We start from the raw sequence: 57,671 nt of genomic DNA, 5'->3' as shown, positions 1-57,671 counted from the left end.
GGCTGCAACGACGGTTCGCTTTCAGTGCCCGGCGGCAGCACGTCGGCATGGCCATGCAGTTTGGCGGCCAGATGGCGCACCCAGCGCTGCGCTTCCCAGCCCTCGCGCCGCACGGTCAGCTCGGCCTCGTCGAAGATCACCGTCACGCCGGGCATGTTGAAGGCCGGTTCAAGTGCTTCCAGTGCGTCTTCGATCGACGGCTCCAGCGACACCAGCACCGCTACCGGCTCGGCGTCGCGCAGCATCTGCACGTCGACTGCAGACGGTTCGTCTTCCAGCACCACCTGCGCGCCGGCCAGGCCGAGTGCTTCGCGCAGGCGCTCGCGCGCCTCACCAGGCCGGCCAAGCAGGGCGACCGGAGTTCCCATTGCGTCATTAGTCTCGGACACGGGCGATCCCCAGCAGGTCATACACGTTTCGCATCAGATCCAACTCTTGGTAAGGCTTGCCCAGGTAACGCTGCACGCCGATCTCGAAGGCGCGCTGGCGATGCTTCTCGCCACTGCGCGAGGTGATCATCACGATCGGCACCGCCTTGAAGCGCGGGTCGGCGCGCATCGCGGTCGCCAGTTCGTAGCCGTCCATACGCGGCATTTCGATATCCAGCAGCATCAGGTCGGGCACGCGCTCTTCGAGCTGTTCCAGTGCTTCGACACCGTCGCGTGCGGTGGTGACGTCCAGGTTGTGGCGCTCCAGCACGCGGCTGGTGACCTTGCGCATGGTCAGCGAATCGTCGACCACCATCACCAACGGCACCTGCCGCTGCGTTTCGGCCTGCGTTTCCAGCGCCGGACGTGCCGGTTGGCTGAGGTAACGCCGCACCAGCGGGGCCACGTCCAGGATCACCACCACGCGGCCATCGCCGGTGATGGTGGCGCCGTAGATACCCGGCACCGAAGCGATCTGCAGGCCCACCGGCTTGACCACGATTTCGCGGTTGCCCAGCACCTGGTCGATCGCCACTGCGGCGCGCAGGTCGCCCGCACGCACCAGCAGCAACGGCACCTGCGCCTGGCCATCGGCACGCGCGGCGGCCTGGCCGACCAGCGAACCGAGATCGTGCAGCACGTACTCTTCGCCGGCGTAGTGGTAACCGCCCTCGCCCGACTCGTAACGGGTGCGCGAGATGCGGCCGATACCGCTGACCGACCCCACCGGCACCGCAAACGTGGTCTCGCCGATGCGCACGAACACCGCCTGGGTGACCGCCAGCGTCTGCGGCAGACGCAGGGTGAAGGTGACGCCCTGGCCGCGCACCGAGTGGATGTCCACCGAGCCGCCCAGCTGACGCACTTCGTTGCGCACCACGTCCATACCCACGCCACGGCCGGCCAGCTGGCTGACCTGCTCGGAGGTACTGAAGCCGGAGGCGAAGATCAATGCATCCAGCTCGGCATCGCTGAGCTCCTGGCCGGGTTCGATCAGGCCGCGCTGCTCGCCGCGGCGACGGATCGCCTCGCGGTCCAGCCCGGCGCCGTCGTCGGCCACTTCCAGCACGATTTCCGAGCCTTCGCGGCGCAGGCGGATCGCGATGCTGCCTTCTTCCGGCTTGCCGGCGTCGCGGCGTTGCTCGGGCGTTTCCAGCCCGTGCGCCACCGAGTTGCGCAGCATGTGTTCCAGCGGCGCGACCATGCGGTCGAGCACGTTGCGATCGAGTTCGCCCTGGGTGCCTTCCAGCAACAGATGCACCTGCTTGCCGGTGTCGCTGGCGGCTTGACGCACCACACGGCGCAACCGCGGCACCAGACCGTCGAACGGCACCATGCGCGCGCGCATCAGGCCGTCCTGCAGTTCGGAGCTGACGCGCGACTGCTGTTGCAGCAAGCCGTCGTACTGGCGCGACAGGTCTTCCAGCACGCCCTGCAAACCGCCCAAGTCGGCGGCCGATTCGTTCAGCGCGCGGCTGAGCTGCTGCAGGGTGGAGAAGCGGTCCAGTTCCAGCGGATCGAAGGTGCGATCGCCCTGATCCTGCTCGCGCTGGTAACGCGCCACGATCTGCGCTTCGGTTTCCAGATCCAGACGGCGCAACTGGTCGCGCAGACGGGCGTTGGTGCGATCCAGTTCGCCCATGGCGCCGCGGAACGCGCCCAACTGCTGCTCCAGGCGCGAACGGTAGATCGCCACTTCGCCGGCGTGGTTGACCAGGCGGTCGAGCAGGTCGGCGCGCACGCGCACCTGCTCCTGCTGCACGCGCGGCAGGAAGTCTTCTTCGGTCTGGCCTTCCACCGGAACCGGTGCGGACAACGGTGCCGGTTCCACCGACGCCTTGGCGATCGCGCGGACATCGGCGTCGCTGGGCGGGGCGGCATTGCGGCCACGGGTGCGGGTTTCGAAGGCTTCCACCAGATCGGCCGGCATCGCCACGGCGCGGTGCATGCCGGTGCGGGTCAGCAACTGGTGCAGGCGGTCGAAGCCACGCTCGAACAAGCGCACGTCGTCGCGATCGATGTCGGTGCGGTTGGCCGCCACCGCTTCGAGCAACGATTCGATCGCATGGCCGAGGTCGCCGATGGCGTTGATGCCGGCCATGCGCGCGCCGCCCTTGAGCGTGTGCAGATCGCGCTGCAGTCCGTTGAGGACATCGCGGTCTTCCGGCACTTCGCGCATGCGGGCGATCAGACCGTCGCAATGGTCCAGCAGGTCGCGGCCTTCTTCGACAAAGATATCGACCAGCTCGCCGTCGAGTTGATCGAAGTTGAGTGGGCCGGTATCGAATGCCGCGCCGACATCGCTGCCTGCCGTCTCGGCACGCGCAGCCTCTTCCACCGGCGCGCTAAAGACTGCAGCGCTGGTGTCTTCCGGCGTGACTGCGCTGTGGTCGGTTGCATCGGGGTCGGTTGCATCGTGCTCGCTGGCGGCTGCGCGCCGGTCTGGGATCGCGTCGGCGTACTGGTTGGCATCGCTGTGTTCGCCGGCATCCGCGTGATCGGCATGTTCTGCGTGCTCGGCCGCGACAACCGCGTCGCTGGCTGCATGCGCGTCGGTATCTGCCGCTTCGTCGGCGGTGGCAGGCGCTGCGTCGTGCCGTTCCGGCGCGGTGCCGGACTGCGGATCGCCCGCCTCCTCGACCCGATCGGCCGCATGCGCCATTTCGAATGCCTGCACCGATTCGATGGTGTGATCGGGCATTGCTTCAGCGTCGGCCTGCTCAGTGTGTGCATGCTCGGCTTGTGCATGCTCAGTTTCTGCAAGCTCGATTTCTGCATGCTCGGCTTCGGCCTGCTCAGCCTCCGAGTGTTGCGTTTCGGGATGCTCGCCTTGCGATTGCCCGGACGTTGCAGCGTGCTCGGCTTCGGTCGCGTGTTCGTGCAAATACGTGTCCGGCTGCGACTGCTCGCCGGAATCGACGTCCTGCTCCGCCTGCGCCTGCTCGCCTGGGTGCTGCTGCGCATCCGTAGGTGCGTGCCCGCCCGAATCCTCCTGCTGATTCGAAGAGGCGTGCGCTTCAGCGTCTGCGTACTCACCCAGCTGCGCGGCGTCTTCGGCGTACTGCTGTTCGCCTACAACATGCGCATCATCGACGTGCGACAGTGCTGCATCGCTGCGCTGCGCCGCCTCGTCTGCCGGCTGTTCGCCGAACTGTTCCTGCGTGTCCGCGTGGTCGTGGCCGAACTGATCGGCCGCATGGCCGTCCTGGTCGGTCGGCACGCTATCGAGCGCTGCAGTTTCCGGCGTCCAGTCGTCTGCGGTGGTTGCGTGCGGCGGCTCGCCCAACGCAGCGTCGGCGTGCACGGCGTGCAAGGCTTCGATGGTCTCGACTGCGTCGTCCAGGCCTGCTGCTGCCTGCTCGTCGTGCGCCGGCACGTGGTGTGCCTGCGCGTCCGTTGCCTGCTCGGCATCGGCCGCGGCCAGCGTCTGCGCATCGCCCAAGGTGGCTTCTGCGTCGGCCAGCTCGTCTACCGCAACGCTGTCGGTGTGCGTGCTGGTCGCATCGGCGTCCTGCTCGCTGGAGACACCATCAGCAACTACCTCATTCGGCACCTGTCCGGCGTGGTCGTGCGGCGCGGTTTGCGCATGTTGCAGCCCGGTCGCATCCCAGGCGTCGGCTTCGATCAGCGGCTCGTCGGCTGGCGTGTCGTCTGCGTCCTGCAACGCGGCCTGGTCTGCCTGCGTGCGCTGCGCGGCATCGCCATGCAGCGCATCGGCGAGCTGCTCGGAATCGGCAACCGATACCAGCGCATCATCGCTCGCTGCGGGCGCAGCGTCGGCAGTTGTGTCGACGTGTTCGTGTTCGTGCGACGCAGCGTGGCCGGCCTCGTCGACGGCATGCGGTGCAGGCGCGTCCAATGCGAGTGCCGAATCGTGCTCGGCTTCAGCCTCGGCCAGTTCGTCCACTGAAATCGGTGCATCGTCCGCCTGCGGCTGTACAGCGTCGGCGTCTTGCGTCGGTGCGGGCGCGTCGGACGGCAGCGCACTGGCGTCCAGGTACTGCGACAGATCCTGCGCACCGGTCAGTTCGACCGCGCCATCGCTGCCGGCTGCCGCTTCGCTTGCCGCGTCGTCATCGCCCAGCTCGTCCAGGAACACCTGCGGCGGCCATTGCGCTTCCGGCAAGGTGTCCACCAGCGCGCGCAAGCGCTCGGTCAACGGCGCGAACGACGGAATCAACGGCGCATCGGCACGCAGCGCGGTCACCGTGGTGGCGATCGCCGCAGCGGTTGCGGCGATTGCATCGATACCGTCGGCCGACGGCGTGACCGACGCGGCCAGCAAACGCTTGACGTAGCTTTCGGCCGGCGTCGTCACCAGGGTGATTTCCGGCACGTCGGTCATCGCGAACGCACCACTCATGGTGTGCACGGCACGCAACAGTTCTTCGGTCGCCAGCTGCGGCTCGGCGTGGCTGGCCTGCAGCCAGCCGTTCACCGTGTCCAGGTGCGTGGCGACCTCGGCTTCCAGGATCTCGCGCAGCACGCTGTCCACCGAGGCCGGCGTTCCGCCGCCGGCGACAAACACGCCCGCCGCCACCGGAAGCACCACAGCGTCGGCAATCACCGGCGCTGCGGCTGCGGGAACGTAATAAACCTCTTCGCCAGCGGCAACGCGCTCGGCAACGGCCTGGATGTCCGGCAGATCGGCGCTGATGCGGCCCTGGTCGCGCAGCGCGGCATTGAACTGCGGCAGCACCTCGTAGGCCAGCTCCACCATCGCCACGACCGCCGGGCTGGCCGGTCGCGAGTTATCGAGCACGCGGTTGAGCATGCTCTCGATTTTCCAGCTGAACTCGCCCAGCACGCTGGCACCGACCAGACGCCCACTGCCCTTCAGGGTGTGGAAGACGCGGCGGATCGGGCGCAGGTTTTCCGGGCTGTTGGGTGCGGCGCGCCACACCGGCAACAGCTGACCCAGGTTGACCAGCTCTTCGTCGAATTCCTCCAGGAACACATCGCGGATATCGTCGTCGATATCGCTATCGCCGAAGCCGCCGAAAATGCCGGCATCGGCGGCGGGCTGAACACTCGCGTTCGACACCGGTTCCGACGATGCCTGCGCGGTCTGTGCATCGGCAGCGGCTGCTGGCGCCTGCGGGCGCTCCACTTCGAACTGTGCAGCAGCCGCGTCGAGCTGGGCCAGGAATGCCGCGGATGCGTCGTCCAGTTCGAACTCGCTGACCACGGCCTGCTGCACGCGCGGCGCGCCCTGTTCGGCGGCTTGCTCGGCAGGCGCATCCTGCGGCTCGGGCGCGGATTCGACGAACGGGTCGTCCAGTTCCTGCGGCGGAATCGGCGGCGGCGAGAACGCATCTTCGATGCTGGTCTGCGCACGACGCGTTTCGTTTGCAGCGATGAAATCCAGCGGCGCTTCGGTCTGATCGGCATCGCCCGGCAGGTCGATCTGCTCGATCTGCAGCGGTGCGTCCTCGGCAACCATAGGCGCGGCGTCATGCTGCTCCAGCGCGCTCAGATCCACCGTGTAGCTGACCTGTGCAGACTCGCTGCCATCCTGCTCGGCCGACACCGGGTCGAACGCGGAAGGAGCGATCGGCGCGGCCTGCTCGGTGCTTTCCAGATGCCAGTCGCCGGGCGCCTGCGCGCCGTCGTCGGACAACTCCAGCGGTGCCACGGTGAACGGCACATGCGCCTGGCCGGAGACGGTTTCTTCCGCGGCGACCGGGTCGAACGAGAACACCGTATCGGTCGCGGCGGCGCCGGTGTCGTGCACCACGCTGGCGGCGAACGGCGCCTCGACTACGGTTTCGTTGGCCCATTCCAGCGCGGGCACCGGCGCGGCATCGTTGGCGGCTTGCGGCGCGTCGGCATGCTGCAGCGGCGGAGCGGCCGCGCTGCCCGGCTGATCGGTGCCAACCGGCAAGTCGGACGGCTGGCCCGACGGCAGCGGCCAATACCGCAGTGTTTCCAGGCTGTTGCGGGTGATGTCCAGAATCTCTTCGCGGCCGGGACGGCGCTCGCGCAGGGCTTCCAGGTAGTACTCCAGGCTGGCCATCGCGTCGGCCAGGGTGTCCAGCTGCCGGCCGCTGGGAACGCGCTGCTTGCCGATCAATTCCAGATCGACGTAGCGCCGCACGCCTTCCAGATAATCGGCGGCCTGCGGCAGTTCGAGAATGCGCAATGCACCGCCGACTTCGCCGAGCAGGTGCGGCACATCGGCCAGACGGGCGTGGTCCCAATTGGTTTCGATAAAGGCGACGAAATGCTCGCGCGCCGCACCGAAGTTGGCGATCGCTTCCTGCGCCAGCACATCGACCGTGCGACGCACTTCCGAGGAGTTGGCACTGTTGCTGGCTTCGTTGCCATCGCCGACATCGGCGCCAAGGCTGGCGACCTGATCGTCCAGCGAGGCATCCACGTACAGCAGCGCGCCGGCGATATCCAGCAGCACGCTTTCGTCCATCTGCACCTGGCCATCGACCACGCGCGCCAACGCGTCGCGCTGCTGCACGACGACATTGCGCGCCACGCCCAGGCCCATCATGCCCAGCGTGTCGGCAACGCTGCCCAGATCCGTGACCTGGGTCTGCAGCTCGGCGATGTCGCCGCCGGTGCGCAGATGCAGGTCCAGCGCGTCCTTGACGCGCAGCAATTCTTCCTTGACGGCATTGCCGACAGTGTCGAGCAATTCGCGATTGCGCCCCCTGAGGCTGCCGCGCGCGTGATCCAGCTCGGCCTCGGTGGCAACACCGGCCTGCGGGTCGAACGCGAACAGCACGCTCTCATTCAAACCCGGCTGGCCACGGGTGGCGCGGATCTCATTGAGCAGCGGCAACAACACGATCGGAATGTCGCGGTGACCGTTTTGCAGCCGCTCCAGATAATCGGGCAGCAGCACGGTGCCGCGCATCAGCATGGCGCAGGCTTCGTCGCGGTCGGCGACTTCGCCTAGCTGCACGGCCTGGGCCAGCAGCTCGAGCTCTTCGGCCACCATGGCCGGCGCATACAACTCCACCATCCGCAGCGTGCCCTGCACCTGGTGCAGATAGCCCGCGCAGAAACGCATCCGACTGGTGTCGGAGGGTTCTTCGGCAAAGTATTCGATCTCGTTGCGCGCCTGGCGCAACGTCTCGTCCAGCTCTGGCTTGACCCAGCCCAGTGCGGCGTGACTCATCGCATCGCGAAGCGCGCTCATTGCAGCCCCCTGACAACGGCCGGCTCACCGCCAGCGCGGCAACCGGTCACTTCCTGCATCGACGTAACGCTACTACGCGCCATCTGCTGATCCTTTCCCGTTCCGCGTCGTGGTCACGCCGGCAGCTTGAAGTCGGCGACCGAACGGCGCAGATCGGCAGCGAGCTCGGCCAGGTTGCCGATCGATTCGGCCGTCTGTTCCGCACCCTGCGATGTCTGGCTGGTGATCTGACGGATCACGCCCATGGTCTGTGTGATATCCGTCGCCGCAGCCGACTGCTGGTGGGCAGCGATGGAGATGTTTTTAATCAGGTTGTTCAAGGCGTTGGACACGCGCTCGATTTCAGTCAGCGCAGTGCCGGCGTCTTCGGCCAGGCGGGCACCGGAGACCACTTCGGAGGTGGTCTGCTCCATCGAGCTGACCGCTTCGTTGGTATCGGCCTGAATGGTCTGCACCAGGCCTTCGATACGTCGGGTCGCACTCGAAGTGCGTTCTGCCAGGCGCTGCACTTCGTCGGCCACCACCGCGAAACCGCGGCCGGCCTCGCCTGCGGACGCGGCCTGCACCGCGGCGTTGAGCGCCAGGATGTTGGTCTGCTCGGAAATGTCGTTGATCAGTTCCACGATCGAGCCGATCTCCTGCGAGGATTCGCCCAGCCGCTTGATGCGCTTGGAGGTTTCCTGGATCTGGTCGCGGATCTGGTCCATGCCCTGAATCGTCTCGCGCACCACGCCGGCACCTTCGGCGGCGATGACCACCGAGCGCTGCGCCACTTCGGCCGACTCGGTGGAGTTGCGCGAGACCTGTTCGATGCTGGCGGCGATTTCGCTGATGCGCTCGGAGGCGGTGGTGATCTGGTTGGCCTGCTGACCGGCCGCTTCGGCCAGCTGCATGGCCGTGGCCTGGGTTTCCTGGGTCGACACGGCCACCTTGGCCGAAGTGTCGTTGATGGTGGTCACCAGGTGACGCAGTTCGTCCACGGCGTAGTTGATCGCGTCTGCAATCGCGCCGGTCATGTCTTCGGTCACCGAGGCCTTCACGGTCAGGTCGCCCTCACCGAGCGAGCTGATTTCGTCCAGCAAGCGCATGATCGCCTGCTGGTTGCGGCTGTTGAATTCCACCTGCGACTGGTAGCGCACGTCCTGCTCGCGCGTCCGCACGCGCACCGAGCTCCACACGAAGCCGATGATCGCCAGCAGCGCGACCAGGCCGGACACCACGCCCAGCCAGAAGTTCGGAAACAGGCGCGTATCGCGCACCGAACCGAACGCGGAGAACGCATCGAACAGCTTCTTGCTGTCCTCGAGCATCTTGTTGGAGCCGGCCGTCAGCGCGGCGGCCGAGGACTGCGCGGCAAACAGGTTGCGCGAGCTGGCGAGAATGGCGTCGATGTCCTTCTTCATCGTCGTCCATTGCGTCTGCGACTGCTCCAGTGCCGCCAGCGCGGCCGGGTTGCGCACCGCCGCGATGCCGAGCTCGTCATTGCCTGCGCGCAGGCCGTCCAGCATCTGCGTGAACACCACCGAGTCGCGTGCCAGCGCGTCGCCAGAGGCGGCCGCATTGGCGCCACCGGCGCGCATTTCGGTGACCCGGCGCGCCATGGTGCCGGCGACCACCACCTGCTGCAGCGTGTTGTAGATCTGCGAAGCGGGCGCGCCGCTGACCGTCATCGCGCGCACCACTTCGTTCAACTGCGCCTGCAGCTGCGGCACGCTGCCGGAAAAGCGTTCGGCGTCACCGGCCAGGCCGAGCACCGCCGATTCGCTGGCGATGACCTGATCGGCGTTCTTGCTCAGCGGCACCCAGGTCGCCTTGAGCTGCGCCATCGCACTGGCCACCGAACCTTCCTGGCCGTAACGGCCATCCAGTTCGTTGACCGTGCTGTCGATGCGGCCCTTGGTCTGCTTGAATGCGGCGAATGCCTTGGCGTCGCCGGACACCGCTTCGCGGCCCTGGTTGGCCAACTGCTGCGAGAGCACCTGCAGGTCGGCCGCGCCGATGCCGGCACCGGCAAGACGGCTGCCCTGCCAGGTCGCGACGCCGGTGTTGGCGCCAAACACGATCATCGACAACACCAGCAAGCCAAGCCAGAAGCTGGTGCTGACGCTGCCGAGCTTGTTGGTCTTGCGGGCGTCCGGGGCGGTACTCATGGTTCGACCTCGATCTGTATGACGTGGCGGGGTCGCGGCTTAGGCCGCGGCCTGCCGGAATTCAGGAGTGCGCGACAGCAACGCCAGGGAGAACACACCCCAGTCCTGCGTCTCGTTACGGAAGGCACGATCGATGAAGTGGGCATAGCGGCCCTGGGCCAACTCGCCGGGTTCGACCGCCTGGGACTGTTCGAAGCTGCGCTGGCCGTACAACTCATCGATGGTCAGTGCGACGTCGCCGCCGCTCTGACGCATGATCAGCACACGCTGGCCTTCCTGCAGCACCGTGCGACGGCCCTCCAGGAACTGCTTCAGGTCGATCACCGGAAACAGATTGCCGCGCAGGTTGCCCACGCCCAGCAACCAGGGCTGCCCGCCGGGCACCGGCGTCACCGACGGCATCGGCACGATTTCCGCCACTTCGCGAAAGTCCGAGACCAGGCGCCGGGTACCGACGCGATAACCCACACCGCGCCAGATATCGGCCGAGAACTGACGTTCCGGCAGCGGCGTGGCGTGCGCAAGACTACGACGCTCGTAGTCTTCGAGAATATCGAATGGAGAACGCATCAACGCACCAGTTGTTTGATGCGCGCGATCAGATCGTCTTCGCGCGGCGGCTTGACGATGTAATCGCTGGCACCTTGTCGCAAACCCCAGGCCTTGTCGGTTTCCATGCCCTTGGTGCTGACCAGCAGCACCGGGATGTCCTTGGTGGCCTGGTCGCGCGCAAGTGCACGCGTTGCCTGGAAGCCGCTCATGCCGGGCAACACCACATCCATCAACACCAGATCGGGCGCCTGGCTGCGAATCAGCTCAAGTCCTGCTTCGGCGTTGTCGGTGGCGACGACCGTATGGCCAGCTTTTTCCAGCCATTGACTGAAGACTGCCCTGTCGGTGGGCGAGTCCTCGATCAATATAATTCGAGCCATGTTGCCTTTCCCCCTGGTCAGGCGTGGACGTACGTGCGAATCGCGCTCAGTAGTTCTTCACGGGTGAACGGCTTGGTCAGATATTGCTCGGAGCCGACGATGCGGCCGCGTGCCTTGTCGAACAGGCCATCCTTGGACGACAACATGATCACCGGCGTCGATTTGAAGAGCTGGTTGCCCTTGATCAACGCGCACGTCTGGTACCCATCCAGGCGCGGCATCATGATGTCGACAAAAATGATCTGAGGTTGCTGGTCCGCAATTTTGGCCAGTGCCTCGAAACCATCCGTTGCTGTCACTACTTCACAACCTTCCCGCTTCAGCAGCGTTTCGGCGGTGCGGCGAATGGTTTTCGAATCATCGATGACCATCACCTTCAGTCCTGCGAGTTCCCCACCCGCAGCAATGTTTTCACTCATGCAAATATCCCCGGACGCGCAACGCTTCATCCCTTCCGACGTCGCTACGAAACTGCATGTATATCCCAAGACCCGCATTGACTGTCAAGGGCGCATTGCCGGGGGCCCGCCAGGCGGACGTTCCGACCACGTCTGAGCGCCTCCGGGCCGACAAGTCGCGCATCCGCGACCGGCCGGGCACGCCATCGCCCACCGCTTGAAGTTACCATCGGCAACTTGTTCGAAAGGTTTAGCCCCATGTCGCTCGACGTCGTTGTGGTGATGGATCCCATCGCCTCCATCAAGATCGCCAAAGACACCACCTTCGCCATGTTGCTGGAAGCCCAGCGCCGTGGTCACCGTTTGCATTACGTGCGCCCGGGCGGGCTCAGCCTGCGCGAAGGCCGCGCGGTGGCGCAGGTCGCGCCGCTGAGCGTGCGCGAGGACAAGAGCGGCTGGTTCACCCTGGGCGAGTTCGCCGAACTGGCATTCGGCCCAGGCCAGGTGGTGCTGATGCGCAAGGACCCGCCGGTGGATGCCGAGTTCGTCTACGACACCCAGGTGCTGAGCGTGGCGCAGCGCGCCGGCGCGCAGATCGTCAACGACCCGCAAGGCCTGCGCGACTACAACGAAAAGCTGGCCGCGCTGCTGTTTCCGCAGTGCTGCCCGCCGACCCTGGTCAGCCGCGACGCTGCCGCACTCAAGGCGTTCGTGCTGGAACACGGCCAGGCGGTACTCAAGCCGCTGGACGGCATGGGCGGGCGCTCGATCTTCCGCAGCGGCACCGGCGACCCCAACCTCAACGTGATCCTGGAAACGCTGACCGACGGCAACCGCAAGCTGACCCTGGCGCAGCGCTTCATCCCGGACATCACCGCCGGCGACAAGCGCATCCTGCTGGTGGACGGCGAGCCGGTGGACTACTGCCTGGCGCGGATTCCGCAGGGCGACGAATTCCGCGGCAACCTGGCGGCCGGCGGGCGCGGCGAAGGCCGGCCGTTGTCCGAGCGCGACCGCTGGATCGCCGCGCAGGTGGGCCCGGAAATGCGCCGCCGCGGCATGCGCTTCGTCGGGCTGGACGTGATCGGCGATTACCTGACCGAGGTCAACGTCACCAGCCCCACCTGCGTGCGCGAGCTGGATGCGCAATTCGGCCTGAACATCGCCGGGCTGCTGTTCGACGCGATCGAGGCCGGCGCCGCGCAATGAGCACGGCCGCGGCGCTGCCTGCAGCGATGGACGAACGCCAGCGCCTGAGTGCGATGCTGGTGATTTCGCTGCTGCTGCACGCCGCGCTGATCCTCGGCGTGGGCTTCGCCGTCAGCGAGGACGCGCCACTGGTGCCGACGCTGGATGTGATCTTCAGCCAGACCAGCACCCCGCTGACGCCCAAGCAGGCCGATTTCCTGGCCCAGGCCAATCAGCAGGGCGGCGGCAATCACGACACAGCGCAGCGCCCGCGCGACAGCCAGCCGGGCGTGGTGCCGCAGGACCGCACTGGCCTGGCCCCACAGGCGCAACGCGCCACCAGCGTGAACGCGCCGGAGCCAACCCAGACCCGCGTGGTGACCAGCCGCCGTGGCGAGCAGGCGGTGCCGAGCCCGCAACCGAACCCGCAGACCGACCCGCTCACCCCGGCCGATGCGCAACGCGTGCAGCGCGATGCGGAAATGGCCCGGCTGGCAGCAGAAGTGCATCTACGCTCCGAGCAATACGCCAAGCGCCCCAACCGCAAGTTCGTCTCGGCCAGTACCCGCGAATATGCCTACGCCAACTATCTGCGCGCCTGGGTGGACCGCGCCGAGCGGGTGGGCAATCTGAATTATCCGGACGACGCACGCCGGCGCCGGCTCGGCGGCAAGGTGGTCATCAGCGTGGGCGTGCGCCGCGACGGCAGCGTGGAAAGCAGCCGCGTGCTGATCTCCAGCGGCGTGCCGGCGCTGGACAATGCGGCACTACGCGTGGTGCAGCTGGCACAGCCGTTCCCGCCGCTGCCCAGAACCAAGGACGACGTGGACATTCTCGAAGTCACGCGCACGTGGTTGTTCCTGCCCGGCGGCGAGCTGCACGACGATCGTTGAAGCGGTGCGCGTCTGCTCGACGCGCGCACGATGGCACGCTGCGGACTGGATGACGGTGCTGCCGATGCACCGCTCGCGCTGCTATGCGACCGGCGCCGCCACGTACAGACGGTCTGCCAGCGCCACAATCTCCGCCGCGTCCTGCACGCGCTCGCGCCATGCGGCGGGGATGCGGTCGATGCCATAGAACGCACCCGCCAGCTGCCCGCAGATTGCCGCGGTGGTATCGGCATCGTCGCCCAGATTGGCCGCACGCAGCACCGCGTCGGCAAACGTCTCGGTGGTGGCAAAACACCACAGCGCGGCCGACAGCGAATCGACCACGTAACCGGTGCCGCGGATCTGCGTCACCGGCACCGCCGCGTGGTCGCGCATGACCAAGGCGCGCACCGCCGGGGTGACCAACCCATCGCACGGCGTCTGCAGCACTGCCTGGCGATCGCCGCCAAGCAGCGCAGCGCGTAGTTGCAGCGCGAACAACCGGCAGGCGTCCAGCGCTTCGGCAGCGCCATGCGTGGTGCGCGAACTGTCTGCGGCACGCGCGCCCAATGCGTCCGGGCGATGCGCGTAATACATCGCCACCGGCGCCAGCCGCATCAACGAGCCGTTACCGGCCGCGCGCGGATCCTCGCTGCCGCCAGAGCGTGTCATCCACTTTGAGATGAGGTGCGTTGGTCGTCAGCGGTGCGGAGCGGGTGTTGCGTGGCGCTGGCTTGGCTGGCGCCAAGGCAAGCCGCGCGGCGTCCGCTCCGTGCCGCTGACGGCCAACCCTCCGGGAAGTGGCCTGTGGCGCACCGATACTACGTTGCGCGCTTTGCCCAGGCAGCCAGCCTGGGCCGCAGCGCACGCCTTGTCTCGACGCGCCACAGGCCGCTTCGCACTCATCTTGAAGTGGATGACACGCTCTAAGCCGGGCCACCATCGAGATAGCGTTCCAGCGCCTGCCGCACGGTCGCGCCGATATCGAAGCAGGTGCCGGTACTGCTGAGATACCCGTGCTGGTACCAGTTGCAATAGCGATTCATCTGGTCGGCTGCATCGAATCCCTGCCGGTGCAGCAGGCTATGCGCCAGACACAAGGCCATCGAGGTGTCGTCGGTCCACTGCCCGGCCTGCAAGGCGAACGGGCCGCCGCCGCGCATGTCGTCGATTGGCGTGAAACTCCCCGGCGCGCAGAATTCCAGCGTGGTGCCCAGCGCATCGCCGACTGCCAGGCCGAGCAGGCACCCGCGAAAACGGGCGCGTTGTGCAGCGTCGGTCATGGCGTCGCGCCGGCTGCCTTGGCGGCGCGGGCGGCCTGTTGCTCGACCAGGGTGAGTGCGACGTTGTCGCGCAGGTAAGCCGGCTCCACCCGCTCCGGCGCCACGCCTTCGCCGCGCTGCAATGCCGGCACCGCGAGCGTGAGCAGATCGGCCGCACGCGGCAGCGCGGTTGCATCGACACTGGTCAGGCGGGCCGCAAAACGCTGTTGCAGCAGTGCGTCGGCCGCGGCGAGACCGGTGCCGACACCGGCCATGCGCGCTGCGCTGTCGGGCAGCGCGAGCGCGTCCGGTGCGCACACCACTTCCGGCGCCAGTTCCAGCAAGCTGTCGCCGCTGCGCGCGAAGAGGCCGGCATACACCTCGCCCATGCGCGCGTCGATGCAGGCCAGCACATGGGGTGCATCGGCCGGCGCGCGCAAGGCCAGCACCTGCAGCGTGGAGACGGCCAGCACCGGCAGATCCAGCGCCAGGGCAATGCCTTGCGCGATGCCGATCGCCAGACGCACGCCGGTGAACGCACCGGGGCCACGGCCCACCGCAATCGCATCGAGCTGACGCCGCGTGATGCCCGCCTCGGCCAACAGCTGCTCGGCCCACGGCAATGCCAGTTCGGCATGGCGGCGTGGCGCCAGTTCGACACGCTCGATCACGCGCCCATCCACGTGCAGCGCAACGGAACAGGCTTCGGTGGACGTTTCGAATGCGAGGATGTTCATGGGAGCAAGCCGGAACCGGGGACCCGGGACTGGGAACCCGGAAAGGGACAAAGTTTAACTGATCGATTCGAAGGGCCGGGGCGGTGCCTGGGGGTACCAACCGATGCGTGTGGTACTTGTGCGCCAGCGACTGCGCGGGCCGACCGGCCACGCGACGTGCGCGAGGGCCATTGCACATCGATGCGACATCCGCGGCTGCCTTGCGCACTTCGCTCTGTGCTTCGCCGGGTCTCGGTCCCGAGTCGCGGCTTGCAGATCGCACCGCGCCAGCAACCCAGCAACCCAACACATGCGACGGCCACCACCAGCGCGCCCTGCGTTTATCCGGGTTCCTGGTCCCCGGTCCCTGGTCCCGCCCCCTGCGGCTCGAAAAACGCCTGCACATCCGCAATCTCGCGTGTCCGCGCAAACGGCGGCAGCGACTTCATGAACGTGCGTCCGTAGCTCTTGTTCACCAGCCGCGGGTCGCACAGCACCAGCACGCCACGGTCGGTTTCGCTGCGAATCAAGCGGCCCACACCCTGCTTAAGCGCGATCACCGCCTGCGGCAGTTGCTCGTCGCGAAACGGGTTGCCGCCGTCGCGGCGGATCGCATCCAGGCGCGCTTCGAATACCGGGTCGTCCGGCGCGGCGAACGGCAGCTTGTCGATCACCACCACGCTCAAGGCATCGCCGACCACGTCCACGCCCTCGCGGAAACTGGCCGAGCCCAGCAGCACGCCGTTGCCGGAATCGCGGAAGCGCTGCAGCAAGGTCGCGCGCGGCGCTTCGCCCTGCACGAACAACGGCCACGGCGCACCGCGCAAGGCTTCGGCGGCTTCGCGCAGCGCGCGGTGCGAGGCGAACAACAAGAACGCACGGCCATTGGAGGCCTCCAGCACCGGCGTCAGCGCTGCGATCAGCGCCGTACCGAACCCACGTGCGGCCGGATCGGGCAGGTTCGGCGGCAGATAGCACAACGCCTGACGCGCCCAGTCGAAGGGACTGGGTTGTAGCAGGGTCACCGGATCGCTCAGGCCCAGCCGTAGTGCAATGTGGTCGAACTCCCCGCCCACCGCCAGCGTGGCCGAGGTAAACACCCAGGCCGCGTGCGATTTTTCGCGGTGTTCGCGCAGCGGGCCGGACACATCCAGCGGCGTGCGCTGGCAGCGGAATCCACGCGGACTCAGTTCGTACCAGAGCACATCGTTGTCGACCGGCTGTTCCGGCGGATCCTGCGCAAAATCCGCCACCGGCACGTCTTCGCCCAGCCAGCGCGACAAGCGATTCAAGGCTTCCTGCGCACGCGCGGTGCAGCCATCGAAGCCGGGCGAGGCCTCACGCAGGGGCAGCAGCGCCTCACCCAATCGCGCCAGCGACGACAGCACGGCGTCGAAGCCGTCGCGCACCTGCGGTTTGGCCAGCGCGCGCCATTGCGTGCCACGCGGCGGCAGCCCTTCCATGCCGGCGCGCAGGCTGCGCAAGGCCTCGTCCAGGGCCAGGATCGGCGCCTGCAGACTCGCTTGCGCGCCGGCAACCAGGCGCGCTTCGACCATGCAATCGCGCGCCAGCTCCTGCCACGGCCGCATGCCGAAACTTTCGCCGAAGAAATTCGCCGCCAGCTCGGGCAATTGATGCGCCTCGTCGATGACGAAGGCCTGCGCGCCCGGCAGGATTTCGCCGAAACCTTCCTGCTTGAGCGCCAGATCGGCCAGCAGCAGATGGTGGTTGACCACCACCAGATCGGCCGCCTGCGCGCGCTGGCGCGCCTGCACGACGAAGCATTCGCTGTAGAACGGGCATTCGGTGCCCAGGCAGTTGTCGACGGTGGAGGTCACCATCGGCAGCAGCGGCGAGTCGTCCGGCAAGGCTTCGAGCTCGGCCATGTCGCCGAACTGGGTGCGCCCGCTCCAGGCCACGATGCGCTGGAATTGCGAGACCTGTTCGGGCGTGGCGAAGCGCGGTTCGCCACGCGCCTGCTGGGTGCGGTACTTGCACAGATAATTGGCGCGCCCTTTCAACAATGCGCTGCGCAGGCCCACGCCCAGCGCGGCGCGCACGCGCGGCAGATCGCGATGGAACAGCTGGTCCTGCAACGCGCGCGTGCCGGTGGAGACGATCGTCTTGAGCCCGGACAGCAGCGCAGGCACCAGATACGCGTACGTTTTGCCGGTGCCGGTACCGGCTTCGGCCAACAACACGTCGCGCTGCTCGAAGGCCTCGGCGATGGCGCCGGTCAGGCGCAACTGCGCATCGCGCGGCGCAAACGCATCGAGCTGACGCGCCAGCGCCCCGCCCTCGCTGAGCGCTTCGATGCTGGCAGTGGCAAGTTGGGACATGAGACCGAACGAAAAGCGGACAGGAAGCGCGACAGCCTAGCGCGTGCGCGGTGATGCTGCCTGGGTTCGGCTTGCCGCAGCCGGTAAACACGTCATCGCAGCGAGGAGACCGCAGCAGACGCAGGAGGCATCGAATTTATGATTGCACCCTGCCGGCCATGGCTGACGACGATTGCCAGCAGGGTTGCAGGCGCCTTTCGATGCAGTGCTGCGCCGTGGCCCTTGCGTCATCCGCGTGGTTGAACGCTGATGCGTTTTCGTAGCTGCCGATGCCCTGCCCCATGCAGCCACGTCAGACCCGGCACTCACGAGGCTGCGGGCGCTCGTGTCGCGTTGAACACGCGGGCTGCCTGATGAAGCGAAGCTGCCTGTCCCCCGCATGCGGCAGCCGACCAACCGGTCGCGCTGCTGGCAGCGCAACCGTTACCGTGCGCACTCAGTACCGCTTCACGCCTGGCACGGTGCAGCCGGCGATCTGCGCCTTGGCAGAGGCCGCACTTTCCTTTTCGCCACGTGCCAGCCGCGACTGCTCGATGGTGGCCCAATGGCGACGGCACAGCGGGCCGGTCTTGGAGCCGAGCTCGATCGCCTGCTTGGCAAAGCGCTCGGCGGCCGGCCAGTCGGCCTGCAGTACGGACACTTCGGCGCGTTCCTGCAGAATCGCCGGGTCGCCCGACACCAGGCCCAGCGCCTGATCCAGCGCCGCGGCGGCGGCGGGTAGATCGCCGGCCTGGCGCTTGCTCTTGGCGGTCTCGCGCAGATCGTCCACCTGCGGGTCGCGCAGCGGCTGCACCGACAGTTCGGTGTCGTCCACGCCGGCTTCGCGTTCGATCAGCAACAGCCGTTGGGGCGGGGTGGTCGGATCCACCGGAGCCGGCGGCGGTGGAGGCGGCGCGCTGACGCAAGCGGTAAGTGCGGCCAACACGCCGGTCAGGGCAAGCAAACGGTGGATTCGGATCATGGGGTCACTCCAGTCAATGCGCAGGTGGGGCCGTGGCAGGCGCCGGGGCGGCTTCTTCGGGCTTGTTTTCCAGACCGAAAAAGCGGCGCCAGCCACCGCCGCTGGATTGCTCGGCGGGCGCGGCAGTCTCGCCGGGCGCGCCCTCGATCGCAGGGGCATTGCCCGCGCAGGGAGCATACGCGGGGGTGAAGCCGACCACGAACGGGAACTGCCGCGCGCCGGGGCAGCCGGGGTCGGTGACGCCGGTGCCGCTGGCGTCCACCCACTGCCAGTCCAGGCCCTTGCCGCTGACCTTCAACGGCGCGCTCGGCAGGCGGGCGAAGATGCTCGACCACACCCGCATCGCGCCGGTGGCGCCATACAGGCCGGTCTCGGCATTTTGGTCGTTACCCATCCAGATCACCGCCAGATGATCGCCGGTGTAGCCGGCATACCAGCTGTCGCGGCCATCGTTGGAGGTACCGGTCTTGCCGGCCGGCGACAACCGGCCCAGCCCGTCGCCCAGCAGCTGGCGCGCGGTTCCGCCGCTGACCACCTGCTGCAACGCGATGCTGATGAGGTTGGCGGCCACCGAATCGCCTTCCTGCGCCGGCGCCGGGGTCTTGTCGTAGCGTTTGAGCAGTTTGCCTTGTGGATCGAGCACGCCGCGCACAGCGTGCAGCGGCTGAATTTCGCCGCCGGCGGCCAGGAATTGATACAGCTGCGCCATGCCGTACGGGCTCTGGTCGGTGGTGCCCAGGATCAATGCTGGATTGGTCTCGGTCTTGATGCCGGCCAGTACCTGGACCAGCTGCGCAATGCGGTCCGCGCCGACCTGCATGCCCACGCGCACCGTGGCCTGGTTATAGGAATGCGCCAGCGCATCGATCAGCCGCACCGTGCCGTGGCTGCGGTTGTCGGAATTGCCGGGCGACCAGGTCTTGCCGCGGCTGAGCTGCACGGTCACCGGCGAGTCGTCGACCCAGCTGGACAGCGACCAGCGGTCTGGCGAGGCCAGCGCCAGCATGTAGACGAACGGCTTGAGCAACGAACCCACCTGACGCTGCGCCTCGACCGCGCGATTGAAGCCCGGCTTGGCCACATCACGGCTGCCGACCACGGCCAGCACGTCGCCGTTGTGCACATCGGTGACGACCAGGCCGGCCTGCAGCGGCGGGCGTTTCTTGTTGTCCAGCCGCTTGATGGTGCCGGTGACGGCGCCTTCGGCATACGCCTGCGCAGACGGCGACATGCCGGTGAGCACGCTCATGCCGGCGCCTTGCAGAACACCTTCCGGGTAGTCGTGCGCCAGCTGGCGCCGTACCAGATCCACATAGGCCGGGAAACGGTTGGCCGCCACCAGGCCAGGCTCGGTGGGCACGCCCAACGGTGCGGCCAGCGCGCGCTTGTATTCGGCATCGTTGATCAGGCTGTTTTCGTGCAGCTTGCCGAGCACGAAGTTGCGCCGGTCCAGCGCGCGTTCCGGGTTACGCCGCGGGTCGTAATACGAGGGCCCTTTGACCAACCCGATCAACAACGCAATCTGCTCGGTGGTCATCGAATTGAGCTCGCGGCCGAACCAGAGCTCGGCGCCCGACGACACACCATGGATCGCCTGCCCGCCGCGCTGACCCAGATACACCTGGTTGAGATAGGCCTCCAGGATGGTGCGCTTGTCGTAGCGCGCCTCCATGATCACCGCGTACAGGATCTCGTTGAATTTGCGCGTGACCGTCTGTTCCTTGCCGATGCCGAGCAGCCCGCTGCGCGCCAGCTGCTGGGTCAAGGTACTGGCACCCTGGCGGACCTGGCCGCCGGAGCGCACCATGATCCACGCTGCGCGCACCATGCCGCTCAGGTCGATGCCGTGGTGACTGTTGAAGTCGCGGTCTTCCACCGCCTGCAGGCCGGTGACCAGCAGCTCGGGCACTTCTTCCATGCGCACCAGGCGCCGCTCTTCCTGCTTCTGCCCGTACAGGGTGGCGATGCGCGCCGGATCAAGGCGTGCACTTTTGAGCGTCTTGCGGTTGCCGGCATCGCGCAGGCTGGCCACACGCCCGCCCGCCAGACTGACTTCGACCCGGCGCGCGGGCACACGTCCGTCCACGTCGATATAGCCGCGGCTGGCGATGGTGAAGCGGCTGCCGTCCTGCTGATAGGTGCCAGCCAGCTTGGCCTGGCCGTCGTCACGGTACGACGCCGCATCCAGCTCGGTCTTCAACGTCGCCGTATCCAGTGCGATACCGGGCGCCAGTACCAACGGCCGCCCATACACCCGGGTCGGGATCTGCCAGCGTAGCTCGCCAAAGCGCTGGGTGACCTGCTTGTTCAGATACACCGTATAGGGAATCAGGAAACCGAGCGCCAGCGCGAATGCGGCAAATCCCCAGACGATGAGTCTGCGTTGCCAGCGGGAGCCTTGCTCGTGGGTGTCGTCCTCGAAATCGTCGGGAGCGTCGTGGTCGTGGCGTCGGGGCACAGGGATGCGAGAATGTAGAGTCCGGCGAGTCTAGCGCAGCGCTGTCGTGGCTGTGACCTGCCGGGCCCGTCGACTTAAGAGCGGCTAACAAAACTGCCGCATGCATCATCGCTGGCCACGCCACCTGCTCGGCAGCAACGGGCGCGGCTCGTACACTGCGTTGGCGGGTACCCCGATCGCATCCGGCGGACCTCTGCTCGCCTGGTTTCACTGCCACACCACGCTGGAGTTCCAACGCAATGTCGATGTCTTTGGCCGATGCGCGCTATCTGTTCAATCGCGTTCTCGGCCTGATCCACCGCAGCGTGGCCAGCATGCGCACACGCGGCTGGCGCGCCACCTGGCAGCGTATTCGTGTGCACACGCAGCCACCGCCGGTCGCGCTCGGCACGCCGTTGTGGTTGCCGGAATCGGCACCATTTGCCACGTTTGCGGTGCCGCACAGCCCCATGCCACGCGTGACGGTGGTGATTCCGGTCTACAACCACATCGCGCATACCTTGGCCTGCCTGCGCGCACTAGCGGCGCATCCGCCGCTGGTCAGTGTGGAAATCATCGTCGTGGACGATGGCAGCAGCGATGCCACCGGCGTGCAACTGCCGCAGATTGCAGGCCTGCAGTATCACCTGCGGGCCAGCAACGGCGGCTTTATTGCGGCCTGCAACGACGGCATTGCGCTGGCGCGTGGCGACTACGTGGTGCTGCTCAACAACGACACCATCCCGCAGCCAGGCTGGCTGGATCGGTTGATCGACACGTTTGTGCAACACCCCAGCGCCGGCCTGGTCGGCGCGCAGCTGGTGTATCCGGACGGGCGCCTGCAGGAATCCGGCGGCATGGTGTTCGGCGATGGCAGCGCCTGGAGTTACGGGCGCTTCGAATCGGCCGACGACCCGCGCTATGCCTATGTGCGCGCGATGGACTATTGCTCGGGCGCGGCAATCGCGTTGCCACGCACGCTGCTGCAGACGCTGGGCGGGCTGGATCGGCGCTACATGCCGGCCTACTACGAAGACACCGATCTGGCGTTTGCGGTGCGCGCAGCCGGCTACCAGGTCCTGGTGCAGCCGGCCAGCGTGGTGGTGCATGACGAAGGCACCAGCAATGGCACCGATACACGTACCGGGGTGAAGGCCTACCAGGTACGCAATCAAGGCGTCTTCGCCGAGAAATGGCAGCAGCCGCTGAACGCGCAGTTGCCGGTCGGCACTGTTCCCGGCCCTGCTTTGCTGCATCGGGGCCAGCGCCAGGTGTTGATCCTGGACGAGTGCGTGCCGCAGCCGGACCGCGATTCCGGCTCGCTGCGGCAATTCAACCTGATCCGCCTGCTGATCGAAGAAGGCGCGCACGTGGTATTCGTGCCGACCCGCCGCGAGCATGCCGGGCGCCACACGCAGGCGTTGCAGCAGCTTGGCGTTGAAGTCTGGTACACCCCGTTTCTTGAAGGCATCGGCAGCTGGCTGCGCACGCACGGCGCGCGGTTTGCAGTGGTGCTGCTGGTGCGCCACCACGTGGCGCATGCCTGCCTGCCGTTGCTCAAGCGCTACGCGCCACAGGCGCGCACGTTGTTCGATACCGTCGACCTGCATTACGTGCGCGAACGCCGCGGCGCCGAGTTGGCCGGCGATGCCAATCTGCTGCGTAGCGCAGAGCGCACCCGCCAGCGCGAGCTCGAGATCATGGCGGCCACCGACGTCACCTTGCTGGTGTCGGCGGCAGAACAGGCGCAGTTGCGTGCGGATGCGCCGCAGATCCACACCGCCCTGCTTTCCAACCTGCATGAAATCGCCGGCAGCGGCCATAGCTTCGCGCAGCGCCGCGATCTGGTATTCGTCGGTGGCTTTCGTCATCCGCCGAATGTGGATGCCGTGCAATGGTTCATCAGCGCCATCTTTCCGCAGGTCCGCGCGCAGCTGCCGGATGTGGCGTTTCACTGCATCGGTGCCGATCTTCCCGAGGCCTTGAAGCTATTGGCCGACGAATGCCCCGGCGTACAACTGCATGGCCACGTGCCGGATCTGGTGCCATTCATGGACAGCGCACGCATTGCGGTGGCACCGCTGCGTTTCGGTGCCGGCGTGAAAGGCAAGATCAATCTGAGCATGGCGCACGGCCAGCCGGTGGTCGGCACCACCTGCGCGGTGGAAGGCATGCACCTGCACGATGGCGAGGACGTGTGCGTGGCCGATGACGCGCAGGCCTTCGCCGATGCGATCGTGCGCCTGTATCAGGATGCGGCGCTGTGGCAGCGGTTGGCCGACAACGGCTTGCGCAACGTGGCCGAGCATTTCTCGCTGGATGCGGCACGCGCGACGGTGCGTGCGGTGTTTATTGCGGAGTGAGCAGGTGTTGGGTGCAGATGGTGGACGGAGCCTTTGCGCCGCACCGCCTCACAATGCACCGCGTGACTGGTTATTGATCGGCCTGGCGATAGATCGCCAGGCTTCGCGCGTACCCTCATCCGCCCCTGCGGGGCACCTTCTCCCGGTGGGAGAAGGATTGCGTTTCGCAGATTGCACTGCGTCCTTGTTTACAGGCTGCACAGCATGTCTGGCGTGCACCATGAGCGCGCCCCTGCATTTGAGATGCAGGCAGGCGGCTTTAAAACGTGGAGTCGCGCTGCTGGCTCGGCAGGCTCCGCTGTCGGCGACACCGCCAGCAACCGCTCAACGCTGCTCGGGCACGGCCTTGACCCGTCGCGTGAATTCGGCAAGTTCCGGCAAGCCGGGATCCAGCTGGTGCGCCTCGTCCTGCGCACGACGGGCGAATGCCGCGTCTTCCTGGCCCAGCCGTTCGCTGCCGACTGCTACCCAGCGCTGCGCCAGACGGCGGCGCGCGCCTGCCAAGGCGTCGGCATTGGGTGTCAGCGCCTGCCACGCGTCCAGGCATCCACGCGCAGCACGCAGGCGGTTGTTGCGCAGCTCGTCCTCGAAGCAGCGCTGGCTGGCCGGCACCACGCGCGCTGCGGCCTGCAGCACGCGCGGGTCGCGCGGTGCCAATGCCTGGGCGGCACGCACGGCGTCGTAGGCGCTGGCGCCAGGCGGCGTCATCCAGTGGTGCTGCGCTTCGGCATCGGCAACGTGCTGCAGCAATGCACGCAGGCGGCGTTCGCGCGCGCTGCGCGACAGGCCGGTGTCTGGGCCGCGCTGAGCATCACGCGCGCGCGCAATCGCCTGTTCGGCCTGCACGATCGATGCGGCGCCCGGCACCAGCGCACGCGCCTGCTGCAGCGATTGCAGGGCATCGTCGAAGTGGAAATCCGCCGCTTGCCGGCTGGCCTGCGCGGCGTACTCGCCAGCCACCTGATCCAGCCCACGCTGCGCGGCTGCATCGCTCGGCTCGGCCGCCAGCACCGCGTTGAAATCGCGCGCGGCCGGAGCCAGGCGGCCACGTCGCAGCAAGGCCTGCGCACGTTGGCGGCGCTGTTCCAGCACGCGGTGATACTGGCCTTCGGTCAGCGGCACGTCGACATGCCCGGCGTCGTAACGCTTGGCCGCGGCCAGCAGCGCCGACGCGTCGCCGAGCGCATCGCGCGCCAATGCGTGGCGGGCCTGTGCCAACAGGTCGGTCAAGGCATCTTCGCGGCCTTCCAGTGCGTCGGTGCGGTCCGGCGCCAGGCTCAGGATGCGTTGGTACAGCGGCAACGCGCTGTCCGGCGTGCCGTCCAGGCGGCCTTGCTGCTGGGCAACCGCCGCCTGCGCCAGCAAGGCATCCAGCCCGACCCGACGTGCCTGCAGCGCGCGCAGCCGCGCGGCCACCGGGGCGATCTGCGCCTGCGGCGCTTCCAGGGCGGTTGCCAGCGCCAGCGCGCGTTGCGCTGCTGCGGCATCGCCGGCTGCGATCGCCGCGCGTGCCTGCACCACCGCAGCAGCGCCGGTCCGCGCCAGCCCGGCACGTGCTTCACCACGGTCGCCATCCAGCGCAAGTGCGGCGGCGAACAGTTCGCGCGCGCCGCTGCCATTGGCGGCACTGAGCTGGCCGCGCGACAACGCTGCATCGCCCCGCTGCAGCAACTGCTGGATGCGCGTGTCCGGCCATAGCCAATCGGCCAGCGGCTTGCGCAGCACCACAACGGTGAGCAACAGACACGCGCATAGCGCCAGTACCACGCGCCACAGCGCAGGGCTGCGCAGCGGCGCCCACAGACGAGGCGATCTGGCCCAGCGCGGAAGCGAAAACATGCGGTGGCGTCCATCCTTGGCGCGACCTGACGGGGACGCGTTCACCCGACTATGGTAGCTGCCTGCTGCGAAGACGATGTGCGTTTCGGGTATCGGGAATCGTCAGGCAGACATACCTGATCGGCGGATGCGCTTCGCAGATCCACTAATGAACCGTCGAGACACGAGCAGTAGCGGGCGTAGCGACTTGCACAGCATCGCCGCCATCGTCCGCTTGTTGACCATCGATGGATGCCAAGGCATGCGCCGTGACGATTGGTAGCCCTGGTTTCTACGGCGCCCGCCAAGCGAGCGCTACCGCCTTATTCCCCAGCGTCAGCCCAGGCGCCTGACCTCATTGACGCCGGGCAAGGCGTCCAGCTTGCCGAGCAGGGCCGACAGCTGGTCGTAGTCGCTGACCTTGAGCCGCAGCCGCAATTGCGCCCTGCCGGTATCGCGCACGTTATCGCTGTTGATTTCCAGCACGTGGGCGTCTTCCTGCGCGATCAGGTTGGTGATGTCCTTGAGCAGCCAGCGGCGGTCCACCGCACGCACCTGCACATCCACCTCGTAGCCGCTGCCGGCCTTGCCCCACTCCACCGGCAACACGCGCTGCGGGTGGGCGGCGGCCAGGCGCGCCAATGCCGCGCAATCGGTGCGGTGCACGGTGATGCCGCGGCCGCGGGTGAGGTAGCCGGCAATCGGTTCGCCGGCTACCGGCTGGCAGCAGCGCGCCAGCTGCACCAGCAGGTTGCCCACGCCCTGCACGGTGAATTTGGATTTGCCCAACCCATCGCGGCGCGCGGTCGGGCGTGGCGGCGCAGGCACCGCCGGCTGCGAAGCGGCCCGCTCGGCTTCCAGCAACGCGCGGCTGACCTGGTTCGGCCCGGTATCGCCCAGCGCCACCTGGATATACAGATCGTCGATGGTGTCGGCGTGGAATTTGCGTGTGGCCACGCTCAGATCGGCATGCTGCAGACCCAGCCGCTTGAGCTCGCGATCGAGCAGGTCCTTGCCGGCCTGCACGTTGCGCGCGCGGTCGAGCTTGTGGAACCACGCGCGCACCTTGTCGCGCGAGCGCCCGCTGGCCAGAAAGCCATTGGACGCCAGCAGCCAGTCGCGGCGCGGGTCGGCTTCCTTGGCGGTCATGATCTCCACGCGGTCGCCGCTGCGCAGCCGGTAGGTCAGCGGCACGATGCGGTCGTTGACGTGCGCGCCGCGGCAGCGATGCCCGACCATGGTGTGCACGTGATACGCAAAATCCAGCGGCGTGGCGCCCTGCGGCAGATCGATCACCTCGCCCTTGGGGGTCAGCGCATACACGCGGTCTTCGATCAGCTCGGCATCCAGCGCACCGGCCAGCTCGCCGTGCTCGCCTTCCTGCACCTGTTCCAGCAGCTGGCGCATCCACAGAATCTTGCGGTCGAAGGCCTTTTCGCCACCCTTGCCGCCTTCCTTGTATTTCCAGTGCGCGGCCACGCCGAGTTCGGCCTGGGCGTGCATTTCGAAGGTACGGATCTGGATTTCGATGGTGCGCCCTTCCGGGCCGACCACGGCGGTATGCAACGAGCGATAGTCGTTGGCCTTGGGCCGGGCAATGTAATCGTCGAACTCGCTCGGCACCGGCGCCCACAGCGAATGCACCGCACCCAGCGCCGCGTAGCAGGCCGCCACGTCGTCCACCATCACCCGCACCGCGCGGATGTCGTACAGCTGATCGAACGACAGCCGCTTTTTCTGCATCTTCCGCCAGATGCTGTAGATGTGTTTTGGCCGCCCGCTCACTTCAGCGCGCAGGCCCTGCTGCGCCAGCGCCGCCGACAAGCTGCGCTTGACCGCCTCCAGATAGCGCTCGCGCGCGATGCGGGTTTCGTCCACCTCGCGGGCGATGCGGCGATAGGTCTCCGGCTCCAGATGCCGGAACGCCAGGTCTTCCAGCTCCCATTTCACCTGCCAGATGCCCAGACGGTTGGCCAGCGGCGCGTGGATGTCGCGGGTGAGCTGGGCCAGTGCGCGGCGCTGTTCCTCGTTGAGCCGGTCGGCCACGCGCATGCGCGCCAACTGCCGCGCCAGCAGGATCGGCACCACCCGCAGGTCGTGGATGATGGACAGTAGCAACCGCCGCAGGCCTTCGCTGTTGCGCCCGGCCTCGCGCCCGGCATGCAGCGCCCAGACCTGATCGGCCGCATCCAGGCCGTCCAGCAAACCTTCCACCGCCACCCGGCGCTCCGCCGGTTGCCACGGCAGGCCAGCGACCGCACCACGCAAGGCGGGCACATCGAACAACAACGCCGCAATCAGCGTGGCCTCGTCGGCGGCCAATAGCGCCAATGCATCCAGGGTGTCGCCAAGCAAGGCCCACGGCACGTGATCGGCCTGCGCGGGCTGCAGCTCCTGCCAGGCCCGCGTCAACGCCTCGCGCAACGCCGGCGCGATCGAGGCCACAGCAGGGCGCTGCAGCACAGATTGCAGGCGATCGAATGAGGAACTGGTCACAGCGGTGGACACGGCGGCGGGCAACAACGGGGGGGCTGGCGACTACGGTAACGTGCGCGTCACCTTCTCCACAACGCGTGCTGGCGGCGCAATCGCTGCGTGGGACGGCCGTCGTGCTTATTCCCGGTTCACCCGGCAACGTCTTGATTCGTAACCGCTCGATGCGGAAAACGGCAGAGCGTTGCGCGCGACAAGGAGCGTTGCGGCACCTTTTTACATGCTCTTTACAACTGCGCCAAACCGGCTGCCTATGCTCAACCCACGTCGTGTGCTGCATCCGGCAGCCAACGACGTTTTTCCCAACTGCGAGGTAGCCGAATGAAGACCTGGAAGAAGCCTGTCGTTCGTGAAGTCAATTGTGGCGCCGAAATCAACTGCTACGTCTCCGGCGAGTTTTGATCCGGCAAGTTTCACGCGCACCTGCCGCCCTTCCTCTTGATGCATGACCGGTACAGCCGGCAGCTTAGGTAACAGTTCTCCATGCGCATCATTGTTTTAGGATCGGCGGCCGGCGGTGGGCACCCGCAGTGGAACTGCCACACCCCCGCGAGTCTGCGGGCGTGGCAGCAAGCAGATGGTGCCCAGCGTCGTACCCAAGCCAGTATCGCAGTCAGTGCCGATGGCGAGCGCTGGGTGCTGGTCAACGCCTCCCCCGATTTCCGTCAACAAATCCTCGCAACGCCGCCATTGTGGCCGCAGCATGGCTTGCGGCATTCGCCGATCGAAGCGGTGCTGCTCACCAGTGGCGAGATCGACCATATCGCCGGGCTGCTTTCGATGCGCGAAAGCCAGCCGTTCTCGCTGCATGCCAGCAGCCGCGTGCTGGATCTGCTCGCGCAGAACCCGATTTTCGATGCCGTCAACCCGCAGCACGTGACCCGGCAGCCATTCGCGCTGGACACGCCGCTGGCGCTGTGCGGGCTGCAACTCACCCCGTTCTCGGTGCCCGGCAAGGTGCCGTTGTTCATGGAATCGCGCAGCGGCGGCGACCTTGCCGGCTCCAATGAAGAAACCCTCGGGCTCACCATCGACGATGGCAGCCACCGCGTGCACTACATTCCCGGCTGCGCGGCGATGACCGACGCACTGCGTGCACGCCTGCACGGCGCCGAACTGCTGTTCTTCGACGGCACGCTGTGGCGCGACGACGAAATGGTGCAGCTGGGTGTCAGCCAGAAGACCGGCCAACGCATGGGCCACATGAGCATCGATGGCCCCGACGGCACCATCGCCGCATTCGCTGCGTTGGACGTGGCACGCAAAATCTTCATCCATCTCAACACTACCAATCCCGTGCTCAACACCCGGTCGCCCGAGTTCGCCCATGCGCGCGCCAGCGGTTGGGAAGTTGCACACGACGGCCTGGAGATCGCCCTGTGACCGCCCTGCTCAGCCCCGACCAACTGGAAGCGGACCTGCGTGCCATCGGCGCGCGTCTGTATCACGACCAGCATCCGTTCCATGCGCTGTTGCACCATGGCAAGCTCGATCGTGGGCAGGTGCAGGCCTGGGCCTTGAACCGCTTCGAATACCAGCGCTGCATTCCGCTGAAGGACGCCGCGATTCTGGCGCGCATGGAAGACCCGGCGCTGCGGCGGATCTGGCGGCAGCGCATCCTCGATCACGACGGCAATAGCGCCAGCGATGGCGGCATCGCGCGCTGGCTGCATCTCACCGATGCGCTGGGCCTGGACCGCACACTGGTGGAATCGGGCCGTGCGTTGCTGCCCGGCACGCGCTTTGCAGTGCAGGCGTACCTGCAGTTCGTGCGCGAAAAAAGCCTGCTCGAAGCGATCGCCTCCTCGCTGACCGAGTTGTTTGCGCCCAACATCATTGGCCAGCGCGTGGCCGGCATGCTCAAGCATTACGACTTCGTGTCGTCCGAGGCCTTGGCCTATTTCGAGCATCGTCTGACCGAAGCGCCGCGCGATTCGGACTTTGCGCTCGACTATGTCAAGCAGCACGCCGACACGGTCGAAAAACAGGCGCTGGTCAAGGCCGCACTGCACTTCAAATGCTCGGTGCTGTGGGCACAGCTGGATGCATTACACGTGGCCTATGTCGCCCCCGGTATCGTGTGGCCGGACGCCTTCGTGCCGGACCGCGACGCCAGCCGAGCCGCTGCGTGAGCAGCATTACCCGCGATAGCCAGCCGGCCCTGCGCGCAGGCGTGCGCCTGCAACACGACCGCGCACGCGACCAATGGGTGCTGCTGGCGCCCGAGCGCGTGGTCGAGCTGGACGAGATCGCCTTGGTGGTGGCGCAACGCTTTGATGGCACGCGCTCGCTGGCGCAGATTGCGCAGGAGCTGGCCACAGAATTCGATGCGGATGCGGCGGATATCGAGCTGGATGTGATCGAACTCACCGGCACCCTGCATCAAAAGCGTTTGCTGCGGCTATGAACATTGCACCGCCACCGCTGTCGGTGTTGCTGGAGCTGACCCACCGTTGCCCGCTGGCCTGCCCGTATTGCTCCAACCCCATCGCACTGGCCGCCCTGCGCGAGGAAATGGACACCGCCGGCTGGCGCTCGTTGCTGCGGCAAGCGGCCGACATGGGTGTACTGCAGGCGCATTTTTCCGGCGGCGAGCCGATGCTGCGCAAGGACCTGCCCGAGCTGGTGGCGCATGCGCGCGCGCTGGGGCTGTACAGCAATTTGATTACCTCCGGTGTCGCTGGCGGCGAGCCGATGCTGGACCACCTGCAGGCTGCCGGGCTGGAACATGTGCAGCTGAGCGTGCAGGACGTCGACCCGGCCGGCGCCGATCGCATCGCCGGCTACCGCAATAGCCTGTCGAAGAAGCGCGAATTCGCCGCAGCCGTACGCGCGCGCGGCCTGCCGCTGACGCTCAACGCGGTGCTGCACCGCCATAACGCCGAGCGCGTGCCCGGCATGATCGCGCTGGCGCTGGAATGGCAGGCCGAGCGCATCGAAGTGGCACATACCCAGTACTACGGCTGGGGCCTGCGCAATCGCGCGGCGCTGATGCCCAGCCGCGCGCAGCTGATGGCCACCATCGAGGCAGTGGAGACCGCACGCCGCGAGCTCGGCGATCGCCTGGCGATCGACTTCGTCACCCCCGATTACTACGCGCGCCAGCCCAAGCCCTGCATGGGCGGCTGGGGGCAGCGCTTCGTCAATATTTCTCCGCGCGGCGACGTGCTGCCTTGCCATGCGGCCGAAACCATCGAGGGCATGCGCTTTGACAATCTGCGCGAGCGCTCGCTGGCCGATATCTGGAACAACGGCGAGGCCTTCGTGCGCTTCCGTGGCACTGCCTGGATGCCCGAAGTCTGCCAGGGCTGCCCCAAGCGCGAGATCGACTGGGGCGGCTGTCGCTGCCAGGCACTGGCACTCAGCGGCGATGCCGCCACGCTGGACCCGGTCTGCGAACGTTCGCCCGCACATGGGCAGGTGCGCGCAACTGCCGAACGTGAGGCCGCATCGCCGGCACCGGAGTTCATTTACCGCCGCCCGGCCCGCTCGGCACCAGCCACCGCGGACACGCTGGAATAAGCGGCGTCGGCCGGCACAACAGCGTCTACACTAGCCCTCTCTTCTTCCTTGGATGGCTTCCATGTCGCTCGCGCGCCGCATTCCCCTGCTGGTTTGCCTGACCCTGGCGTTGCATGCCGCCCCCGCCCTGGCGCAACGCGCCGTGCAAGGCGATCTGCAGTCGCAGATGAGTGCCGAACAGTTCAAGGCCGCCGGCCTGGACAAGCTCGATGCCAACGAACTGGCCGCCCTCAACGATTGGCTGCAGGGCAAGGTCGCCAAGGAGGCCGCGGTGGTGGTCGAGCAGGCCAAGGAAGCCGGCCGCCAGGAAGTCATCGTCAAGAACCGCGGCTTCTTCGACTTCGGCAGCAAGGAGCCGATCGAGAGCACGATTGTTGGCGAGTTCAGGGGCTTTTCGAAAGGTCGCGTCTACACGCTGGCCAACGGTCAGGACTGGGAGCAAACCGATGCGGCCAGCCTGGCCGGTGTGCGTAAGGATGCGCCCAAGGTCAAGATCAAACCGGGCCTGGTCGGCGTGTGGTATCTGCAGATCGAAGGCTACAACACCCCGGCCAAGGTGCGGCGGATCAAGTAAGCGCACCAACCAGCGCTGCGCGGCTGCCCATGGCGGTCGCCGCGCTTGCAACCAGAGCGCAGCACGCAAATCCGGCCGCTGCGCGTTGCGCCCGCGACATTGCAACTGCGGCCGCTGGATTCTCGCTCGCTGCAATACAGTGCATGAAAGAGGTAACGCTGATCCCCGGCGGGGGTGCCGCAGACGTGCGTGGTGTAGTCGCACACACGCCACGCTCGGCACACGGACGCGGCGCACCGGATCATCGCAGTCAGCAACGCACACACGCACCCTGTTCGGCAGCGATAGGTGGTGTACCCGGTCGCGATAGATACCACGCGTACACTCCCGTTCAAGCTGTGCCATCCACACCCGCCTGACGCGACTGCTGGCCGCGTCGCCTCCGGCACCGATTGGCTTGCAGCAAACACTGGCAGAAAAACGCCACCTGGAGAACGTGCATGCGCTCGATCACCCGTTGCAGCGTCGCCCTGGTCGCCTCGCTGTTTCTGTTTAGCGGCGCCGCTGCGGCTGCGGTCACCACCACGGCTTCGCCAGCGGAGCGCTGCGCGCATGCACCCGAGGGCGGCTTCGGCCAGGCGTTGGTGTGTTATCACGATGCGATCGAACAACAACCGCTGCTCTACACGCGCGTTGCCACCAGCAGCGTTGCCGGTGTCGAGCGGCGCGATTACCTGCTGACCTCGCAAGACTGGTCGCCCGAAGGACTGGTCACGCCGGCACGCTGGCAGCACGATGTGGCGATCTACGTGCCGAAGGACGCCTTGCCCACGCGCGCAGTGTTGATCTCAACCAACGGCACGCGTCATCCCGGGGCTGGCAGCGCGGCGCAGCTGGCCAATGAGCTGCAGCCCGAGGCGCTGGCAACACTGGCGCAACGCACCCGCACCGTGGTGATTGCGCTCAGCGATATTCCCAACCAGGCGCTGAGGTATCAGGGCGATGCCAGCCCACGGCGCGAAGACGACAGCGTGGCCTATAGCTGGTCGCTGTTCCTGCAGGCGCCGCAGCAGCGCAAGACCATGCCGTTGCACGTGCCAATGGCGGCGGCGATTGCACGCACCATGAGCCTGGCCGAGCGCGAACTGGCACCGTTACGGATCCATCGCTTCGTGCTTGCCGGCGCCTCCAAACGCGGCTGGGCCAGCTGGCACGCCACCATCGCCGACCAGCGCGTGGACGCGGTGGTGCCGTTGGTGATCGACATCCTCAACATGCCCGCGGTGTTGGAGCATATGTCCCGTACCTATGGCGGCAACTGGCCGATTGCCTTCAACGCCTATGCAAAGCAGGGAATCACCTCGCAACTGCAGACGCCGGCCTTCGCGCAATTGGTACAGCTGCAGGATCCGCTGAGCTATTTGCACACGCCGTACCGCAAGCGGCTGGCAGTTCCCAAGTACATCGTCAACGCCAGCGGCGACGACTTCTTCCTGCCGGACAACACCCAATTTTTCTACAATGCGCTGCCCGGCAGCAAGGCGCTGCGCGTGCTGCCCAACAGTGCGCACAACATCCGCGCCTCCATCGTCGACACGCTGGCGCCGTTTATCACGCGCCTGCAGCAGCAGCGTCCGCTACCGAAGGTGAGCGATGCCTTGCGGATGGGCGAGGCGCCGCAGATTCGCTTCCGCTCCTCCGAACGCCCGACGCACTTGCAGCTATGGAGCGCCAACAATCCAAGGGCACGCGACTTCCGCTATGCCTGCGGCATTCGCTACAGCGCCACGCCGATCACGCTCAACGGCAGCAGCACGGTCTCGGTGCCGGTGCAGGTTGCGCAGGCCGGCTGGAGCGCGTATTTCGTTGAAGCGACCTATGCGGATGGATTCGTTGCCACCAGCCAGACCTACGTGCTGGGCAAGCAGCGCTACCCCACGCAGGCACCGCCCACCGACGACGCGGCCTGCAGCACCTTGCCTGGCACTGCAAATGGCGCTGCTGCGCGCTGAAGCGGTCGTCACACCTCCATTCATGACGTGGCTGACTGGAGCGTGCCGCGCTCGGCCTATAGCGATGCATCGATTGCAGGGTCCGCTTTGGACGTCAGCTGGTGATCAAACTGGACGCATGTCCGTTTTTCGCAACGAAGGCCGCATAGACAATGCCAGGCGGCACGTTTGGCGCTTGAGTACGCCAGCAAGATCGATCCAACCTAACTGATCCATTGACATCGTTGTCAGCAGCTCCTACACAGGCCCGTACGCGCTGACGGCATCGGCCGATCAGACAGACCAAAGGATTGAATGTGGCTGCGACTTCGCGTTCCGCTTACGCCTCTGCCTCGCCTGCTGCTCCCACTGCCACCAGCTTCATCGCCGCCGATGTCGGCGGTACGCATGTGCGTGTCGGTCACATGCTGCAGGCAAGCAATGCAGGCTTGGAGCTATCGCATTACCGCACCTACCGGTGCGCCGAGCACGCCAGCCTGGAAGCCATCCTCGCCGACTTTCTGCAGCAGGTACACGGCATCGATGCAGTGGTGATCGCCAGTGCCGGTGTGGCGCTGGACGACGGCAGCTTCATCAGCAACAACCTGCCGTGGACGCTCTCGCCCAGCCGCATCGGCGCCGCGCTGGCGGTGCGCAACGTGCACCTGGTCAACGACTTCGAAGCAGTCGCCTATGCCGCGCCGCAGATGGACCAACGCGCCGTGCTGCAACTGAGCGGCCCGACCCCGCGCCATGCGCGTGCCAGCGGGCCGATTCTGGTGGTCGGCCCCGGCACCGGCTTGGGGGCGGCGGTGTGGATCGATGCAAACCCACGCGCGATCGTGCTGGCCACCGAGGCCGGCCAGGTCGCGCTGGCCAGCACGCACGAGCACGAGCATTCACTGCTGCAGATCCTGTTGCGTGGCCGGCAGTATCTGCCGCTCGAGCACGTGCTCTCCGGGCCGGGCCTGCTGCACCTCTACAATGCCGTCTGCGAGCTGCACGCTGCAACGCCGCGCCATCGTCTGCCCGCTGCAATCACCCACGCCGCGCTGCATGAAGACGACGCGCGCGCGCGCGAATGCCTGCAGCTGTTCTGCGGCTTGCTGGGCAGTGCGGTCGGCGACATGGCGCTGGCCTACGGCGCCGCCGGCGGCATCTATCTGGCTGGCGGCATCTTGCCCACGATCGGCCAGTTTCTGCTCGGCAGCACATTCGGCGAACGTTTCCTGGCCAAGGGCAACATGCGCGCGGTGCTCGAACGCATCCCGGTCAAGTTGGTCGAGCACGGGCAACTGGGCGTGCTCGGCGCGGCCAATTGGTATCTGCAACACCGCACCGACGTGTCGTAAGCGAACCACCACGCGCTTCACCCCGAGCGCGCGTCTGCAAGACCCCGCATCCGGCGAGCAATCGCCCGCCGTCCATCCCTGTGCGTGATGAGGAGAGACATCACGAACTACAGACTGACCCTGCTATCCAGCGCCATTGCCCTGTCGCTGGCATTCGCTGCGCAGGCCCAGGACAGCGGTGACGCGCAAGCCACCGACCTGGACCCCGTCCAGGTGGTCGGCATCCGTGCCAGCCTGGAAAAATCGCTCGACACCAAGCGCAACAACACCGGCATTTCCGAGGCGATCACCGCCGAAGACATCGGCAAGTTTCCCAGCACCAAGATGGCCGAAGCCCTCTCGCAGAATCCTGGCGTCACCCTGGACAGGCGCTTCAGGCAAGGCGAGCACGTGAGTATCGATGGCACCGACCCCTGCCTCAATCTGTCGTTTCTGGACGGGCACCCGGTGGCGCAAGCGATCTGGTTGTACGGCGAACAGCCCAGTCGGGCTTCGATTACACCCTGCTGGCTCCGCAAATCCTGGGCCGTGCCGAAATCTTCAAATCGTTCGAAGCGCGCCTCACCGAGGGCAGCCTGGGCGGCACCGTGCTGATGCACACGCGGCAACCGCTGGATCTGAAGGCCAGCGAGGTGGCCGCCTCCATCGGCTACAGCTACAGCGACCAGGCCAGTCAGGGCAACCCTAATGCAGCACTGCTCTACAGCTGGAAAAACGCTGCCGACACCTTCGGCATTGCGGTGTCGGCGCAGCATTACGAAGAACGCGTGGACCGACGCGCTGTCGTACGACACCAGCGATGACTGGGTGTTTCGCTTCGCTGCGGCCAAGGTCATCGCCTGGGCACCGTACGACCAGATGGTCAACCACACCTTCCTCAACGCCACCACCTTGACCGGCAGTGGCGGTAATGCAGAGCTGGCGCCGTACGAATCCTGGAACCTCAATCTCTCTGCCGAGTACACCTTCGCTCAGCAAGCGGTGGTGGCGTGGTCGCTGTTCTACAAGAAGATCGACAACTACATCGATACCAGCGCCAGCGTGGAGCGCCAGTACAACGCGCTAGGCGACATCGCGCCGCAGAGCTGGGCGCAATTGCTCGGCAGCACTGGCTGCACGGCGGATGGCTACTGCGACAACAGCATCCAGCGGCCACGCAACGCCGGCGACGGCAAGGTGAAGGGCTTCAACATCTCCTTCCAGCAACCGTTCGGCGACAGCGGCTTCGGCCTGACCGCCAACTACACCTATGCCAACGGCACCGCCGACACCACGGCGACGACGTGTCGGCCGTGTGAACTGCAAGCCGCGCCGACCGCCCGATGCGATCGGAGCGGCCGGCGTGCGCGTGGTGCGTTCCTGATTCGGCGAGTGCATCCGACTACGGGCGAGGCGCTGCCACACGTCAGATGCAGCTCAGCTCCGCAGCGCTGCGACGCGCTGCGACAATTTCTTCGCAGACACACCCGACTTGGCACCCAACTCCTGCGCAAACACCGACACGCGCAGCTCTTCCAGATCCCAGCGCAGCGATTGCCATTCCTCGCGCTGCCGCAAACCGCGCGCGGCCGCGTCATCCAGCGCATCCACGAAGGGCTTGAGCTCGAGCATGCGGGCCTGGTCGCGTGCAGGATCGCGCTTGGCACGTTCGGTGCGCAGGATCATCGCCTTGAGGTAGCGCGGATAATTGGCCAACGCTTCGGCCGGCGTGTCGCGCAGGAAGCCGGCATGCACCAGCGCGCGCAGTTGCTGTTCCATATCGTCCAGATTGCCACGTGCCCAGCCCATCAACGGCGCTTCCAGTAACGGCTTGAGTTCGGCCACCGCGCCCAGAATACTTTCGGCCAGCTTCAAGCGTTCCATCGCTTCGCCGAACAGCCGCTTGATCGCATCGTCGCGGCGCTGCGCAAACGCGCCGGGGTCGCGAATGGCGCCCAAGCCATCGGCCAGCACCGCATTGAGCGCGGCATCGACCAGATCGCCGCGCAGGCGTTCCTGCGATTCGATTGACGCATACAGCAGCCCGGTCTTGGGCGACACCGGCAGTTGCTTGCGCGCCTGCTTGATCTTGTCGGCCAACGCGATTCCCAGCAGGCGGCGCACGCCGCGCGGATGCGCACGCGCCGCCTCGTTGCGGTCGGCGAAAATACGCAGCGCTGCGTTATCGCCCTGATCCACCAGCGCCGGGTACGCCGGCACACCGGCCTCGCCTGCCACCTGCTCGGGAATCGGCGTGCTCGGAAAATCGCGCAGGCCTTCGGCAGCCAGCGCACGCCCGGCACGCGCGGCAAACGCCTGGCCGGCACGTTCGCCGAAGCGCGCACGCAGCCCGTCCAGGTCGCGCGACTCGGCCAGCACCTTGCCGTCGTCGTCGCGCAGGCGCAGATTCATCAGCAGATGGGTGTCCAGTGCGTCGTCATCGAAATCCAGCGCTGCCACTTGCGTGCCGGTGGCCTTGGTCAAAAAGCGCGCCAGCTCGCCGCGGATATCGTCGGCCGAAGCAACGCTGTAGGCCTCGTAGAACGCACGCCCGAAGTCCGGCGCCGGCACATAGTTGCGGCGCTGCGCCTTGGGCAGGCTGCGAATCAATGCGGACGCCTTGTCGGCAACGAAGCCCGGCGCCAGCCACGACAGGCGGGCCGGATCCAGCGCGTTGAGCAGGTGCAACGGCACATCCAGGGTGACGCCGTCATCGATGGCACCGGGCTCGAAGCGGTAGTGCAGCGGCAGCCGCGCATCGCCGAGCGGGAAGTACTTCGGAAAGCGATCGGCCTCGCTGCCTTCGCCGGGCAGCAGATCGTTCAAGCTCCAATGCAGGCTGCGGCGTTTGTCGGGCGGCAAGGTCTTCCACCACGCGTCCAGCCCACTGGCCGAATGCAACTCGGCCGGAATGCGATCCAGATACCAGCGCGCCTGCCAGCCTTCGTCGGCCACGATGCCGGCACGCCGCAGCTTGGCCTCTTCTTCGCGCGCCTGCTCCAGCACCTTGAGGTTATCGGCCACGAAGGCCGCGCGCGTGTTGATCTCGCCGGTCACCAGGCCCTGGCGCACGAACAGGTCGTGCGCGGCGGCCGGGTCGATCTTGCCGTAATGCACCGGCTTCTTCGGCTCCAGCACCAGCCCGAACAGACTGATCTGCTCGGAGGCGACCACCTGCCCCTGCGCACGCGACCAATGCGCATCGAAGTGCTTTCGCGCAAGCAGGTGCCCCAGTTCGGCGATGGCCCAGTCCGGCTCGATCGCCGCGTTGGTCATGCCCCAGACCTTTTGCGTGTCCAGCAGCGTGGCAGCCAGGATCCACGGCGGCGGCTTGCGCGCCAGCGCAGAACCCGGAAACGGCACGAAGCGACGTTGCCGGGCCGCCAGATAATCGCCCTTTTCGGTGCGATGCCCGATCTGCGTCGGCAGGCCTGCCAGCAGCGCACGATGCAGCGATTGATATGCCGCCGCACGTTCGCGCTCGCTGGTCCGTGCAGATGCCTCGGCCGGGTCGGGCTGTTTGTTCGCAGCTGCAGGGACGCGTTGCGCAGGCGCTGCGTTGGGATCCGGCTTGCCTTCGCGCGCCAGGCGCGCAGCACGATGCAACTGCCCGCGCGTGGGCCGGTTGGCGTTGTGGCCGTCCTCACGGGCAGGCGCGCTGGCACCGGCCAGCAGCGGCGCAAGCATCACATTGGCCGGCTCCTCGTTCCAGCCGAGCTCCTCGCAGAGCAGCCGCAACTGACGATGCAGCTCGCGCCACTCGCGCATGCGCAAAAAGCCGAGAAAATGCCGGTTGCACCAGTCGCGTAACTTGGATTGGGTGAGATCTTCATGCACCTGTCGGTACGCGTCCCACAGACGCAGGATGCCGACGAATTCCGAACGCCCATCGGCAAACAGCGCATGTGCATTATCGGCGGCCTCGCGCGCTTCGGGCGGGCGCTCGCGCGGGTCCTGGATGCCCAGGAAGGACGCAATGATGATCATCTCGCGCAGGCAACCGTGCTGCTGCGCGGCCACCAGCATGCGTGCCAGCTTGACGTCCACCGGCAGGCGCGCCATCTGGCGGCCGGTGGCGGTCAGACGGCGTTCGGCATCGATCGCGCCGAGTTCCAGCAACTGCTGCCAGCCATCGGCCACCGCACGTTCGTCCGGCGCTTCCAGAAACGGAAAGTCTTCGATCCGCCCCAGTCCCAGCTGCAGCATGCGCAAAATCACGCCGGACAACGACGAACGTCGAATTTCCGGATCGGTAAATGCCGGGCGCGCGGCGAAATCGGCTTCGGCATACAGCCGGTAGCAGATGCCCTCGGCAATGCGTCCGCAGCGGCCCATGCGCTGGTTGGCGCTGGCCTGCGAGATCGGCTCGATATGCAGGCGGTCCAGCTTCTGACGTGGGCTGTAGCGTTTGACGCGCGCAAATCCCGGGTCCACCACATAGCGGATGCGCGGCACCGTCAGCGAGGTTTCGGCCACGTTGGTGGCCAGCACCAGGCGTCGGCGCGGGCCGGGATTGAACACACGGTCCTGATCGGCCGCCGACAGCCGCGCGTACAGCGGCACCACTTCGGTTTCGCGGTATTTGCGCCGTTCCAGCGACTGGTGCGCATCGCGGATCTCGCGCTCGCCCGGCAGGAACATCAGGACATCGCCACGCGGGTCGATGCGGGTGATTTCATCGATGGCCGCCACGATCGCATCGTTGACAGTGCGCTCGCCCTCGCGCCCGTTACTGTGCTCTCCGTCACCGCTTTCGCCCATATCGCCTTCGAGCGGGCGGTAGCGCACTTCCACCGGAAAGGTGCGGCCTTCCACATTGATCACCGGCGCATTGTCGAAATGCTGCGCGAAGCGCTCGGTATCGATGGTGGCCGAGGTGACGATCAGCTTCAGGTCGGGGCGCTTGCTCAGCAATTGCTTGAGATAGCCCAGCAGGAAATCGATGTTGAGGCTGCGCTCGTGCGCCTCGTCCACGATGATGGTGTCGTAAGACGAGAGCCAACGGTCGCTGGCGATTTCGGCCAGCAGGATGCCGTCGGTCATGAACTTGATGCGCGACTGCTCGCTCACGCGATCAGTGAAGCGCACCTGGAAGCCCACCGTGGTGCCCAACGGGGTCTTCAACTCCTCGGCCACGCGCGCGGCCACCGCACGTGCGGCGATCCGGCGCGGCTGGGTGCAGCCGATCATGCCGGCGGCACCGCGCCCGGCCGCCAGACACAACTTGGGCAGCTGGGTGGTCTTGCCCGAGCCGGTTTCGCCGGCGATCACGACAACCTGGTGGTCGCGGATCAGCGCGATGATGCGCTCGGCCTCGCGCGCGATCGGCAGCTGGTTGTCCAGCGTGATGGTGGGCTGCTGTTCGGCACGCGCCTGCCGCTGCGCCAGCGATGCCGCCAGGGCCTGCTCGAACGCGTCGCGCACCTGCGGGTTGCCCGGCTTGCCCTGCCAGCGCGACCATAGGCCCAGCAAACGGCCACGGTCGCGGCTCATCGCGCCATCCACGGCACGGCGGCGCTCGCGCAAGGTGTTGGCAAGGTCGGTATCGATAGCGCTCATTGATGGAGAAATGTGAAAGATTGAATGACGTTTGATCCTTTAGCCTGTCTATTGTGCCGCCATATCAGTTCCCTACGACATCAACCCCGCAAGGACCATCCCATGTCCAAGAAAAAGAACGCCAACAAGCCCGTCGTCGTCAGCGACGCCCTGCCGGTCGCTGCTGCATCGGCGCCGCATATCGATATCGGGATCAAGGACAGCGATCGCAAGCAGATCTCCGACGGTCTGGCCCGCTACATGGCTGACGCCTTCACCCTGTATCTGAAGACCCACAACTTCCATTGGAACGTCACCGGGTCGATGTTCAACTCGCTGCACACCATGTTCGAAACCCAGTACACCGAGCAGTGGGCCGCGCTGGACGAAGTGGCCGAGCGCATCCGCGCCCTGGGCTACAACGCGCCGGGCTCCTACCGCGAATTCGTTGCGCTGACCTCGATCGCGGAAGAGCCGGGCCTGAGCGACAGTGCCGACTGGCGTGAAATGGTGCGCCAGCTGGTCAGCGGCAACGAAGCGGTCTGCCGCACCGCCCGCAAGGTGCTGGGCACCGCCGACGACGCCGGCGACGACCCGACCGTGGACCTGCTGACCCAGCGCCTGCAGACCCACGAAAAGTACGCCTGGATGCTGCGCTCGCTGCTGCAGTAAACCCTTGGGGCTTCGCCCCTTCGGGTTTGCCCAAGGTTTCGCTGTTGCGAAACCTTGGGCCCCTGCTCAATTGCCTGCCACACCCCGCGCCTTCGGCGCGCCCCCTGACTCAGGGGGCGCAGCCATCTCCGCTTCGCGGACATGTCCCCCAACATTTGCGTTGCAAACATTGGGCCCCGCTACACATCTCCACACCCCGCGCCTTCGGCGCGCCCCCTGACTCAGGGGGCTATTGGTGTTAGGTTCACGACGATAGAGCACATGGTGTACAGGCCCTGCAGGACCCAGCAGTCTTCTGCCACACCCCCTGCATCGATTATCGGAAATTGAGCCCTTGCCCCATCGGGAGCGGCGTTGGGGTGAGGGTCCGGGGCGAAGCCTCATGGCGCTTACTCCGCACAAGACTTCACACACTGCCGGCCATACCCGTAGCCGCATCACGGCAATCCCTGATGCCGCTTCGCGCCATCCCGCACAGCATCGCACCAACTAGGGCTTGACCCGCGCGGTATCCTAGGCAGATGTCTTCCCCTGCCCACGAATTGCTCAGCCGCGTCTTCGGTTACGACGACTTCCGCGGCCCACAGCAGGCCATCGTCGAACACGTCGCTGCCGGCAACGATGCCCTGGTCCTGATGCCCACCGGTGGCGGCAAATCGCTGTGCTACCAGGTCCCGGCGCTGTTGCGCGACGGCATCGGCATCGTGGTCTCGCCGCTGATCGCGCTGATGCAGGACCAGGTCGAAGCGCTGCGCCAGCTCGGCGTGCGCGCCGAATTCCTCAATTCCACCCTGGATGCAGAAAACGCCCAACGCGTCGAACGCGCCTTGCTATCCGGCGATCTGGACCTGCTGTACGTCGCGCCGGAACGGCTGTTGACCCAGCGTTTCCTCTCCCTGCTGGAACGTAGCCGCATTGCGCTGTTCGCCATCGACGAGGCGCATTGCGTCTCGCAATGGGGCCACGATTTCCGCCCGGAGTATCGCCAGCTCACCGTGCTGCACGAGCGCTGGCCGCACATCCCGCGCATGGCATTGACCGCCACCGCCGACCCGCCGACCCAGCGCGAAATCGCCGAGCGCCTGGATCTGGTGGATGCGCGCCACTTCGTCAGCTCCTTCGACCGCCCCAACATCCGCTACACCGTGGTGCAGAAGGACAACGCCCGCAAACAGCTGCAGGAATTCCTGGGGCGTTATCGCGGCTCGGCCGGCATCGTCTATGCGATGTCGCGGCGCAAGGTCGAAGAAACCGCGCAGCACCTGTGCGCGCAGGGCTTCAATGCGCTGCCCTACCACGCCGGCCTGCCGGCCGAGGTGCGCGCGGAAAACCAGCGCCGTTTCCTGCGCGAGGACGGCATCATCATGGCTGCCACGATCGCCTTCGGCATGGGCATCGACAAGCCGGACGTGCGCTTCGTGGCGCATGTGGATCTACCCAAATCGCTGGAAGGCTACTACCAGGAGACCGGCCGCGCCGGCCGCGACGGCGACCCCGCCGAAGCCTGGCTTTGCTACGGCCTGGGCGATGTGGTGCTGCTCAAGCAGATGATCGAACAGGGCGAAGCGGCCGAAGAACGCAAGCGCCTGGAGCGCGCCAAGCTCGACCACCTGCTCGGCTACTGCGAATCCATGCAATGCCGCCGCCAGGTGCTGCTGGCCGGTTTCGGCGAGACCTATCCCAAGCCCTGCGGCAATTGCGACAACTGCCTGACCCCGGCAGCGGCCTGGGACGCCACGGTGGCCTCGCAGAAAGCGCTCAGTTGCGTCTATCGCAGCGGCCAGCGCTTCGGCGTGGGCCATCTGATCGACATCCTGCGCGGCAGCGAGAACGAACGCATCAAGCAGCTCGGCCACGACCAGCTGAGCACCTACGGCATCGGCCGCGATCTGGACGAACGCACCTGGCGCGGCGTGTTTCGCCAGCTGGTGGCCGCCAGCCTGCTGGAAGTGGACAGCGAGAGCCACGGTGGCCTGCGCCTCACCGATGCCAGCCGCCAGGTGCTCAAGAGCGAGCGCCAGGTGATGATGCGGCGCGAAAATCCGGCCGCCGGGCGCGACCGCGGTGCCCAGCGCACCGGCCTGCCGGTGCAGGCCCAGGACCTGGTGTTGTTCAACGCCTTGCGCGGCCTGCGCGCAGAGCTAGCCAAGGAACAGAATGTGCCGGCATTTGTGATCTTCCACGACAGCACCTTGCGCAACATCGCCGAACAACGTCCCACCAGCATCGACGCGCTGTCGCGGGTGGGCGGCATCGGCGGCGGCAAGCTGGCGCGTTACGGCGCGCAGCTGATCGAGCTCGTGCGCGAACAGGGCTGATGCAGCAGCATGTGTCACCGCAACGCCGCCGATGGCACAAAACTCCGCAGGATCGACAGCGCGCATTCAATCAGCCGTTGCTAGTTTCACAAAGCGAGCTGGCACGCGCTGCCAGCCCTCCTTCGTAGAGTCCAACCGATGAAACGCAGCCTGCTTCTCCTGGTCACTCTGTTCGCCACCGGCAGCGCATTGGCCCAAGCCAGCGATGGCAGCGCCGAGACCGCGACACCGCGCTCGCTGGACCTGAGCGTTCCGCAAGCGCCGGTGCAGTACCGCTCCGACCCGGAATACAGCACCGACCCGCCGGGCACCTTCTACGGCGACAAGAGCGGCCCCAAGCCGGCACTGGCGCGGCCCAGCGCTGCATCCATCGCCGCCGAGCTCGCCGAGCAATGCCAGGGCAAGCTGCATGGCGCAGTCGAAACCGGCATGGGCTATTCGAACCGCGGCGGCAACAGCAACTGGCAGGCGGTCAATTTGAACTCCTGCAAGACCTATTACGACGATGACGGCAAGGCGCACCAGATCGGCGTCAGCATCAGTGTCGGGCGTGGCGAAGGCCCGGTTTTTGGCCCGCGTTATGCGCCCGGCGGGTATGGCCCCGGCCCGTTTGGCTGGTAACCATACGGCTCCGTTTGCATTGACGGAGGGTTCACTGCTGCATCGCTGAGAATGGGGCTTGCCTTACGGGACGCGCGCATGTCACAGAACAAGGAACGGCCGGTCGTATTCGTTGTCGAAGACGGCGACGGCACCCGCCAACTCAGCTGCCTTGTGCTGGAGAGCTACGGTTTCACCTGCCGCAGCGCCGGCTCGGTCGAAGAAGCGTTGTCCCTGATCGAAAGCGACCCGCGCGTGGACGTGCTGTTTTCCGATATCCATTTTCCGGGCGGGCTGACCGGTGTGGATCTGGCGCTCAAGACGGCACATGCCCCCTACAACCTGCCGGTGCTGCTGACCTCCGGACTGGCGGTCGAGTATGTGGAAGAGATCCTGCCCGATGGTGTGGCCTTCCTGGAAAAGCCCTACACCCCCGAGCAGCTGCTGAGTGCGATCCGCAGCGTGATGGCGAAGCACCGCGTGCTGGCCACTCCGGTCGCGTAACACCGTCGGCTAGCCGATGCGTTTGTCCCTTGGCTGGTCAGGCAATCGACCATCTCAGGCGTAATCGCATCTCCTGCGTGCGCACGCGCACCGCCAAGCGCTGAACGCTCGTCTAGCCGATACAGTGGATGCAGCTGATGGTTAGTTGCGGATCACCGCCGGAAATCGCAAATGCGTCATCGCAACCGCACGCCGGCCGGGCGCGTATCCCCAGACGTAACACCAGGTAGCCCTGCCGCGTACACGTCTGTGCCCAAAGCGCTGCATGCCCGCAGCGCAAACCGACGCAAGCACTCGCCGATAGATCAAGTCTCAGTACCTGCTTGCACGCATGCAGGGTATTTCACGCGATCAAGCAGCCTGCTCGCTAGGCTAACGTTATTGCAGCACTGGGCTGCGGAAGACTGTCAGGAGTTCCTCATGGGCGACAATTCGTTTCTATCACCGGCTTTCATCATCCTGGTCATCGGCGTGATTGCCGTTGTGCTGTTTCTGGTCACGCGCGCCAAGAAAAAGCGCAACAAGAAATAACATTCGCACGGTGACGGCCGCGACTGCTTACGCGTGCGACGCCGTCGCTGCGTCATTGCATTTACCCAGGCGGCGGTCGACGCAGTCGGCCTTTGCTTGGTCAGGCATGCCGCTGGCGTCTTGATTGATCGAACAGGCGCTGCGCAGCGATCAGGAAGATGCCCTGGCCAGGGCGCATGTCAGCATTAGAAGTCCGCAGTGCCGTCGAATCGCACCATGCCAATGCTGCGGCTGTTCCCGCCACACCAAGACAGCACCAGCGGCACGCCCTGACAAGCGCCACGCAGCCGCATACATCAGGTGCTGCAATCAGAACCGCTCGCCCGCCGGCAGATAGCGCCATTCGCCGATCGCCAGCTTGCCCAGCGACACCCGGCCCACGCGCAAGCGGCGAATGCTGACCACCTCCAGCCCCACTTCGCCGCACATGTAGCGCAGCTGGCCAGGCTGCACGTTCTTGATTGCAAACCGCAGGCGCTCTTCGTTTTGCCAGCTCACCTTGCACGGCGACAGGCTGCGCTGCTGGTAGACAAGGCCGTGCGCCAACCGCGCCATGCCGTACGGACGCAATTCGCCCTGTACTTCGACCAGAAATTCCTGTTCGATGGAGCTGGCATCGGCACTCAGCCTGCGCAGCACGCGGCCGTCCTGGCTCAGCACCAGCAGGCCGCTTGCCGCGTCTTCCAACGGCAGCGGCGCCGTCAGCCGCAGGAAGTGGCGCTTCAGCACACGGGTGTCGGAGTGATCCAGCGCGCTGCGCGTCGCCGGCGTGGCAAGCGCCAGCGCGGCGTCGGCGGACACCCCTGCCGGCTTGTGCAGCAACAAGGTGGCGGGCTCGGCAGGTGCCAGCACCGCATTCTCGGCCAGCGTGACCTGCGCTGCGGTCGCCAACGCCTGCGGCTCTTCGACCACCACCCCGTCCACGCTCACCCAGCCACCCTCGATGTACTGCTGAGCCTCGCCACGCGAGCAACCGAATACGGCGGCCACGCATTTATCGAGACGGATCGGATCGGACATCGGGCGAGCTCAGCATCAGGGGACGGCAGTGTACGTGCTGGGTCAACGGATGCGTGAGTCGCTGCCAATCACAGCGATGCACCTCTGTCACCGCTGCACCGGCACCATCTGTCGGCCACGGGCACGTTGTCCCCGGCATGCGCAGCTGCGTACGCTGACGCCGGATGCTTCTGTGCCGCGCAACAAAGTGGGAAACTCGCCGCTCACACAGGAGATTGCAGATGTTCATCAAGTTCGGCAACGCGCGGGTCCGCCTCAACCATGTCTCCGTCATCAGCGACCCGTTCAATGCGGGCGAAAGCTTCGGCTCTTACTGTCACTCGGTTCGGGTCGGGCTGATCTCCGGCGAAGAAGTCATCGCACGCTTCAACAGCGAAAGCGGCGCCGAGCAGCTGCATGCCGACGTGCTTGCCGCACTGGAAGCCTGAGCGCAAGGCCATCCTCATCGCGTCGCGCCGGCTGCGCGCGATGCGTGGGATGCACCACCGCTGCACACAAGATGCGTGCTGCAGCGCGCACGGTATCACCCGCACCGCGAATAAAGCGCTTCGCATCGGCCTTCCATCACGGCTGCACGCCGGTGCATTACGGTTCCAAACGACGAACTCGACCATTCAACGCGCTCCGCTTGCTGGTCTCCAACACCTTCACGCGCGCGCTCCAGATGTCGGTAAAACGTCGGAAATTCGCTGTACCACTGGCACGCTTCGATCCAGCGAAATCCCGTTCGTTGCTCCGCTTCCAGCATCCCTGTCAGGACGCGCAAAGTCGCTGTCAGGAACTTCCACTCTGTAATGAATCGACGCTAAGTATTTTGCGATTGAGGGCCTTTAGCTCCGCGCGATCCGGCCGCTAGCTGGGCAAGACGCTTGAGTCGATGCACCCCGCATCCACCAGGCTACTCAGCTGCACTACCTGGATTCGGTCATGAATGACTTTCTGCAACGCCTCAATGTCGGCCGTCGCCTGGGAATGGCGTTCGGCATTTTGATTCTCTTGTCTGGCCTGCTGGTGGCCACCGGCCTGATCACCATGTCCAATGCCCGTTACGAGCTGGACACCATCGTCAACAGCAACATGGAAAGGATCCGGCTGTCCTCCGAAATGCTCGACGCCAATACCAACGTGGCGATCGGCCTGCGCGATATCGTGATGGTCTCCGGCGATGCGGCCAACCGCGCCGCGCTTGCGATGATCGAGCAGAACCGCACGCGCTATCACCAAGCCCACGACGCGCTGGCGGCGATGCCCAGCAGCGACATGGAAAAGGCCGCACTCAAGCGCGTGCAGGAAAAGCGCGACGTCTCGGTCAAGTTCAACAACCAGATTCTCGAATACGGCATTCACGACCAGAACCAGGAAGCGCAAGCCTTGCTGCAAGGCGCCGCCGCTACGGCGATGAACGAGCAACAGGCCGCCATTCGCGCAAACGCCGAACTGGAACGCCGGCTCAGCAAAGAGGCATATGCAACCGCCGTTGCGTCGATGCACCGCGGCAAGGTCACCCTGGCCAGCGGCGGCATTGCCGCGCTGGTCATCAGCGCGCTGCTTGCCTGGTTGATCACGCGCAGCCTGACCACGCCGTTGAGCCAGGCCACGCGCACCGCCGAGGCCATTGCCGGAGGCAATCTGCACAACGATGTCCACACCACCGCCACCGACGAAACCGGCCGCCTGTTGCAGGCCATGGACAAGATGCAACTGCAGCTGCGCAACCTGAGTGCCGCGCAGACCGACATGGCCAAGCATCACGATAGCGGCCAGATCAGCTTCCGCATCGACGCCTCCGCATTCCCGGGCGACTACGGCCGCATGGCCAACGACACCAACCTGCTGGTGGCCTCACACGTCGCGGTACAAAACGATCTGGCGCGCATCATGGGGCGCTACGCCATCGGCGAACTTGCCGAGGACATGCAGCCATTGCCGGGCGAAAAGGCCGTCTTCAGCAACACCATGGCGCAGGTCAAGCTCAACCTGTCGGCGATGAATCACGAAATCAAGCATCTTGCGCAGGCGGCGGCCAATGGCGACTTCAGCGCACGTGGCGATGTCGAACGCTTCCAGTTCGATTTCCGCATCATGGTCGAGAGTCTCAATCACCTGATGTCCACCGCAGATGGCAACCTGCAATCGCTGTCGGCCTTGCTGCAATCGATCGCCGCGGGCGATCTTACGGCACGCATGGGCGGCGAGTTCCGCGGCGTGTTTGCGCAGATGCGCGACGATGCCAATGCAACGGCAAGCCAGTTGGCGCAGATCGTTGGCAACATCCAGCAGTCCGCGGTGTCGATCAATTCGGCTGCCAGCGAAATTGCGGCCGGCAACCAGGACTTGTCGCAACGCACCGAGCAGCAAGCAGCCAACCTGGAAGAAACCGCCGCGTCGATGGAAGAGCTGACATCCACCGTCAAACAGAATGCCGAGAGCGCACGCCAGGCCAATCAACTGGCGATCGGCGCCGCAAGTGTGGCCTCGCAAGGTGGCCAGGTGGTGGGCAAGGTCGTGGAAACCATGTCCGGCATCGAAGCCTCGTCCAAGAAGATCGCCGACATCATCAGCGTCATCGACGGCATTGCGTTCCAGACCAACATCCTGGCGCTGAACGCCGCGGTGGAAGCCGCACGTGCCGGCGAACAAGGCCGCGGCTTCGCGGTGGTGGCCTCCGAGGTGCGCACGCTTGCGCAGCGTTCGTCCGGTGCAGCCAAGGAGATCAAGGATCTCATCGACGATTCCGTCCAACGCGTGGCGGAAGGCTCGGCACTGGTGCACAGCGCCGGCAAGACCATGGGCGACGTGGTAGCCAGTGTGCAGCGCGTCACCGACATCATGAGCGAGATTTCGGCGGCATCGCAGGAACAGTCCGCCGGCATCGAACAGGTCAATCAGACCATCACCCATATGGATGAAACCACCCAGCAAAATGCTGCACTGGTGGAAGAAGCCACCGCTGCCGCACGCTCGATGGAAGAACAGGCCGTGCAACTCACTGACGCGGTAGCCATCTTCAAGATCGATGCACGGCAGGCACGTCGCGCAGACACCCGTGCGGCGGCGCCGGTCGCGCAGCTGCTGAACAAGGTTCGCAACGGCTGAGCACCTGCACGGCGCGCTGGCTGGCCGCATACAGCCGGTGCGCGTCGCTGGTGGCAAGGCTGAAACGGCGCAGCCCCTGCAGCTTGGGGTGCGCCATGACCGCGTCCATCAGCGCGTTGCCATAGCCCCTGCCCTGGTGCTCGGGCAGCACGAAGACATCGCCCAGATACGCGAAAGTGGCGTAATCGGACACCACACGCGCGAACGCCGCCTGCCCGCTGCCAGTGAAACCGCCAAAACAGCGCGAGTTATCGATCGAACGCTGCACCAGGGGCAATCCAATGTCCCTGGCCCAGCTGGTGTGCTGCGACAGATACCGGTGGATCAGCGCCAGGTCGAGTTCGGACGCTTCGGTGGTAACGCGCAACGGCAGCATGACAGCGCTCCAGGCAATGGCCGGTCAGGGCAGCGCAGGCTGCGAGGGCAGCAGCAGCAACAGCACGCACAGCAGCAGCATGAACACCGCGATCAGCCCATCCAGTACACGCCATGCACGCGGATGCCGGAAGACCGCCTGCAACAAGCGTGCGCCGTAGCCCAGGCTGAAGAACCAGGTCACGCTGGCCAGTCACGCACCCAGCGCAAATGCCCAGCGCCGCGCGCCCGGGTAATGCGTCGACAGGCTGCCGAGCAAGACCATCGTGTCCAGATACACGTGCGGATTGAGGAAGGTAAACGCCAGGCAGGTGAGCATGGCGCGCTGCCAGTGGTCCGCACCCTGCTCCGCCGGCGCCATTGCGCTGTCGCAACGCCAGGCGCGGCGTGCGCCCATCCATCCATACACCGCCAGAAACGCCGCACCCGCATATCGCAGCAGCTGCAGCAGGCCCGACCATTGCTGCACCAACACACCGATTCCGGCGACGCCCAGCAGGATCAGCGCGATCCTCCACCGGCTTTGTCGAAGCCGCTGCGCGCGGGCTCGGCTGGTGCCTGGCGCCTGAAGCGATGGTCATGCCTGCGGTCCGCAACAAGCAGGTCGTCATCATCGACCCCGGCCGCTGGCTCGATGTTCCGCTGTACTGGCAATACGCCGCAGTGCGCTCAAGCGCCCTGCAACACCTCAGCCAGGCACTGCGCGAGGCCGCTGCCAGCAGTTTGCGTGGCAGCAAATAACCACGAAGACGTCGCCGTGACCAGCGTCATTCAACTGCGACACGACCAGCGATGGCTCACTCGGCACTGCGCCGTTGCAACAGCGATAGCGCATGTTGCAGATCGCGAAAATGAAAGGGCTTCTGCAGGCCATGCCGATGCCGGTACCTTTCCGGAATCCCGCCCTGCGCGTAGCCGGTCACGAAGATGTAGGGCACCCCGCGCGCATCCAGCTCTTCGGCAATCGGAAACGACAAGGTGCCACCCAGATTGATGTCCAGCAGCGCCAAATCGAGATTGCCCGCCTGCACCGCCTGCAGCGCGGCGTCCACGTCGGCCACGGTTGCAGCGACTTCGTAGCCCAGCTCCGTCAGGCAATCCTCCAGCAACATGGCCACCAACGACTCGTCTTCGACCAATAGCACGCGCATGGTCATGGCCCCGCCTCGGCAAGCTCGGCCGGTAACGGAATGGAGACCCGGAAACACACCCCGGCCGGGTCGAACGCCAGATCGACCTCGCCCTTGAGGTCGTGTTTCAAGCCACGTTCCAGCAAACGGGTGCCGAACCCCTTGCGCGTGGGCAGCTGCACGGGCGGCCCACCGGCCTCCTGCCAGACAAGCTCGAGCTGCTCCTGCCCGCCGCGTGTCTTGCGCTCCCAGGAAACCAGCACCGCCCCGGCCGGCGAGGACAATGCGCCGTGCTTGAGCGCGTTGGTACACAGCTCGTGCAGCGCCATCGACAGCGCCAGCGCACGCCGCGGATCCAGCCGACAGGAGCTGCCCTGCAAGGTGAAGCGCTGGCTGTCGTGCGACTCGTAAAGCGCAGCCGCGTCGCGGGTCAGCTCCAGAATGTCGGCGCTGACCCAGTTCTCGCGCGTCAATGTGTCATGTGCGCGCGACAGCGCCAGCAGTCGCGCATCGAGCTTTTCCTGTGCGTCCGCAAGGCTGGCAGCATTGGTGAACGATTGCCGTGCCAGCGATTGCACCATCACCAACGAATTCTTGACCCGATGGTTGAGCTCGTTGATCAGTAGCTGCAGATGCTGCTCATGCTGCTTGTGCTCGGTGATGTCGCGCGTGGCGCCGGCGATCGCTTCGACCTTGCCATCGGGCCCGAACACCGGCGTAAAAATGTAGTCGTAGACGCGCAGGCCACTGGTCGTGTGCGGAAACGGCACTTCGCCGCGGACCGGCTGGCCCGTCGCAATCACCCGTTCGATCTCTTCATCGTGCGTGGCCGCATGCCAGGGCTCGTAGCCTAGTTCCAGACAGGTCTTGTTGCAGGCGTCTTCCCAGCGCATGCCCCACATCGCCAATAGCGCCTGATTGGCGTAGACGAAGCGGTGCTGGAGATCGAACACATACAAAAAATCCGGTGTTGCCTGTAGCAGGGCCTCGTAAATACGCGACTTCGCTGCGTCTTCCTGATGCTCGGCCATTACGTCATGGTCCTGAAATTACGGCAAACGATAAGTCGAGTTACGTGAACGCCTGATCATGCGTATTTCATTGGCAAATGAACCCGCGCGGTCTGCATGGGTCAGGCACGGGATGCGACCGGCATGACATCAGGACATTCGCTGTTGAGCAGCGAGCGGCCGCCTGGTCGCCCTGCACCGCCGTCCCTGATAGCCTTTCGTGCTATTCCGCAGTGATCGCCGATCCGTCATGAAAAAAGCCGTTGTTCTGTTGTCCGGTGGCATGGATTCCGCCGCCGTCGTCGCGCTCGCGCAGGAGCAGGGCTTTGCCGTGCATGCACTGAGCGTGCGCTACGGCCAGCGCCACACCTCCGAACTGGACGCCGCCGCGCGCGTTGCCGCCGCGCAGGGCGTCATTGCGCACAAGGTGGTCGACGTGGATCTGCGCAGCATCGGCGGCTCGGCGCTGACCGACGACATCGACGTCCCCGACGCCGGCGGCGACGGCATCCCGGTCACCTACGTGCCCGCGCGTAACACCATCATGCTGTCGCTGGCGCTCGGCTGGGCCGAGGTGGTGGGCGCCAACGACCTGTTCTGTGGTGTCAATGCGGTGGATTACTCGGGCTACCCGGATTGCCGCCCCGAGTTCGTGCGCGCCTTCGAAGTGCTGGCCAATCTGGCCACCAAGGCCGGCGTGGAAGGGACCGGGCTGCGCGTGCACGCGCCACTGCAGTTCCTCAGCAAGGCCGACATCGTCCGTGAAGGCGTGCGCCTGGGCGTGGACTTCGGCCTGACCGTCTCCTGCTACCGCGCCGACGCCGATGGGCGCGCCTGTGGCCATTGCGACGCCTGCCGCCTGCGCGCGGCCGGCTTCGCCGATGCCGGCATCCCCGACCCCACCCACTACGCCATTTTGTCTTGACGCCTGCGTAGGGTAGAATGCGCACCCCGGCGCAATGTCGGGTCAGTGGGCCGTTAGCTCAGTCGGTAGAGCAGAAGACTTTTAATCTTTTGGTCGATGGTTCGAATCCATCACGGCCCACCATCTGCAGCAAGGCGCTTGAGCGAGTTCCATCGCTGCGCAAGAAGGCCTCTTCTCCGCAATTCAATTCGTCTTTCTGCGGCCGTGCATACGCTCGGGCACAGGTGTACCGCACAGCTCCCGCCTCGTCAGCGTGGTGGCGTTCGGGTCCTGGTTCCGTTGCAGAATCGCGCACTGCGGAATACGCCAGCACCCAGTCTCGATCCATCCGTCAGCGGGACGCGCTAGCGTCGTGCGCTGCGCGACGCGCCCGATGTTCAGCGCCCTGGTTCGTCGTTCCACAGCAGCTTGTGCAGCTGCATCTGAAAGCGCACCGGCAGACGATCGGCAACAATCCAGTCGGCCAGCTGGCGTGGAGTCACTTCGCTTTTGCTGGGCGAAAACCACACCGTGCAGCGGCGATCGAGCGCGTGCGCCGCGACGATCTCGCGCGACCATTCGTAGTCGGCGCGGCTGCAGATCACGAACTTGATCTGGTCGCGCGCGGTCAGCAGCGGCAGATTTTCCCAGCGGTTACGCGCCTCTTCGCCGGAGGCCGGCGTCTTGATGTCGACCACACGCGAGACGCGCGGATCGACGGCAGACACATCCAGCGCACCGGAAGTTTCCAGCGAGACATCAAAGCCGGCATCGCAGAGCTTCTGCAGCAGCACCAGGCAGCGCTTCTGCGCCAGCGGCTCGCCGCCGGTCACGCAGACATGGCGCACGCCATGACTGGCGACTTCGGCAACGATGGCGTCGATGTCATGCCACTGCCCGCCGTGGAAGGCGTAGGCGGTATCGCAGTACAGGCAGCGCAGCGGGCAGCCGGTCAGGCGCACGAACACGGTCGGCCAGCCGGCGGCTTCGGCCTCGCCTTGCAGGGACAAAAAGATTTCGGTGATCTTCAATCGCGGCAACGGCGATTGGACGATCTCGCTTGGGACGGCGGCGGCGTTCATGGGCAAAGTATGCGCCGTGCCGACAGGCACCGACGCGACGCGGCTCAGCGCAGTTGCTGGCCGAGACGGATGGACTGCAGGCGTTCCTGCGCAACGCGTGCTGCGTCGGAGCCGGGATACTGCGAGACGACCTGCTGCAAGGTCTGCTGGGCTTCGTTGTTCTTGCCTTCGCCGTACTGCGACAGGCCGAGCTTCAACAGACCGCCAGCGGCCTTGTCATGCGTGGGATAACGGCCGACGAGATCGCGAAACTGCGCCTCGGCGAGCTGGAAATTGCGGGTGGCGTAATAGCTCTCACCCAGCCAATACAAGGCATTGGGGGTGTAGACGCCGTTGGGATAGAGCTCCAGAAAGCTCAGGAACAGCTGCGACGCATCGTCGTACTTGCCATTCTTCAACGCGTCGAATGCCACGTTGTAGGCAGTGCGTTCGTCATTGCTGACGGCCAGGGTGCCCGGGTCGCCATGGACGGTGGGCGGCTTCTCGGAAGTTGCCGCCGCTGCAGGCCGCGCGGCAGCTGCCGGGGCCGGGGTGACGCTGCCAGTGGCGGGGGGCAGTGGCGGCGTTGCGCCACCAGCACCTTCCAACCGGTTCAGGCGTCCGTCCAGGTCCAGATACTGGTCCTTGGACTGTTGCTTGAGTTGCTCGTTGTCGTGCTGCAGTTGTTCGACGGTCGCACGCAATGCCTGCAGGTCCGAACGCGCCTGCTGCAGCTGATTGAGGAGATCGTTGTTGGCCTGACTACTGGCCTGCTGCTGCTCGAGCACCGCCACACGATCAGCGAGACTGGCTCGCTGGGCGTATGCCGGCGCGGCGACCACAAGGGCCGCCGCGACGAACAGGGATGTCACTCGAAAGTGCATCGCTTCTTACTGAGCCGTGTACACGATTTCGACGCGACGGTTCTGCGACCAGCAGCTTTCGCTGGTTTCGGTGCAGACCGGACGCTCTTCACCGTAGCTGACGACGGTCAGCTGGCTGGCCGAACCACCGGCAGCCTGCAGCGACGACGACACGGCATTGCCGCGACGCTCGCCCAGACCCATGTTGTACTCACGCGAACCGCGCTCGTCAGCATTGCCCTGCAGGGTGATGCGCGAGGAAGGACGGTCACGCAGGTACTTGGCGTGGCAAGCCATGATGGCCTGGAATTCCGGCTTCAGGGAGTCCTGATCCAGATCGAAGTAGACCACGCGCTGGCGCAGGCAGGCATCGGTATCCAGGTCGCCCGGGCCATACAGGCCGGAGGTGGACGGGCCGGTGGGAACGGAGGAACCAGCGGTGGTATCGGTTGCGGGAGGCGGAGTTTCCTTCACCTTCTTCGAGCAACCAGCCAACACGGCAACGGACAGCAGGGAGACAAGCAAGACGCGGGTGGACTTGTTCATGGGGTACCTATGGAGGCTCTGGGCCAATGAGTGGTTTAACGCAGCGAAATATTAACATTAATGCGCGGTTCGGTAAGGCCCCCATGCGGGTTCTCTCACATCGCCGTCCGCCAGAACCAGACGCTGGCGGACCCGAGCGTCGGAAGAGACGGCGTACAGCACGCCACGGCCGCCTTCGCGCGCGGCATATAACACCATGCTGGCGTTAGGCGCAAAGCTCGGCGATTCGTCCAGCGAACCCGGCGACAGCGTGCTCCAGCTGGGCGAACCCAGGCTGCGGTCCATCATCGCAATGCGGTAGCTGTTGCCGCTGCCCTGCGCCACGGCGATCTTCTTGCCGTCGAACGAGACGCTGGCGGTGGCGTTGTAGTTGCCCTGGAAGGTCACCCGATTGGCGCTGCCGCCACTGGCGGAAACCTGATAGATCTGCGGACGGCCGCCGCGATCGGAGGTGAAGTAGATGCTGCCGCCGTCGGCTGCCCAGGTCGGCTCGGTGTCGATGCCGAAGTGATTGGTCATCTGGGTCAGCTGCTTGCTGCCCAGATCCATCACGTAGATTTCCGGGTTGCCGCTGCGCGACAGCGCCAGCGCCAGGCGGCGGCCGTCCGGCGAGAACGACGGTGCGCCGTTGATGCCACGGAAGCTGGAGACCAGTTCGCGTGCGCCGGTGGCGATGTCCTGCAGATAGATCGACGAATTGCCCCGCTCGAAGCTCACATACGCCAGCCTCTTGCCGTCCGGGCTCCAGTTCGGCGACAGCAGCGGCTCGGCCGAGCGCACGATGGTCTGCGGGTTGTAGCCATCCGAATCGGCCACCATCAACGCGTAGCGCATGGCGCCACCCTTGCCGCTGGCGGTCACATAGGCAATCCGGGTCCAGAACGCGCCGCGCACGCCGGTGATTTTTTCGTAGATCGCATCGGCCATCTGATGCGAGACGTCGCGCATCGCGTTGGCGCGCGCGGTCATCGCCAGGCCAAGCATGCGCTCGCCCTTGGCCACGTCGAACAATTCGTACTCGACCCGGTAGGCGCCTTCGCCCGCATCCATGACACGGCCGACGACGATGTAATTCTGCTTGAGCGTGCGCCAGGTCTGGAACTGCACCTCGGTGCCGCGGCTGGGTTTTTCGACGATCTGCGCAGCCGGCAGCGTGCGGAACTGGCCGGAACGGTCCAGGTCAGCGCCGACAACGGCCGACACATCGGTCTGCGGCGCGGTGCCGGAGCCCTGGTACGGCATGGGGATGACAGCGATCGGCGTGGCCGACGCGCTACCGCCCACGATGTCGATGGTGAGCCCTTGCTGTTGCGCGAGTGCGCTCAGCGGCAACAACAGGGCGGTCAAGGCAGCTAGCCAACGCAGCGGTTTCTTCATGGACGGCTCGGATCGGGCAGGAAAAGTGTGCAAGGGATAGCAATCAACGGGTGAACATACTCGCAATCGTGAACGAGATGATGTGAAAATGGAGCGAGCGATCGTGTAGCGAATTCGAAGGCACTGCCGGCGAGGCACCGGTGCGCAGCGACTGCCTCACTGCCTATCGGCAGTAGCAGCCGTCACACGCCCCCCGGCTCGGACAGTATTGCCGGCGTCGCCGGGCTGCAGCGCCGGAAGGCAGCCGCAGCCCGGCCAGTACCAAAGCCGGTTACTGATCCTGCGCGGTGAACACGAAGGTCAGGTTGCGCTGGAACACCGATTCGAACCCGCGGTATGGCAACGGCTGCGCGCTCAGTACGGCGGCTTCGATCGAGCGCTGGCCAGCCTCGTCGTAGGGGCAACCCGGCGCGACCTTGGCTTCCATCACGCTGCCGCCCGGCAACTGGCGGATGTTGATGGTGCATTTCTGGCCAGGCGGCACCGACGGCGGGCGTACCCACTGCGCCAGCACCTTCTGCTGGATCGCCGCAGCGTACTTGGCCGACAGGTCGGTACTGGTCCCGCCCTGCCCTGCAGTCGGCTGCGCGCTGGTTGCGGCGGCCGCCGAAGCCTGCTGCGCACGCGCCGCGGCAACCTGGCGCAACTTTTGCTCGGCCAGCGCGGCTTCCTTGGTGGCCTGCTCGCGCTGGCGGCGGATGTCGGCGATCTTCTTTTGGCGCTCGGCTTCCTCGGCCTGCTGCTGCGCAGCCGCCTGCTTCTTCTTGGCGTCGGTTTCTTCCTGCTGCTTGGCCAGGCGCAACTTCTGCTCGGCCTCTTCCTGGCGTTTGCGCTCGGTCAGGTCGATCTGCTCCTGGCGACGCTTGGCTTCCTGCTCCTGCTTGGCCTTTTCGGCGGAAATGGCCAGTGCGTCGACCTTCTCCTGGTCCACCTTGTCCGGCTGGGCCACACGCTCCTGCGCCTGCGCCTGTTGCGGCGTGGGCGCATCCTGCGGGCGCGGTTCGGGGATCGGCTGCGGCGGCGGCACGCTGTCTTCCGGCGCGGGGTCGGGCAATGGCGCGGGCGGCGGCGGCGTTTCGACCGGCGTGGCTTTCAACGCCTGACGTGCGACCCGCGCTTCTGCCGCGGACACGTCCAGCGAGGCTTCCATGCTGGGGTCGCCCGCTGCCGGCTCGACCGCACGCTCGGGCGACCACAGCCAGCCGGCGATGAACACCAGGGCGACCAGGACATGCACGACCAGCGCCAGCACGAC

At 66.0% G+C, this 57,671-nt stretch carries 40 protein-coding genes, 1 tRNA gene and 5 pseudogenes (2 of these 46 running past the window's edge); 21 read left to right on the top strand and 25 right to left on the bottom strand.

Annotated elements, in window-relative coordinates; genetic code table 11:
- From A7D16_RS18120 to pilG, 6 genes are all read right to left on the bottom strand, one after another.
- Nucleotides 1-368, bottom strand: the 5' portion of a protein-coding gene (locus tag A7D16_RS18120; RefSeq protein ID WP_064634644.1) for a chemotaxis protein CheB. 820 nt of this gene lie to the left of the window's left edge; the window shows 368 of its 1,188 coding nt (coding positions 1-368); it begins with the start codon at nt 366-368; the stop codon falls past the left edge of the window.
- Nucleotides 369-375: 7 nt separating this feature from the next.
- Entirely contained in the window at nt 376-7,563 is a 7,188-nt protein-coding gene (locus A7D16_RS18115; protein ID WP_409350105.1) for an Hpt domain-containing protein, read from the bottom strand.
- A 134-nt stretch (nt 7,564-7,697) separates the two neighbouring features.
- Entirely contained in the window at nt 7,698-9,734 is a 2,037-nt protein-coding gene (locus A7D16_RS18110) for a methyl-accepting chemotaxis protein (RefSeq protein ID WP_064634642.1), read from the bottom strand.
- A gap of 39 nt (nt 9,735-9,773) precedes the next feature.
- Nucleotides 9,774-10,304, bottom strand: a complete 531-nt coding sequence (locus A7D16_RS18105) for a chemotaxis protein CheW (RefSeq protein WP_064634641.1) — start codon at nt 10,302-10,304, stop codon at nt 9,774-9,776.
- Nucleotides 10,304-10,666 carry a response regulator gene (locus A7D16_RS18100; protein WP_006450735.1) on the bottom strand — a complete coding sequence of 121 codons (363 nt, stop codon included), beginning with the start codon at nt 10,664-10,666 and terminating at the stop codon, nt 10,304-10,306. The genes A7D16_RS18105 and A7D16_RS18100 overlap by 1 nt, the downstream gene beginning before the upstream one ends.
- A gap of 17 nt (nt 10,667-10,683) precedes the next feature.
- Complete coding sequence (pilG, locus tag A7D16_RS18095; protein ID WP_005913706.1) at nt 10,684-11,085, bottom strand: twitching motility response regulator PilG; 402 nt, start codon at nt 11,083-11,085, stop codon at nt 10,684-10,686.
- Nucleotides 11,086-11,322: 237 nt separating this feature from the next.
- Here pilG and gshB point away from each other — a divergent pair, with 237 nt between their 5' ends.
- Both gshB and A7D16_RS18085 read left to right on the top strand, forming a co-directional pair.
- A complete protein-coding gene (gshB, locus tag A7D16_RS18090; protein ID WP_064634640.1) occupies nt 11,323-12,273 on the top strand; it encodes a glutathione synthase in 951 nt (316 codons plus the stop codon).
- The gene (locus A7D16_RS18085) at nt 12,270-13,145 is read left to right on the top strand and encodes an energy transducer TonB family protein (RefSeq protein WP_064634639.1); all 876 of its coding nucleotides are present in this window, start codon (nt 12,270-12,272) and stop codon (nt 13,143-13,145) included. The genes gshB and A7D16_RS18085 overlap by 4 nt, the downstream gene beginning before the upstream one ends.
- An 81-nt stretch (nt 13,146-13,226) precedes the next feature.
- On the opposite strand, the pseudogene A7D16_RS18080 reads toward A7D16_RS18085, so the two are convergent.
- From A7D16_RS18080 to mrcB, 6 genes and pseudogenes are all read right to left on the bottom strand, one after another.
- Nucleotides 13,227-13,781 (bottom strand): annotated as a pseudogene (locus A7D16_RS18080) (ADP-ribosylglycohydrolase family protein); the annotation flags it as partial.
- 272 nt (nt 13,782-14,053) lie between these two features.
- Nucleotides 14,054-14,407: pseudogene (locus A7D16_RS18070) on the bottom strand (ADP-ribosylglycohydrolase family protein); the annotation flags it as partial.
- Nucleotides 14,404-15,123 (bottom strand): tRNA (adenosine(37)-N6)-threonylcarbamoyltransferase complex dimerization subunit type 1 TsaB, encoded by a 720-nt coding sequence (gene tsaB / locus A7D16_RS18065; protein ID WP_064634637.1) that lies wholly within the window; start codon nt 15,121-15,123, stop codon nt 14,404-14,406. The pseudogene A7D16_RS18070 and the gene tsaB, both read right to left, overlap by 4 nt.
- A 320-nt stretch (nt 15,124-15,443) precedes the next feature.
- Nucleotides 15,444-17,441 carry an ATP-dependent DNA helicase gene (locus A7D16_RS18060; protein ID WP_064634636.1) on the bottom strand — a complete coding sequence of 666 codons (1,998 nt, stop codon included), beginning with the start codon at nt 17,439-17,441 and terminating at the stop codon, nt 15,444-15,446.
- Between the two features lie 436 nt (nt 17,442-17,877).
- Nucleotides 17,878-18,402 carry a hypothetical protein gene (locus tag A7D16_RS18055; protein WP_064634635.1) on the bottom strand — a complete coding sequence of 175 codons (525 nt, stop codon included), beginning with the start codon at nt 18,400-18,402 and terminating at the stop codon, nt 17,878-17,880.
- Between the two features lie 13 nt (nt 18,403-18,415).
- Nucleotides 18,416-20,860, bottom strand: a complete 2,445-nt coding sequence (gene mrcB, locus A7D16_RS18050; RefSeq protein WP_064634634.1) for a penicillin-binding protein 1B — start codon at nt 20,858-20,860, stop codon at nt 18,416-18,418.
- A 239-nt stretch (nt 20,861-21,099) separates the two neighbouring features.
- Between mrcB and A7D16_RS18045 the strand changes: the two genes are divergently transcribed.
- The gene (locus A7D16_RS18045; protein ID WP_064634633.1) at nt 21,100-23,202 is read left to right on the top strand and encodes a glycosyltransferase; all 2,103 of its coding nucleotides are present in this window, start codon (nt 21,100-21,102) and stop codon (nt 23,200-23,202) included.
- 324 nt (nt 23,203-23,526) lie between these two features.
- Here the strand turns inward: A7D16_RS18045 and A7D16_RS23560 are convergent, their stop codons facing one another.
- Nucleotides 23,527-24,969 (bottom strand): hypothetical protein, encoded by a 1,443-nt coding sequence (locus tag A7D16_RS23560; protein ID WP_064634663.1) that lies wholly within the window; start codon nt 24,967-24,969, stop codon nt 23,527-23,529.
- Nucleotides 24,970-25,356: 387 nt separating this feature from the next.
- On the bottom strand, nt 25,357-27,543 hold the full coding sequence (locus A7D16_RS18035) for a RelA/SpoT family protein (RefSeq protein ID WP_064634632.1): 2,187 nt from the start codon (nt 27,541-27,543) through the stop codon (nt 25,357-25,359).
- Between the two features lie 291 nt (nt 27,544-27,834).
- On the opposite strand from A7D16_RS18035, the gene pqqA reads away from it, so the two are divergent.
- The 9 genes and pseudogenes from pqqA to A7D16_RS21940 form a co-directional block, all read left to right on the top strand.
- Complete coding sequence (gene pqqA, locus A7D16_RS21945) at nt 27,835-27,915, top strand: pyrroloquinoline quinone precursor peptide PqqA (RefSeq protein WP_002812057.1); 81 nt, start codon at nt 27,835-27,837, stop codon at nt 27,913-27,915.
- Between the two features lie 81 nt (nt 27,916-27,996).
- On the top strand, nt 27,997-28,896 hold the full coding sequence (gene pqqB, locus A7D16_RS18030; RefSeq protein ID WP_064634631.1) for a pyrroloquinoline quinone biosynthesis protein PqqB: 900 nt from the start codon (nt 27,997-27,999) through the stop codon (nt 28,894-28,896).
- Entirely contained in the window at nt 28,893-29,645 is a 753-nt protein-coding gene (gene pqqC, locus A7D16_RS18025; protein WP_064634630.1) for a pyrroloquinoline-quinone synthase PqqC, read from the top strand. The genes pqqB and pqqC overlap by 4 nt, the downstream gene beginning before the upstream one ends.
- A complete protein-coding gene (gene pqqD / locus A7D16_RS18020; protein ID WP_064634629.1) occupies nt 29,642-29,920 on the top strand; it encodes a pyrroloquinoline quinone biosynthesis peptide chaperone PqqD in 279 nt (92 codons plus the stop codon). The genes pqqC and pqqD overlap by 4 nt, the downstream gene beginning before the upstream one ends.
- Nucleotides 29,917-31,035 carry a pyrroloquinoline quinone biosynthesis protein PqqE gene (pqqE, locus tag A7D16_RS18015; protein ID WP_064634628.1) on the top strand — a complete coding sequence of 373 codons (1,119 nt, stop codon included), beginning with the start codon at nt 29,917-29,919 and terminating at the stop codon, nt 31,033-31,035. The genes pqqD and pqqE overlap by 4 nt, the downstream gene beginning before the upstream one ends.
- A gap of 61 nt (nt 31,036-31,096) precedes the next feature.
- Nucleotides 31,097-31,609 (top strand): hypothetical protein, encoded by a 513-nt coding sequence (locus tag A7D16_RS18010; RefSeq protein ID WP_064634627.1) that lies wholly within the window; start codon nt 31,097-31,099, stop codon nt 31,607-31,609.
- 440 nt (nt 31,610-32,049) lie between these two features.
- Nucleotides 32,050-33,561 carry a PhoPQ-activated pathogenicity-related family protein gene (locus A7D16_RS18005; protein ID WP_064634626.1) on the top strand — a complete coding sequence of 504 codons (1,512 nt, stop codon included), beginning with the start codon at nt 32,050-32,052 and terminating at the stop codon, nt 33,559-33,561.
- 296 nt (nt 33,562-33,857) lie between these two features.
- The gene (locus A7D16_RS18000) at nt 33,858-34,892 is read left to right on the top strand and encodes a glucokinase family protein (RefSeq protein ID WP_064634662.1); all 1,035 of its coding nucleotides are present in this window, start codon (nt 33,858-33,860) and stop codon (nt 34,890-34,892) included.
- A gap of 87 nt (nt 34,893-34,979) precedes the next feature.
- Nucleotides 34,980-36,164: pseudogene (locus tag A7D16_RS21940) on the top strand (TonB-dependent receptor domain-containing protein); the annotation flags it as partial.
- A gap of 144 nt (nt 36,165-36,308) precedes the next feature.
- On the opposite strand, the gene hrpA reads toward A7D16_RS21940, so the two are convergent.
- Entirely contained in the window at nt 36,309-40,430 is a 4,122-nt protein-coding gene (gene hrpA / locus A7D16_RS17985) for an ATP-dependent RNA helicase HrpA (protein WP_064634623.1), read from the bottom strand.
- Between the two features lie 102 nt (nt 40,431-40,532).
- On the opposite strand from hrpA, the gene A7D16_RS17980 reads away from it, so the two are divergent.
- The 4 genes from A7D16_RS17980 (at nt 40,533) to A7D16_RS17965 (ending at nt 44,503) form a co-directional block, all read left to right on the top strand.
- Nucleotides 40,533-41,081 (top strand): Dps family protein, encoded by a 549-nt coding sequence (locus tag A7D16_RS17980; RefSeq protein WP_064634622.1) that lies wholly within the window; start codon nt 40,533-40,535, stop codon nt 41,079-41,081.
- 521 nt (nt 41,082-41,602) lie between these two features.
- On the top strand, nt 41,603-43,399 hold the full coding sequence (recQ, locus tag A7D16_RS17975) for a DNA helicase RecQ (protein WP_064634621.1): 1,797 nt from the start codon (nt 41,603-41,605) through the stop codon (nt 43,397-43,399).
- A gap of 138 nt (nt 43,400-43,537) precedes the next feature.
- Nucleotides 43,538-44,020, top strand: a complete 483-nt coding sequence (locus A7D16_RS17970) for a hypothetical protein (protein WP_064634620.1) — start codon at nt 43,538-43,540, stop codon at nt 44,018-44,020.
- A gap of 78 nt (nt 44,021-44,098) precedes the next feature.
- Nucleotides 44,099-44,503, top strand: coding sequence for a response regulator (locus tag A7D16_RS17965; RefSeq protein WP_064634619.1), 405 nt, complete (start codon nt 44,099-44,101; stop codon nt 44,501-44,503).
- Between the two features lie 840 nt (nt 44,504-45,343).
- Here the strand turns inward: A7D16_RS17965 and A7D16_RS17955 are convergent.
- A complete protein-coding gene (locus A7D16_RS17955; protein ID WP_064634618.1) occupies nt 45,344-46,054 on the bottom strand; it encodes an rRNA pseudouridine synthase in 711 nt (236 codons plus the stop codon).
- A gap of 221 nt (nt 46,055-46,275) precedes the next feature.
- On the opposite strand from A7D16_RS17955, the gene A7D16_RS17950 reads away from it, so the two are divergent.
- Nucleotides 46,276-46,482 carry a hypothetical protein gene (locus A7D16_RS17950; protein WP_064634617.1) on the top strand — a complete coding sequence of 69 codons (207 nt, stop codon included), beginning with the start codon at nt 46,276-46,278 and terminating at the stop codon, nt 46,480-46,482.
- A gap of 499 nt (nt 46,483-46,981) precedes the next feature.
- Nucleotides 46,982-49,150, top strand: coding sequence for a methyl-accepting chemotaxis protein (locus tag A7D16_RS17945; RefSeq protein ID WP_064634616.1), 2,169 nt, complete (start codon nt 46,982-46,984; stop codon nt 49,148-49,150).
- Here A7D16_RS17945 and A7D16_RS17940 read toward each other — a convergent pair.
- The gene (locus A7D16_RS17940) at nt 49,062-49,526 is read right to left on the bottom strand and encodes a GNAT family N-acetyltransferase (protein ID WP_082925856.1); all 465 of its coding nucleotides are present in this window, start codon (nt 49,524-49,526) and stop codon (nt 49,062-49,064) included. The two genes, A7D16_RS17945 and A7D16_RS17940, sit on opposite strands and share 89 nt — an antisense overlap.
- Nucleotides 49,527-49,550: 24 nt before the next feature.
- Nucleotides 49,551-50,036 (bottom strand): annotated as a pseudogene (locus tag A7D16_RS17935) (LysE/ArgO family amino acid transporter); the annotation flags it as partial.
- Here A7D16_RS17935 and A7D16_RS21935 point away from each other — a divergent pair.
- Nucleotides 49,985-50,266: pseudogene (locus A7D16_RS21935) on the top strand (LysR substrate-binding domain-containing protein); the annotation flags it as partial. The pseudogenes A7D16_RS17935 and A7D16_RS21935 sit on opposite strands and share 52 nt — an antisense overlap.
- A 56-nt stretch (nt 50,267-50,322) precedes the next feature.
- On the opposite strand, the gene A7D16_RS17930 reads toward A7D16_RS21935, so the two are convergent.
- Together A7D16_RS17930 and A7D16_RS17925 are read right to left on the bottom strand one after the other, a co-directional pair.
- Nucleotides 50,323-50,682: a response regulator gene (locus A7D16_RS17930; RefSeq protein ID WP_064634615.1), complete on the bottom strand. Its 360-nt coding sequence runs from the start codon at nt 50,680-50,682 to the stop codon at nt 50,323-50,325.
- Entirely contained in the window at nt 50,679-51,686 is a 1,008-nt protein-coding gene (locus A7D16_RS17925; RefSeq protein ID WP_064634614.1) for a sensor histidine kinase, read from the bottom strand. Before A7D16_RS17925 ends, A7D16_RS17930 begins: the two co-directional genes overlap by 4 nt.
- A 229-nt stretch (nt 51,687-51,915) precedes the next feature.
- Between A7D16_RS17925 and queC the strand changes: the two genes are divergently transcribed.
- Entirely contained in the window at nt 51,916-52,590 is a 675-nt protein-coding gene (gene queC, locus A7D16_RS17920) for a 7-cyano-7-deazaguanine synthase QueC (protein WP_064634613.1), read from the top strand.
- 47 nt (nt 52,591-52,637) lie between these two features.
- A tRNA-Lys gene (locus A7D16_RS17915) sits at nt 52,638-52,713 on the top strand.
- A 254-nt stretch (nt 52,714-52,967) separates the two neighbouring features.
- Here the strand turns inward: A7D16_RS17915 and queE are convergent.
- The 5 genes from queE to tolA all read right to left on the bottom strand — a co-directional run.
- The gene (gene queE / locus A7D16_RS17910) at nt 52,968-53,651 is read right to left on the bottom strand and encodes a 7-carboxy-7-deazaguanine synthase QueE (protein WP_064634612.1); all 684 of its coding nucleotides are present in this window, start codon (nt 53,649-53,651) and stop codon (nt 52,968-52,970) included.
- Between the two features lie 44 nt (nt 53,652-53,695).
- Nucleotides 53,696-54,514, bottom strand: coding sequence for a tol-pal system protein YbgF (ybgF, locus tag A7D16_RS17905; protein WP_064634611.1), 819 nt, complete (start codon nt 54,512-54,514; stop codon nt 53,696-53,698).
- Between the two features lie 6 nt (nt 54,515-54,520).
- The gene (gene pal, locus A7D16_RS17900) at nt 54,521-55,039 is read right to left on the bottom strand and encodes a peptidoglycan-associated lipoprotein Pal (RefSeq protein ID WP_016904129.1); all 519 of its coding nucleotides are present in this window, start codon (nt 55,037-55,039) and stop codon (nt 54,521-54,523) included.
- A 57-nt stretch (nt 55,040-55,096) separates the two neighbouring features.
- Nucleotides 55,097-56,416 carry a Tol-Pal system beta propeller repeat protein TolB gene (gene tolB, locus A7D16_RS17895; RefSeq protein ID WP_064634610.1) on the bottom strand — a complete coding sequence of 440 codons (1,320 nt, stop codon included), beginning with the start codon at nt 56,414-56,416 and terminating at the stop codon, nt 55,097-55,099.
- A gap of 271 nt (nt 56,417-56,687) precedes the next feature.
- Nucleotides 56,688-57,671: the 3' portion of a cell envelope integrity protein TolA gene (gene tolA, locus A7D16_RS17890; protein ID WP_064634609.1), read on the bottom strand. 57 nt of this gene lie beyond the right edge of the window; 984 of the gene's 1,041 nt are visible here — the last part of the coding sequence; its start codon lies beyond the right edge, outside the window; it ends in the stop codon at nt 56,688-56,690.

Origin of the sequence: Xanthomonas nasturtii (assembly GCF_001660815.1) — a bacterium.
GTDB classification, from domain to species: domain Bacteria; phylum Pseudomonadota; class Gammaproteobacteria; order Xanthomonadales; family Xanthomonadaceae; genus Xanthomonas; species Xanthomonas nasturtii.
This window is presented reverse-complemented; position numbering and strand designations above follow the sequence as displayed.

Excerpts from the sequence above, each read along its gene's own strand:
- A7D16_RS18115 (WP_409350105.1), bottom strand. The coding sequence starts at position 7,563 with ATGAGTCACGCCGCACTGGGCTGGGTCAAGCCAGAGCTGGACGAGACG.
- A7D16_RS18110 (WP_064634642.1), bottom strand. The coding sequence starts at position 9,734 with ATGAGTACCGCCCCGGACGCCCGCAAGACCAACAAGCTCGGCAGCGTC.
- A7D16_RS18105 (WP_064634641.1), bottom strand. The coding sequence starts at position 10,304 with ATGCGTTCTCCATTCGATATTCTCGAAGACTACGAGCGTCGTAGTCTT.
- A7D16_RS18100 (WP_006450735.1), bottom strand. The coding sequence starts at position 10,666 with ATGGCTCGAATTATATTGATCGAGGACTCGCCCACCGACAGGGCAGTC.
- pilG (WP_005913706.1), bottom strand. The coding sequence starts at position 11,085 with ATGAGTGAAAACATTGCTGCGGGTGGGGAACTCGCAGGACTGAAGGTG.
- gshB (WP_064634640.1), top strand. The coding sequence starts at position 11,323 with ATGTCGCTCGACGTCGTTGTGGTGATGGATCCCATCGCCTCCATCAAG.
- A7D16_RS18085 (WP_064634639.1), top strand. The coding sequence starts at position 12,270 with ATGAGCACGGCCGCGGCGCTGCCTGCAGCGATGGACGAACGCCAGCGC.
- tsaB (WP_064634637.1), bottom strand. The coding sequence starts at position 15,123 with ATGAACATCCTCGCATTCGAAACGTCCACCGAAGCCTGTTCCGTTGCG.
- A7D16_RS18060 (WP_064634636.1), bottom strand. The coding sequence starts at position 17,441 with ATGTCCCAACTTGCCACTGCCAGCATCGAAGCGCTCAGCGAGGGCGGG.
- A7D16_RS18055 (WP_064634635.1), bottom strand. The coding sequence starts at position 18,402 with ATGATCCGAATCCACCGTTTGCTTGCCCTGACCGGCGTGTTGGCCGCA.
- A7D16_RS18045 (WP_064634633.1), top strand. The coding sequence starts at position 21,100 with ATGTCGATGTCTTTGGCCGATGCGCGCTATCTGTTCAATCGCGTTCTC.
- pqqA (WP_002812057.1), top strand. The coding sequence starts at position 27,835 with ATGAAGACCTGGAAGAAGCCTGTCGTTCGTGAAGTCAATTGTGGCGCC.
- pqqB (WP_064634631.1), top strand. The coding sequence starts at position 27,997 with ATGCGCATCATTGTTTTAGGATCGGCGGCCGGCGGTGGGCACCCGCAG.
- pqqE (WP_064634628.1), top strand. The coding sequence starts at position 29,917 with ATGAACATTGCACCGCCACCGCTGTCGGTGTTGCTGGAGCTGACCCAC.
- A7D16_RS18010 (WP_064634627.1), top strand. The coding sequence starts at position 31,097 with ATGTCGCTCGCGCGCCGCATTCCCCTGCTGGTTTGCCTGACCCTGGCG.
- A7D16_RS18005 (WP_064634626.1), top strand. The coding sequence starts at position 32,050 with ATGCGCTCGATCACCCGTTGCAGCGTCGCCCTGGTCGCCTCGCTGTTT.
- hrpA (WP_064634623.1), bottom strand. The coding sequence starts at position 40,430 with ATGAGCGCTATCGATACCGACCTTGCCAACACCTTGCGCGAGCGCCGC.
- A7D16_RS17980 (WP_064634622.1), top strand. The coding sequence starts at position 40,533 with ATGTCCAAGAAAAAGAACGCCAACAAGCCCGTCGTCGTCAGCGACGCC.
- recQ (WP_064634621.1), top strand. The coding sequence starts at position 41,603 with ATGTCTTCCCCTGCCCACGAATTGCTCAGCCGCGTCTTCGGTTACGAC.
- A7D16_RS17970 (WP_064634620.1), top strand. The coding sequence starts at position 43,538 with ATGAAACGCAGCCTGCTTCTCCTGGTCACTCTGTTCGCCACCGGCAGC.
- A7D16_RS17965 (WP_064634619.1), top strand. The coding sequence starts at position 44,099 with ATGTCACAGAACAAGGAACGGCCGGTCGTATTCGTTGTCGAAGACGGC.
- A7D16_RS17955 (WP_064634618.1), bottom strand. The coding sequence starts at position 46,054 with ATGTCCGATCCGATCCGTCTCGATAAATGCGTGGCCGCCGTATTCGGT.
- A7D16_RS17950 (WP_064634617.1), top strand. The coding sequence starts at position 46,276 with ATGTTCATCAAGTTCGGCAACGCGCGGGTCCGCCTCAACCATGTCTCC.
- A7D16_RS17945 (WP_064634616.1), top strand. The coding sequence starts at position 46,982 with ATGAATGACTTTCTGCAACGCCTCAATGTCGGCCGTCGCCTGGGAATG.
- A7D16_RS17940 (WP_082925856.1), bottom strand. The coding sequence starts at position 49,526 with ATGCTGCCGTTGCGCGTTACCACCGAAGCGTCCGAACTCGACCTGGCG.
- A7D16_RS17930 (WP_064634615.1), bottom strand. The coding sequence starts at position 50,682 with ATGACCATGCGCGTGCTATTGGTCGAAGACGAGTCGTTGGTGGCCATG.
- A7D16_RS17925 (WP_064634614.1), bottom strand. The coding sequence starts at position 51,686 with ATGGCCGAGCATCAGGAAGACGCAGCGAAGTCGCGTATTTACGAGGCC.
- queC (WP_064634613.1), top strand. The coding sequence starts at position 51,916 with ATGAAAAAAGCCGTTGTTCTGTTGTCCGGTGGCATGGATTCCGCCGCC.
- queE (WP_064634612.1), bottom strand. The coding sequence starts at position 53,651 with ATGAACGCCGCCGCCGTCCCAAGCGAGATCGTCCAATCGCCGTTGCCG.
- ybgF (WP_064634611.1), bottom strand. The coding sequence starts at position 54,514 with ATGCACTTTCGAGTGACATCCCTGTTCGTCGCGGCGGCCCTTGTGGTC.
- pal (WP_016904129.1), bottom strand. The coding sequence starts at position 55,039 with ATGAACAAGTCCACCCGCGTCTTGCTTGTCTCCCTGCTGTCCGTTGCC.
- tolB (WP_064634610.1), bottom strand. The coding sequence starts at position 56,416 with ATGAAGAAACCGCTGCGTTGGCTAGCTGCCTTGACCGCCCTGTTGTTG.